The following is a 57,671-nucleotide window of genomic DNA, read 5'->3' as shown; positions in this document are numbered from 1 at the left end:
ACGTATCCAGCACGAAATCATATGCAAAAGTTTGATACCAGGACCTTCCAGGGCCTGATCCTGACCTTACAGGATTACTGGGCTCGTCAGGGCTGCACCATTGTTCAACCACTGGACATGGAAGTCGGCGCCGGCACCTCTCACCCGATGACCTGCCTGCGCGCGTTAGGACCGGAGCCGATGGCGACCGCCTACGTGCAGCCTTCCCGTCGTCCAACCGATGGCCGCTATGGCGAAAACCCGAACCGTTTACAGCACTACTATCAGTTCCAGGTGGTGATTAAACCCTCTCCGGACAACATCCAGGAGCTGTACCTCGGGTCGCTGAAAGAGCTGGGTATGGACCCGACTATCCACGACATTCGCTTTGTCGAAGACAACTGGGAAAACCCGACGCTGGGCGCCTGGGGTCTGGGCTGGGAAGTGTGGCTCAACGGCATGGAAGTGACGCAGTTCACCTACTTCCAGCAGGTCGGCGGCCTCGAGTGTAAGCCGGTGACCGGCGAGATCACCTACGGTCTGGAGCGTCTGGCGATGTACATCCAGGGTGTGGACAGCGTCTATGACCTGGTCTGGAGCGATGGCCCGTTGGGGAAAACCACCTACGGCGACGTGTTCCACCAGAACGAAGTGGAGCAGTCCACCTATAACTTCGAATATGCCGACGTCGACTTCCTGTTCACCTGCTTCGAACAGTATGAGAAAGAGGCCCAGCAGCTGCTGGCGCTGGAGACCCCGCTGCCGCTGCCGGCCTACGAGCGTATTCTGAAAGCGGCTCACAGCTTCAACCTGCTGGATGCGCGTAAAGCCATCTCCGTCACCGAGCGTCAGCGCTATATCCTGCGCATTCGCACCCTGACTAAAGCAGTGGCGGAAGCGTACTACGCTTCCCGTGAAGCGCTCGGCTTCCCGATGTGCAACAAGAATAAATAAGAGGCGGCCATGTCTGAGAATACTTTTCTGGTGGAAATCGGCACTGAAGAGCTGCCACCAAAAGCGCTGCGCAGCCTGGCGGAATCTTTTGCTGCGAATGTGACCGCGGAGCTGGATAACGCTGGCCTTGCGCACGGTAAAGTGGAATGGTTTGCCGCCCCGCGTCGTCTGGCGCTGAAGGTGGCCAACCTGGCGGCGGCGCAAGCCGATCGCGAAGTGGAAAAACGCGGCCCGGCTATTGCCCAGGCGTTCGATGCCGAAGGCAAGCCAAGCAAAGCGGCCGAAGGCTGGGCGCGCGGCTGCGGTATCACCGTCGATCAGGCCGAACGTCTGACCACGGACAAAGGCGAGTGGTTGCTGTATCGCGCCCATGTGAAGGGCGAAAGCACCGAAGCGCTGCTGCCGAACATGATTGCCAGCTCGCTGGCGAAGCTACCGATCCCGAAACTGATGCGCTGGGGCGCGTCTGACGTCCACTTCGTGCGTCCGGTACACACGGTGACTTTGCTGCTGGGTGACAAAGTGATCCCGGCCACTATCCTCGGTATTCCGTCCGATCGCGTGATTCGCGGCCATCGCTTTATGGGCGAGCCGGAGTTCACCATCGACCATGCCGACCAGTACCCGCAGATCCTGCTGGAGCGCGGTAAAGTCATCGCCGATTACGAACAGCGTAAAGCCAAAATCAAAGCTGATGCGCAAGAGGCGGCGCGTAAGATCGGCGGTCAAGCCGATCTGAGCGAAAGCCTGCTGGAAGAGGTCACCTCGCTGGTGGAATGGCCGGTGGTGCTGACGGCGAAGTTCGAAGAAAAATTCCTCGCGGTGCCGTCTGAAGCGCTGGTTTACACCATGAAGGGCGACCAGAAGTACTTCCCGGTCTACGACAACGCCGGCAAACTGCTGCCGAACTTTATCTTCGTGGCCAACATCGAGTCCAAAGATCCGCAGCAGATCATCTCCGGTAACGAGAAGGTGGTCCGTCCGCGTCTGGCCGATGCCGAGTTCTTCTTCAATACCGACCGTAAAAAACGTCTGGAAGATAACCTGCCGCGTCTGGAAACCGTGCTGTTCCAGCAGCAGCTGGGCACCCTGCGCGACAAGACCGATCGCATCCAGGCGCTGGCGGGCTGGATTGCCGAACAGATTGGCGCTGACGTGAACCACGCAACCCGCGCGGGCCTGCTGTCCAAGTGCGACCTGATGACCAACATGGTCTTCGAGTTCACCGACACCCAGGGCGTGATGGGGATGCACTACGCGCGCCATGACGGCGAAGCGGAAGACGTGGCCGTGGCGCTGAACGAGCAGTATCAGCCGCGATTTGCTGGCGACGCGCTGCCGTCTAATCCGGTGGCCTGCGCGGTAGCGATTGCCGATAAGATGGACACCCTGGCGGGTATCTTTGGTATCGGTCAGCATCCGAAAGGCGATAAAGACCCGTTTGCGCTGCGTCGCGCCGCGCTGGGCGTGCTGCGTATCATCGTTGAGAAGAACCTGGATCTCGATCTGCAGACGCTGACCGAAGAAGCGGTTCGTCTGTACGGTGAGAAGCTGACCAACGCCAACGTGGTTGATGATGTGATCGACTTTATGCTGGGCCGCTTCCGTGCCTGGTATCAGGACGAAGGCTACGGCGTCGACACGATCCAGGCGGTACTGGCGCGTCGTCCAACCCGCCCGGCGGATTTCGATGCGCGTATGAAGGCGGTATCGCACTTCCGTACTCTGGAAGAGTCCTCCGCGCTGGCGGCGGCAAACAAACGTGTCTCTAACATCCTCGCGAAATCCGATGAGACGCTGAACGACATCGTTCACGCTTCGGTGCTGAAAGAAGCGGCGGAAATTAAGCTGGCGGGTAATCTGGTGGTGCTGCGCGACAAGCTGCAGCCGTATTTCGCCGCAGGCCGTTATCAGGATGCGCTGATCGAGCTGGCCGCGCTGCGCGAGCCGGTGGATGAGTTCTTCGAGAACGTGATGGTTAACGCTGAAGACAAAGATGTTCGCATCAACCGTCTGACGCTGCTGTCCAAACTGCGTGAACTGTTCCTGCAGGTGGCGGATATTTCTCTGCTGCAGTAAGCGTATCGGTAATAATAAAGACCTGCCTCAGGGCAGGTTTTTTTATACGTGAAATATAAATAGGTGAACCGTTAATAATTCTGCCATTGATATCTTCATTATTTGCATTCATCGAGAAGAAAAGTTTTAGGAATATATAAACATAATTCCGAGAGGTATTTACGCTAGAATGGCGGCGGGTGCTTGAGACTATGTGTCTCAGGTATTCAGCGGGAGACAGACAGAGAAAAGCCCCACCTGATAGTAATCAAAGTGAGGCTCCCCTATGCATGAACACCATAAGAGTAGCCTCTTACTTGTTGAAAATCAACACTGGAGGCGTGGAATGCCGCAAAAGTATCTGTTGTTTGGCTTAGTAGTGATTTGCTTCACTATTTTATTATTGACCTGGATGGTTCGTGATTCGCTATGTGAATTACAGCGCAGGCAGGGAAATATTGAGCTGGTGGCATTCTTAGCCTGTGATATTAAACAGTAAGAGCATCTGGTGGGGATCTATCCCCACCATGCTTGCGGTGTCAGGCATTCTCAATGCACCCTTTCATTGTTCACCAAATAAATCATTTGCCTCCTGATATCAGGAGGCCTTTTTATTTTTACAAGATCGTTGAATAAAACAGGCTTGCAACGCATACCGGAGTGTGGCTATCCTATGTCCCGACGAATCCCTCGTCTCACCGGAGCGCGCCCCACAAATGAACAAACACGACTGATGAATTTCACGCCTTACCTCGCAGACGTTGCGGGTAGGGGAGTATTGATTTCATTCAGGAGTGCTTATGGCTCATTGCGCCCACATCCCCGCTTTTGTTTTACATCAGGTCACCTGTCAGTTTGCGACGGGACAGACCCTGTTTGGTCCGCTCAGCGTCTCGCTGGAACCGTCCCTTTGCGGCCTGGTCGGCCGGAACGGCGTCGGCAAGACTCGTCTGCTGCGTCTGCTGGCGGGCCTTGATTCTCCTGCCGGCGGCCATATTGAGCGCGCCGCCGCCGTTGCCTGGGTAGCGCAGCAGCCGACGCTCACGCCGGAGACCACCCTCGCTACGCTGCTGGGCTATGCGTCGGTTTTTGCCGCCTTGTCTCGCCTTGAACAGGGCCAAGGGCTGGCCGACGATTTCGATCTGTTAGATGGTCACTGGGATCTCACCGATCGCCTGAGTTTAGCGTTCCGTGAAGCCGATCTCCCGCCGTTCTCTGCCGATCGCCCCGCGTTTTCACTCAGCGGCGGCGAGCGGATGAAGGCTCTGCTGTGCGGCGCCTTCGTCTCGGGCGCCGATTATCTGCTGCTGGATGAGCCTACCAACCATCTGGACCGCCAGGGGCGGGAGTGGCTCTATCACCAACTGGAAAGCTGGCAGGGCGGGGCTCTGATCGCCAGCCACGACCGCGAGCTGCTGACGCGGATGCCGAGGATTATTGAGCTGACGCCGACGGCGCTGCGCAGCTACGGCGGCAACTATGATGAATATCAGCGCCAGCGTATGGCGGAGCAGCAGGCTGCGCGCGCGGCGCTGGAGCATGCCGTGACCGACCGACGGCGCACCCGCGCGCGAATGCAAAAGGAGCATGACGCCGCCCAGCGGCGCTCGGCTCAGACGCTGCGTACCGTTGATACGCTAAATATCGCCTCCTTCGAGCGCGTGAAGTACAAAGGCGCGGCAAAAGAGCGCCCGGGAGCGCTGCGCCGTCAGCATCGTGAACAGAACAGCAGTCTGAATGCCGCCGTGCAGCAGGCGCGGGAGCGGGTTGAGGAAGAGACCCCAGTGATGTTTACCCTGCCGGGTAGCGAAGTGGCCGCCGGCAAGCAGGTTCTGGTGGTGGAGTCATTGCAGCTCGACCATGCGCCGGCTGCGCCGCTGAACTGGCGTATCGATGGTCCGATGCGCATCGCGCTAAAGGGGCCAAACGGCTGTGGCAAAACCACTTTGCTGAAAACGCTGTTGGGGCTGGAGCAGGCCGCGTCAGGCGATGTTCGGCTTTCGGTGAGCGCCGCTTACCTCGATCAACATCTGACGCAGCTGGATTTATCCCTGTCGGTAATGGCGCACCTGAGCCTGGAAGATACCCCACTGGATGAGGGCCTCCTGCGCACCCGCCTGGCGCAGCTCCAGCTGGGCGCGGATAAGGTCACTCTGCCGCTGTCGGCGCTCAGCGGCGGCGAGCGCCTGAAAGCGGCGCTGGCGTGCGTGCTCTGGCGACGCGAGCCTGCCCAGCTGCTTTTGTTGGATGAGCCAACCAACCATCTCGATTTAGCATCGACGCAGGCTATTGAAAGCGCGCTGGCGGCGTTTCCCGGCGCGATGCTGGTGGTGTCGCATGATGAGGCGTTTTTACAAGGTCTGAAGCTGACCCATAGTCTGGCGTGGCGGGAGACGAGCTGGCACTTTTCCCTGCTTTGAATGCCCGGTAGCCGCCATCTTATGCTGGCGGCTACTGGCGACAGATAAAAAAAATCCCCGCCATCAGGCAGGGATTCTCGATTCTTAGCGGCTTGAACTTACAGAGAAGTTACGTTGCCAGCTGCCGGGCCTTTAGCGCCGCTTTCGATGGTGAAGGATACTTTCTGACCTTCGTCCAGGGATTTGTAGCCATCGTTCTGGATAGCAGAGAAGTGTACGAACACGTCTTTAGAGCCATCGTCAGGAGTGATGAAGCCGAAGCCTTTGTCAGCGTTGAACCATTTTACGATACCAGTCATTTTACCGGACATAGTGAATTACCTTTAAAAAAATAAGTGAGCCTTGCGGCGTAGGGGTCTGGACTACAGATTTAAAGCGATAAAGGGAAAGTTCACTACGGGGGTATCTTTGGATAACCTTTGAAGGACTGCTCTATTCGACTGCTCTGTGGTCTGTACATCAAACCTGCGAGCATTAACGCACGTTCAGCACCTGATAGCAAACTTTTTTTTACGGTGCAGCGGCAAAAGCTCCCTTACTGGCCTTTGCCGCTGCGCGCGAGATTAATCGAGTAATTGTCGTGAAAGCTGTGGATTGGCCTGAATCAGGCGCATCAATTTCAGCTCGGTGGGAGACGGTCTGACCCGTCTCGACTCCCACTCTCTTACCATGGCGACGCTCACGCCCATGACGTTGGCAAAGTCGTCAATCTTAAGTCCAGTGCCTTTACGCAGCTGTTCAAATTCACTAAATACAGTGGACTTACGGTTTGAGGTAAGTTTCTGATTATCATCCTTAAAAACGATGTGTTCCAGGCTGCTCAGCAGTTCAAACACGGGATCTTTATATTCCATTGAGAACTCCTTTTATCACACAGCGGAAAAGATTTTTCTATAGCTCATTAAGAATAGTCAGAAAATGGCGCAAGGGATGGTAACGTCGGTGATTATTTGCCAACAGGCTATCGAATCTGCCCCGACAGCCAAACGGCAGCGTAGCCTAAAAGAATGATTATTAACGCGATGAGGTGGCTTCGAAAATTTTTGTAAACGGATAAGAAAAAAGCGGCAAAGCCGGCGCGGGGCGCCGGCTTATAGGGTTAGGCTTTCTGCAGGCTTCTCGCCTCATCTGTCGTCGCCGGCACGGATTTACTGACCCGGTACTTGATCAGCAGCGCAAAGGCTGACAGGAACGCCGGGATGGCCAGCAGGGTGAAAATGGTCTCAAAGGAGAGCTGAGCCTGCATCAGGAAGGCGCCGCTGAACGCGCCGAGGATGCCGCCGAAGCGGCCGATACCCAGCATCCAGGCGACGCCGGTGGCGCGCCCCTGCGTCGGATAGAAGCCAGCCGCCAGCGCCGGCATCGACGACTGCGCGCCGTTCATAATGCTGCCGGCGATAAAGACCATCACTCCCATTAGCGCCAGGCTGCTGGTGGAGAAACCCACCAGGCAGACAAAAACGCCGGTCAGCAGCCAGCCGACGGCCACCACTTTATTGGGGTTGATCTTGTCCATCAGGGCGCCGAGGATCAGCACGCCAATCCCGCCGCCGAGCGGGAACAGGGCGGTGATAATTGAGGCCTGACTCATCGAGGCGCCGGTTTCACGGATGAGCAGCGGCAGCCAGCTGGTCAGCAGATAGAAAATCAGCAGGCCCATAAAGTAGGTCAGGCACAGCATCACGGTACCCACCGCGTAGCGAGGAGAGAAAATGACGCCGATCGCGGATTTCTCTTTCACCTGGCCTGCTTCGCGTAGTACAAATTCCACTGTCTTCGGCAGCGGCGCGATATGGCGCAGGATAGCAGCAATGCGCTGCGCCGGGTGCTGCTTCACTACCAGATAGCGGACGGACTCTGGCAGCAGGAATATTAATGCCACCGCCAGCAGGAGGGGCATCACGCCGCCCAGCACCAGCACGCTCTGCCAGCCATAGTGCGGGATCATCCAGGCGGATAAAAAGCCGCCCAGCGAAGATCCCATCGGAAAGCCGACAAACATCAGGTTCACCAGCAGCGCCCGACGGCGCTCCGGCGCATATTCACTCATTAGCGTTGCGGCATTCGGCATCGCCGCGCCAAGGCCCAGACCGGTCAGGAAGCGCAGCAGCGTCAGCTGATTAAGGCTGGTGGCGAAGGCGGTGAGCAGGCTGAATCCGCCGAACACCACGATCGACATGATCAGCACTTTTTTGCGGCCGATGCGGTCAGCCAGCGGCCCTGCGGTTAAGGCGCCGACCGCCAGGCCCACCAGCGCGGCGCTCATCACCGGGCCGAGGGCCGATTTTTCCACGCCCCACTCTTGCACCAGGTCGGAGGCGATGAACCCGATAATTGCGGTATCGAACCCGTCCATCGCGACGGTGATAAAGCAGAGCGCAAGGATCATCCACTGGTAGCGGGTGAAGGGGTGCTCGTTGATAAAGGCCTGAATGTCGATGGTTGTCTTAGTCATACGGCTTTCCTGGCAGACTGAGCGAGGGACAGAGGTTTATTATTATCGTCGCCTTCGCGTCGTTGAGTTTGATTTGTGCGATAATCGAACATGTCGCCGTTAATCGCTCATTCATCAAATCATTGAAGTGCGAGGCAGGCAATCCAGACGCGTGCCAAAGCGTGCGATTATCGTCCGCTTTAAGGCGCAGTGCCGGGTTGTGGCTTTTTATTTATATTAATATCAATGGTTTATGAGGTTCTGGCCCACCTGATCTTAAGACCATATTTGTGATGCGCATAACAGACGTTCTACAGCGCGACGATGGCGTGCAAAATGGTGTTTTTCCCGCGTAAGATTAGCAGGAAAGGGTATCCTGCGAGGCCGAGCTGGACTATCCTTGTCAGCGTCTGGCACGTGTGTGCCGTTGTGCGCTTTTTTTGGCTGAAAGGAGTAAAAAAATGGCGACAGGAAAGTCCTGCTCTCGCTGGTTTGCGGCTATGGCGGCCTTATTGATGGTGGTTAGCCTGAGTGGGTGTTTTGATAAAGAGGGCGATCAGCGCAAAGCGTTTATCGACTTCCTGCAGAATACGGCGATGCGTAGCGGTGAACGTCTGCCGACGCTGACCGCCGATCAGAAAAAACAGTTTGGGCCTTTTGTCTCTGACTACGCGGTGATCTACGGTTACTCGCAGCAGGTGAGCCAGGCGATGGACGCTGGTCTGCGCCCGGTGGTGGACAGCGTCAATGCGATCCGCGTCCCGCAGGATTATATGACCCAGCGTGAGCCGCTGCGTCAGGCGAACGGCGCGCTGGGCGTGCTCAGCCAGCAGCTGCAGAATGCGAAAATGCAGGCCGATGCCGCGCATGGCGCGCTGAAGCAGGCTGACGATCTCAAGCCGGTCTTCGATCAGGTTTACGCCAAGGTGGTGACGGCGCCAGCCGACGCGCTGCAGCCGCTGATCCCGGCCGCGCAGATCTTTACCCAGCAGCTGGTTCAGGTTGGGGATTTTGTCGCTCAGCAGGGGACGCAGGTGAGCTTTGTCGCCAACGGCATTCAGTTCCCAACCTCCCAGCAGGCCAGCCAGTACAATGCGCTGATTGGGCCGCTGGCGGCGCAGCATCAGGCGTTTAATCAGGCATGGACGGCGGCGGTGAACGCCACCCGTTAATGCTTCATCTGGCTGACGTTGGCTGCGGCGAACGGGCAGGATGATGGACAGGATGCAAAAAGAACCCGGGGAGGGCGGTTGCCGCCGTTACCCGGGTTTTTTTATGGCTTATTTTACCTGCGGATTGACGCAGTTTTTCTCTACGTTGCCGTTCAGGGCGTCGATCAGGTTGTCCACCGCGCAGGCCGCCATATTGTAGCGCGTCTCATGGGTGGCGGAGCCGATATGCGGCAGCGCGACGACGTTCGGCAGGCTCAGCAGCGGTGAGTCCTTGGCCAGCGGTTCGTGTTCGAACACATCGAGACCGGCAGCGTGGATCTCACCGTTCTGCAGGGCGGCGATCAGCGCCTGCTCGTCCACTACCGGGCCACGCCCGGCGTTAATGAAGATGGCGGAAGATTTCATTTTTGCAAACTGCGCCTGACCGAACAGATGGTGAGTCTCTTCGCTCAGGGGCAGGATCAGGCAGACAAAGTCAGCCTCCTGCAGCAGGGTATCGAGATCGCAATAGCGGGCATTGAAGCGTTCTTCCGCCTGCGGATGCTGGCGACGCGCGTTATACAGGATTGGCATGCCGAACCCGAAGTGGGCGCGCTGCGCCAGCGCCATACCGATGCGGCCCATGCCGACGATGCCTAAGGTTTTATGGTGAACATCCGTGCCGAACCAGTCCGGACCAATGCTCTTCGTCCATTCACCCGCTTTGACGCGCTCCGCCACTTCCACCACCCGGCGCGCGGTACTCAGCACCAGCGCCATGACCGTATCGGCGACGGTCTCGGTCAGCACGGTCGGGGTATGCATCAGCAGCACCCGGCGGGCGTTCAGCGCCTCGACGTCGAAGTTGTCATAGCCAACGGAAACGGTGGAGGTCGCACGCAGCTTCGGCATCTTCTCCAGCAGCGCGGCGTCAACCTTTTCGCTGGAGCCCAGCAGGCCTTCAGCCTGGGCGAAGGCCTCAGCGTGCTGCGAAACGGTCTCCGGCCGCAGGTTTTTCACCTGAGTGACGGAAAAGTGCTCCTCCAGATGCTGTAGCAGGTCGTCGGGAAGCGTTTTATAGAGAATGACAGACGGCTTCATGCGAATCTCCGTAGTATGAGTCGTTCAGGCGTGATGAGCGCCAAGTGGAAGGTTTTGATTATTAGCAGGCTTAACAATCAAAGTCAGCCATACTGAGGCGAAAAGCGCTACCCCCATAAAAATATAGGACGCTGCGGGGCTGCCGGTGGCGCCGTTCAGGTAGCCGACAAACCACGAGCCGCAGAAGGAGCCCAGGGCGCCCATGCTGTTGATCAGCGCCATGGCGCCCCCGGCGACGTTGCGCGGCAGCATTTCCGGAATAATGGCGAAGAAGGGGCCGTAAGGCGCATACATTGCCGCCCCGGCCACCACCAGCAGGGTGTAGGAGACCCAGAAGTGGTTGGCGCCGACCGCCCAGGAACCGATGAAGGCCAGTCCGCCAATCAGCAGCAGCGGCCAGACGAACAGCTTACGGTTTTGCAGTTTATCCGAGGCCCAGGAGACGACGATCATGGCGATGGTGGCCGCCAGGTACGGGACAGAAGAGAGCCAGCCCACTTCCACCATCCCCATATTTTCACCGCCGCTGCGGATAATCGACGGCAGCCACAGTACAAAGCCGTATACGCCGATACTCCAGGCAAAATACTGCGCGCAGAGCAGGATCACGTTGCGGGAGCGGAAGGCTTCGCCATAGTTACGCACCGCTTTGATGCCTTGCTGTTCACGATCCAGTTGTTCCTGCAGCGCCGCTTTTTCACTCTCCGCCAGCCAGGACACCTGCGACGGCTTATCTTTCACCAGCACCCACCAGCAGAAGGCCCAGATCACCGCCGGCACCCCTTCGATGATGAACATTTCCCGCCAGCCGAAGGCCTGAATCAGGTAGCCGGAGACTACCGACATCCACAGGACCGTCACCGGGTTACCGAGGATCAGGAAGGTGTTGGCGCGAGAGCGCTCTGATTTGGTGAACCAGTTGCTGATATAGATAAGCATCGCCGGCATCACCGCGGCTTCGACGACGCCGAGGATAAAGCGGATCGCCGCCAGCGCCGGGATATTATGCACAATACCGGTCAGGGAGGCGCAACCGCCCCACAGGATCAGGCAGATAAAGATCAGTTTGCGAACGCTGCGGCGCTCCGCATAGATAGCGCCGGGGATCTGGAAGAAGAAGTAGCCGAGGAAGAACAGCGCCCCCAGAAGGGAGGAGATCCCCTTGGTGATGCCCAGGTCTTCGGTAATGCCTGCCGCGGAGGCGAAGCTGAAGTTGGCGCGGTCGAGGTACGCCAGGCTATACGTGATAAACACGATAGGCATGATGTACCACCAGCGTTTCGTTGCATTTGTTGAGCTATTCATAGGCTTGCCTCTGTCAATGAGGAGACATACGTCCGTCGAAACGGACGCTGCTGTGCCGCGCTGCAGGTAGGGTACAGGACGGCTGTTATCGTTGCGTAGAAAAGTTACTCGCCCAGCGCGTCGCGAGTGGGCAGCCCCTCGCTGTCGCCCTGGACCTGAATCGCCAGCGAACCGATTTTATTGCCGCGGTTCACCGCCTGAAGCAGGGTTTTGCCTTCCAGCAGGGCGCTAATCACCCCGACGGCAAAGCCGTCGCCGGCGCCGACGGTATCGACGACGTTATCGACTTTAATGGCATCGACCGTTCCCTGTTCGCCGCTGGCGCTCTTGAACCAGGCGCCGTCGCAGCCGGTTTTAATGACTACCGCCTTGACGCCGCGGGAGAGATAGAAATCGGCAATCCCTTCCGGGGTCTGCTGGCCGGTAAGAATCACGCCCTCTTTTAAGCCTGGCAAAACCCAGTCAGCCTGGAAGGCGAGACGGTTGAGTTTCTCCACCATCTCGGCTTCGCTTTTCCACAGCACCGGGCGCAGATTGGGGTCGAAAGAGAGGGTTTTTCCTTCGGCTTTCATTACCTTCGCCGCATGCTCCAGCAACGCGTAAGAGCTCTCAGAAAGGGCCGCCGCGACGCCGCTCAGGTGCAGATGGCGGGCGCTGGTGAAGTAGTCGGCGCGAAAATCGTCCGGCGAAAGATGGCTGGCTGCGGATCCTTTGCGGAAATACTCCACAATGGGATCGGTTCCATTTTCGACTTTCGATTTCATCTGGAAACCGGTAGCGAAGCGGTTGTCGATGGCCACAGCGTGGCTATCGATCCCCTCTTTCGCCAGCGATTGCAGTACGAAGCGGCCAAAGCTGTCGTTGCCGACGCGGCTCACCCAGCCGACTTTCAGACCCAGGCGCGCCAGGCCGGTGGCGACGTTCAGCTCGGCGCCGGCGACACGTTTCATGAAATGCTCCACCTCGGCCAGATCCCCGGTTTCGGTGGCGACAAACATGGCCATAGCTTCGCCGATGGTGATGACATCTAAATTTTCCACGACTTAATCCTCGCGTAACAGGTTGACGTAGCGGCGGGTCACGGCCGTCAGGTCATGGCCAGTCAGCGGAAACTCGATTCCACGCGGCGCGTCGGCGGGAAGATTATCGAGCAGGGCCAGCCAGCGTTCGGCGGCCTGATCCGGCGGTACAGCGCGGAATTTCTCATGATGAGGCTCCGCCGCTTTAACATGAATATAGCTGACCGCCGGCGCAAGATGACGTGCCGCCTCTTCCGGCGAATCGCCAACCCACAGCCAGTTGCCCATATCAAACGTTAAGGTGATCGGCAGCTGATGGACCCGGCAGGCGGCTTTGAAGCGCTGCATCGGCGCCAGCTGGCCGCAGTCGGTCTGGTCATTCTCTACCACCAACGCCATGCCGCTGTCGCTGAGGATATCGCGCAGTTCATCCAACTGCTGATTGTGGAGGAAATGGCCAAGGGAGAGCTTCAGCCACAGAGCGTTCAGGGTTTGCGCTTCCGCGAGCAGCGTCGGGAGATCCGGGTTAAGCTCGCCGTTGTCGGTGAACAGCGCCTGCGGCGCGGAGTAGCAGGCCAGCAGGCCGTGGCGCTCAATGGTGGCCGCCAGCGAGGGCAGAGCGTTGAGCTCTTCCGCGCTGCACAGCTCGCGGCGGATTTCGACGCCGTCCGCGCCGGCGTTGGCGATAAACGGCAGGACGGCGGCCTGCCCGCCTAAGGATTTAACATGGTCATTACCATACGCAGCGGTAACGACAATAATTTTTCTGGCCATCGCGCTCTTACTCCCGGCGTTTGTTGCTTAATCTCCTTAATACGCTAGATGGTATCGGTTCCATAAGAAAGGGCGAGATGTTTAATTTATGATCGGCATCACGAAGGATCGTTAACGGGAGGTTGATCCGCGGACGATAAGCTCGCCGGAAAATACCCGTTCGCGGATGGGGTCGTTAGTGCCGGCAATGCGCCGAATAACCTGTTCGACCGCCGCGTAGCCGATCTGCCACGTCGGCTGTTTGAGGGTGGTAATACCGACGCCGGCCAGCTCCGCCCACTCCAGTTCGTCGAAGCCCAGCAGGCCGATATCGCTCCCCCAGATCAGGCCGACGCGCTTCAGGGCGCGGGCTACCTGCAGCGTCAGCGCGCCGTTGGCGGAGATGACCGCTTTGCGCATCCCGCGGTGGCGGGCATGGAACTGACGCAGGACGTTGTCCAGCATCGCGCCGTCGTTAAGCTGCACCTCGGCGTTTTCGGCCACCACGCCGTGGTGGCGGGCAAGCGTGGCGCGAAAGGCGCTCAGGCGCTCGCGACGGGTATTCACCGAGCCCAGCGGTTCGCTGAGAAACAGGATGGCCTCGAATCCTTTTTCCACCAGATGTTCGGTGGCGGTGGTGGCGGCCTGGGCGTTATCAAGCCCGACCACATCGCAGGCGAAGTCGGGGATTTTACGGTCAATCAGCACCATCGGCAGGGCCGACTGCTGCAGGCGGTTCAGGCCATCCTCCCGCATACCGACTGCGTTGACGACAATACCCTCCACCTGGTAGCTGCGCAGCAGGTCCAGGTAGTGCAGCTCCTGATCGAGCTCGTTATTGGTATTACACACCAGCAGGGTGAAGCCCTTTTCCCGGCAGGCTGCTTCAATGCCGCTCATGACGTTGACCGAGTAGGGGTTGGTGATATCGGCGATGATCAGGCCGATGAGGCGGGTCCGGCCGTGCTTGAGGCCGCGGGCCATCAGGCTGGGGCGGTAGTCGAGTTCGGCAATGGCTTTTTCAATACGTGATAACAGGTCGTCGGAAAGCAGATGCTTCTCGCCGTTAAGATAACGTGAAATGCTGGTTTTGCCGGTCTTTGCGGCTTTCGCCACATCGCTGATAGTTGCACGCGCCGCTTTCGCCATGGTGGCTTCCTTTGCTGAAAATCTGCCAACACCTTAGCGCGAAAAATAGCGATATCAAGCATTTTGCCCGGCAGAACGGCTGCCGGGCGATATGAAGATGCGCTTACTGCAGCGGGCTGAGGGTGATTTCCACGCGACGGTTCTGCGCTTTGCCTTCCGCCGTGCTGTTGCTGGCGATCGGGTTTGCCGGGCCCATGCCGGTGGTGCGAATGCGATTGGCCGCCACGCCCTGGGTGATGAGCGCGCTGGCGACGCTGTCCGCACGCTGTTGCGACAGACGCATATTCAGATCCTTGCTGCCGGTGCTGTCGGTGTAGCCGACCACGTTAACAGCGGTTTTCTCATACTCTTTCAGCACCATGGCCACGCCGGTCAGGGTGTTGGCGCCGGCCGGCTTCAGGTTGGCGCTATTGCTGTCGAAGGTGACGTTATTCGGCATGTTCAGCACGATATTGTCGCCATTTCGCGTCACGCTGACCCCGGTTCCCTGCATTTTGTCGCGCAGCTTCGCTTCCTGCACGTCCATGTAGTAACCAATGCCGCCGCCGAGCGCCGCGCCGGCCGCTGCGCCAATCAGCGCGCCTTTGCCGCGGTCATGTTTGGAAGAGGAGAGCGCGCCGACGCCAGCGCCCACTAAGGAGCCAATACCTGCGCCAATACCGGATTTGCCTGCTTCACGTTCACCGGTATAGGGGTTGGTGGTGCAGCCAGAAATGGCCAGAGTGCCGCTGACCAGCGCCGCAATCATAAGTACGCGTTTTTTCATTTAATATCCTTAATCCTTTTTATTCTTTGTCACAGCGAACGTGACGGTTGATTATGACGCGCGATTACGGAGAAAATTCCCCGGATACCATCTCTTTTTGTAAATAACATTGAACGGTTGCCCATCACGCCGTCATGACACCTGCATTCGCTGACCAGGAGCCGCCCTTGCCAACCTCATCTGCAACCAAAACCATCTTAACCGCCGCCCACTGGGGACCGATGCTGGTGGAAACGGACGGGGAAAACGTCCTCTCTTCCCGCGGCGCGCTGGCGACACCGTTTGCCAACTCGCTGCAAACGGCAGTGCGCGATCAGGTGCACAGCAAAACCCGCGTGCGCTATCCAATGGTGCGTAAAGGCTTCCTTGCTTCACCGGACAAGCCCCAGGGGGTCCGCGGTCAGGATGAATTCGTGCGGGTGAGCTGGGAGCAGGCGCTGGATCTGATCGATGCCCAGCATCGGCGGATCCGCGACAGCTACGGTCCGGCCTCCATTTTTGCCGGCTCCTACGGCTGGCGCTCTAACGGCGTATTGCATAAGGCGGCGACGCTGCTGCAGCGCTATATGAGCCTGGCGGGCGGCTATACCGGCCATCTTGGCGATTACTCCACCGGCGCGGCGCAGGCGATCATGCCTTATGTCGTTGGCGGCAATGAGGTGTATCAGCAGCAGACCAGTTGGCCGCTGGTGCTCGAGCACAGCGAAGTGGTGGTGCTGTGGAGCGCCAACCCGCTGAACACGCTGAAAATTGCCTGGAATGCCTCCGACGAGCAAGGGATCCCGTGGTTTGATCGGCTGCGCCAGAGCGGTAAGCGGCTGATCTGCATCGATCCGATGCGATCGGAAACCGTCGATTTCTTTGGCGATTCGATGGAGTGGATCGCGCCGCATATGGGCACCGACGTCGCGCTGATGCTGGGGATCGCCCATACGCTGGTGGAAAATGACTGGCAGGATGATGCGTTTCTTACCCGCTGCACCAGCGGCTACGATATTTTTGCCCGCTATCTGACCGGCGAAAGCGACGGCGTAGCGAAAACCGCTGAGTGGGCAGCAGCGATCTGCGGCGTTAAAGCAGATAAAATCCGCGAACTGGCGCAACTTTTCCACGAAAATACCACTATGCTGATGGCCGGCTGGGGCATGCAGCGTCAGCAGTATGGCGAGCAGAAACACTGGATGCTGGTCACTCTGGCCGCCATGCTGGGACAGATCGGCACCCCCGGTGGCGGGTTTGGTCTTTCCTATCATTTTGCCAACGGCGGCAACCCGACCCGCCGCGCGGCGGTGCTGGGCTCGATGCAGGGGAGCGTGGCCGGAGGCGTGGACGCGGTGGAGAAGATCCCGGTCGCACGAATTGTCGAGGCGCTGGAGAATCCGGGGGCGGAGTATCAGCACAACGGCATGGCGCGGCGCTTTCCCGATATTCGCTTTATCTGGTGGGCCGGCGGCGCCAACTTTACTCATCATCAGGACACCAACCGACTGATTCAGGCGTGGCAGAAACCGGAGCTTATCGTCATTTCCGAATGCTTCTGGACCGCCGCCGCGCGCCATGCCGATATCGTCCTGCCGGCGACCACCTCGTTTGAGCGCAACGATCTGACCATGACCGGGGACTACAGTAACCAGCATCTGGTGCCGATGAAGCAGGTGGTTGCTCCGCGAGATGAAGCGCGCGACGATTTCGCGGTCTTTGCCGACCTCAGCGAACGCTGGGAGGCGGGTGGCCGCGAACGCTTCACCGAAGGGAAGAGTGATTTGCAGTGGCTGGAGACTTTCTATCAGATGGCCGCCCGGCGCGGCGCCCAGCAGCAGGTGACGCTGCCGCCATTTGCCGAATTCTGGCAGGCTAACCAGCTGATTGAGATGCCGGAGGAGCCGGAGAATGCCCGTTTTGCGCGTTTCGCCGCCTTCCGCGCCGATCCCCAGGCCAACCCGCTGAAAACGGCGAGCGGTAAAATAGAGATCCACTCGCCGACCATCGCCGCTTTTGGTTACGCCGACTGTCCGCCGCATCCGATGTGGCTGGAGCCCGACGAGTGGCATGGCAACGCAGAGGCGGGGCAGCTGCAGCTGCTGTCGGCCCATCCGGCCCACCGTCTGCACAGTCAACTGAACCACACCGCGCTGCGCGAGCGCTATGCCGTCGCCGGGCGCGAACCGGTGACTATTCATCCGCAGGATGCGCAGGCGCGCGGGATTGTCGATGGCGATTTGGTGCGGGTATGGAACGCCCGCGGTCAGGTGCTGGCCGGCGCCGTGGTGACGGAGGGGATCCGCCCGGGGGTGATTTGCCTGCATGAAGGAGCGTGGCCCGACCTGGATCCGCAGGTCGGCATCTGCAAAAACGGGGCGGTGAACGTCTTAACCAAAGATATTCCGACATCCCGGCTGGGCAACGGCTGTGCCGGGAACACCGCCCTGGCGTGGCTGGAGAAATATACCGGCCCGGCGCTGCCGCTTACGGCATTTGATCCGCCGGCCAACGCATAATCCACGTCGGGTGCTGAGTATCGTCCTGCCATGCGCAGTCTTCAATCCGGAAGCCCTGCGCATGGTAGAAACTGACCGCCGATTCGTTCTTCTGATAAACCTCAAGGCTCAGCCAGGCGTAGTGCTGTTTGATTTCATCCAGCAGCGCCCGGCCAATGCCCTGGCGGGTGGCGCCCGGCGCGACAAACAGCGCGCCGACGAAACGGGAGTCCAGCACGCTGACAAAGCCTTTTAACTCGCCATCCTGCTCCCAGACCCAGGTGCTGGCGGCGGGAAGATAGACATCCCGTACTACCGCGACGCTGTCGCGCCAGTAGCTTTCGCTGATAAAAGGATGGGCATGAATCGTGCTGTCCAGCCACAGCGCCAGCAGCGGCGCGGTATCTTCAGTGTCCCACTTGCGGATCATCCTGACCTCCAGGGTGACAGAAGCAGCCGGTGACATGGTCGTTGACCAGCCCACAGGCCTGCATAAAGGAATAACAGATTGTCGAGCCGACAAACTTAAAGCCGCGTTTTTTCAATGCCTTCGACAGCGCATCGGAGGCCGGCGTCGTGGTGGGAATTTCCGCCAGCGTCGCAGCGCGGGTCACCTGTGGCGCATTGTCGACGAAGGACCAGACAAAATCAGTGAACGACTCGCCATTTTCTTCCATCGCCAGATAGGCGCGGGCGTTGCCGATAATGGCCTGGATTTTTCCCCGATGGCGAATGATGCCGGTATCCTGCAGGAGTCGCTCGATATCGTCATCACCCATCGCCGCCACGCGCACCGGATCGAACTGGTGAAAAGCCTGGCGGTAGTTCTGCCGTTTTTTTAACACCGTGATCCACGATAAACCGGCCTGCTGGCCCTCAAGGCAGATCATTTCAAACAGCTGGCGACCCTCTTTTTGCGCCACACCCCATTCGGTATCGTGATACTCGATGTATAACGGATCCTGACTCACCCATCCGCAACGCTGCATAGCTGTTTCTCCCTCTGCGCTAAAAAAGTGGACGCCCGCCTTGACGGCTGAAAGATAAAGATAATAGTTAATACAGGGAAATCGTATCCCCACTAAAAACACAGCAATATTGCCGATTCGGCTCTTTTCTGGAGTCGCATTAATGATAATAAAGAAATGCAATGGCCTCCGGGGGTTCTTGATCCCGGCGAGCGTATCCGTCTGGGTGTCATGTGTCTCTGGAGCGAATGCCTGGCAACAGGAATATATCGCTATCGATACAAAAAGTAATACGTCGGAACGCTATACATGGGATAGCGATCACCAACCACGTTATGAAGATATTCTCGCCGAGCGGATGAAGTCCTCTGAGACGCCCGGGGGGCTGGCGTTAAACCAGGGGCTGGCGCCGCCGGACAGCGGCCGCGGCCTGAGCATTGGCTGGAATTATCCGCTGGCAAACGGCGTAACCTCCGGGCCGGTGGCCAGCCTGCGCAGCGACGTCACCGCGCCGACGGTGAGAAGCGCAGGCGAGGCGGGCTACGTTAACACGCTCGGCTGGCGCATGGATTATCAGGCGCTGTGGGGCGTGCATCCCTGGGCGCAGGTGAGCTATAACCAGTCGCTCGCCAGCGATGTCTGGGCGCCGATGTCCCGTGCCAGGGAGGGAGGCTGGAGCGATGTCACCCTGGGCGCTGATATGCGGTTGGGATCCCACGTGGCGGCATGGGCAACGCTGTCGCAGGCGGATAACCTGCCGTCAGGGGAAAATACGCTCTATTTGATGGGGGTCAGCGCCAATTTTTAATCGGGAATTGTTACGCATTTGAAACGATGTGGTTATTGTTAAATCTCAGCAATGGCGCATTTCTGTGAGATAGCGCACACTAACTTTTTGCCTGTAATTTACGGAATGAATGTTATGCAATGCCATTCATTCCAACATTAATGCATTTCATTCCCCGCTGATGGCAGTTCATGCCTTTTTCCCCCACTGGATGAGGGGCCTTCGCTATTGTGGCGGCAGTTAATTTATCAGGACAACTGCTATGAACGCTGCAAACCGTCAATCGACCCGCTGGCTGACACTGATCGGCACCATCATCACCCAATTCGCTCTCGGTTCGGTTTATACCTGGAGCCTGTTTAACAGTTCGCTGTCTGACAAACTGGGCGAGCCGGTCAGTCAGGTGGCTTTTTCCTTTGGTCTGCTGAGCCTCGGGCTGGCACTCTCTTCGTCGGTCGCCGGCAAGCTGCAGGAGCGCTTTGGCGTGAAGCGCGTCACCATGGCCTCCGGGATCCTGCTCGGCCTGGGCTTCTTCCTGACCGCGCACTCCAGCAGCCTGATGATGCTGTGGCTGAGCGCGGGCGTGCTGGTGGGGCTGGCGGACGGCGCCGGTTACCTGCTGACCCTGTCGAACTGCGTGAAATGGTTCCCGGAGCGTAAAGGGTTGATCTCCGCCTTCTCCATTGGCTCCTATGGTCTCGGCAGCCTGGGGTTCAAATTCATTGATTCCCACCTGCTGGCCACCGTTGGCCTGGAAAAAACCTTCGTTATCTGGGGCGCTATCGTGCTGGTGATGATCGTCTTTGGCGCGACCCTGATGAAAGATGCGCCAAATCACCCGGCAGCCACCGCGGCCAACGGCGTCGTGGAAAACGACTTCACCCTCGCCGAATCGATGCGTAAACCGCAGTACTGGATGCTGGCGGTGATGTTCCTGACGGCCTGCATGAGCGGTCTGTACGTAATTGGCGTAGCGAAAGATATTGCCCAGGGAATGGTCCACCTGGATGTCGCCACGGCGGCCAACGCGGTAACGGTTATCTCGATTGCGAACCTCAGCGGTCGCCTGGTGTTAGGTATCCTGTCTGATAAAATCTCCCGCATTCGCGTGATTACCATCGGTCAGGTCGTGTCGCTGGTGGGGATGGCCGCGCTGCTGTTCGCCCCGCTGAATGCCTTGACCTTCTTCGCCGCCATCGCCTGCGTCGCCTTTAACTTCGGCGGCACCATTACCGTCTTCCCGTCGCTGGTGAGTGAGTTCTTTGGTCTGAACAATCTGGCGAAAAACTATGGCGTGATTTATCTGGGCTTCGGTATCGGCAGCATCTGCGGCTCTCTCATCGCTTCGCTGTTCGGCGGTTTCTACGTGACCTTCTGCGTGATCTTCGCCCTGCTGATCCTCTCGCTGGCGTTATCCACCACCATTCGTCAGCCGAAAAGCACGGTATATAACGAGGCGCACGCCTGAAACCTGCAGCGTGAAACGTGCCCCTGGTTATTTCCCTAAGCAAATAGTGCCAATCCAGCCAAATGTTTTGTAAATGTTTGGCTGGATCACATTCCCTCCTGATACTTTTCTCGTTCCCTGTGGTCTACTTATCGCGGTTTGTAGAGGTTTCTGATAACCAACCCTAACGCACCCTATTAGCCTACTGACTCGTGCCACAGCGTCAGGCGGTGTTTTATTCTTCTTTTTCCAGGTTTGCTTGCATGAAATATATTAGAACGATGACGCAGCAGAAGCTTAGTTTTTGGCTGGCGCTGTACATCGGCTGGTTTATGAACGTCGCCGTTTTTTTCCGGCGTTTCGATGGTTATGCTCAAGAGTTCACTTTCTGGAAAGGGCTTTCCGGTGTTGTTGAACTGGTTGCCACGGTATTTGTCACCTTCTTCCTGTTACGTCTTCTGTCGCTGTTCGGCCGCCGTATCTGGCGCATTCTGGCGACGCTGATTGTCCTGTTTTCCGCCGCGGCGAGTTACTACATGACGTTCCTCAATGTGGTGATTGGCTACGGGATCATCGCTTCGGTGATGACCACCGATATCGACCTGTCGAAAGAGGTCATCGGCTGGCACCTGATCCTCTGGCTGGTGGCGGTGAGCGCGCCGCCGTTGCTGTTCATCTGGAGCAACCGCTGCCGCCATACGCTGCTGCGCCAGCTGCGCACCCCGGGCCAGCGGGTTAAAAACGTGCTGATCGTGGTGCTGGCCGGACTGATTGTCTGGGGACCCATCCGCCTGCTAGAGCTGCGCCAGCATGATGTGGAGCGCCATTCGGAAGTGGATATGCCGAGCTATGGCGGGGTGATCGCCAACTCTTACCTGCCGTCGAACTGGTTGTCGGCGCTGGGTCTGTACGCCTGGGCGCAGGTGGATGAATCCTCAGACAACAAATCGCTGATTAACCCGGCGAAGAAGTTCACCTACGTCGCGCCGGAAGGTCTGGATGATACCTACGTGGTGTTTATCATTGGCGAAACGACCCGCTGGGACCATATGGGCATCCTCGGCTATAGCCGCAATACCACGCCAGAGCTGGAGAAAGAGAAGAATCTCGTCGCCTTCCGCGGTTACTCGTGCGATACCGCTACCAAACTGTCGTTACGCTGCATGTTTGTGCGCGAGGGCGGGGCGGAAGATAACCCACAGCGGACGCTCAAAGAGCAGAATGTCTTTGCCGTGCTGCATCAGCTGGGCTTCAGCGGCAATCTGTACGCCATGCAGAGCGAGATGTGGTTCTACAGCAACACGATGGCCAACAATATCGCCTACCGCGAGCAGATTGGCGCCGAGCCGCGCAACCGCGGTAAGAGCGTTGACGATATGCTGCTGGTGGATGAGATGAAGCGCGGTATGGCGCAGGGCAACGCCTCCGGTAAGCATCTGATCATTCTCCACACCAAAGGCTCCCACTTTAACTACACCCAACGCTACCCGCGCAGCTTCGCCCAGTGGAAACCGGAGTGCGTCGGCGTCGACAACAAGTGCTCGAAAGCGGAACTGATCAATTCCTACGACAATAGCGTGACCTATGTCGATCACTTTATCGTCAGCGTCCTCGACCAGCTGCGGGATAAGAAAGCGATTGTGTTCTATGCCGCCGACCACGGGGAGTCGATTAACGAGCGTGAACACCTGCACGGTACGCCGCGCAAGATGGCGCCGCCGGAGCAGTTCCGCGTGCCGATGATGGTGTGGATGTCGGATAAGTACCTGGAAAATCCCGATCACGCCGCCGCGTTTGCCCATCTGCAGCAGCAGGCTGCGATGAAGGTGCCGCGCCGTCACGTCGAGCTGTACGACACCATTATGGGCTGCCTCGGCTATACCTCGCCGGATGGCGGGATCAATGAGAACAACAACTGGTGCCGGTGGAAAAAGTAAGGCCCGATAGTTTTCAGATTCTCGGGTCTGTTTTCCTTTCCTGAGCCCAGGATAAGCTAATCCCTCGCCGGCTGACGCCGCGCGAGGGATTTTTTTCGCACAGTGGACGTGTCTGGCAGGTGACCTCTTCTTCTTTGATTACCCCTGTTTCCTCGCTTCCCCTGTGCATGAACTTTTCATGGAGAGAAAGGATGAAGGTGATAAAGGGGTTGGTCCTACTGTGCCTGATGATGCTCGCGGGCTGCCAGTCTGAGGAAGAGACCAGCCAGTTCCTGCTGGCCTGTAAATACGATGCGCCAGCGACGATCGCAGCCATGCTGGATAACGGCATTGATGTGGATGGTCAGGATAAAACCGGCTTAAGCGGCCTGATGGTCGCTGCTGCGGAAAATCGACGCGATGTGGTGGAATTGCTGCTTAAGCGTCGGGCGAAGCCGAACCTCCAGACGCGCCAGGGCGTCACGGCGCTGATGCTGGCGGCGGCGCGTGGCAGCGATACCGCGATTATCGGCGATCTTCTCCAGGCGGGAGCGTCGGTGAATCAGACCTCCATCGACAAGAGTACGGCATTGATGTCCGCCATCTCCGACGGCGGGGACATCAGAAACGACTATCAGCATATTCTGGCGATGAAAAAGCCCGATGCGCCTGTCGAAGAGGAGAGTACGCTGGACAAGATAGTTGGCGCAACGGCGGCGAAATCGCTGGCGACGGGCAATCGCGCGCTGATGACCGAAGACATGGCGTTACAACTGGCGCCCGGCGCGTTTAAGAAGAACGTCGACGAGATAGTGGCGCTGCTCCTCAAGCACGGCGCGGACGTGAAGGCTGTCAACGCGTCCGGGGAATCGGCCTTTTTCCTCGCTGTCGATCACGCGCGATCGGCGGAAACCATCACGACGTTGGCCAACGCCGGGGCGGACACCAGCCTGGCGGATAAATCCGGCACCACACCGCTGATGCTGGCGGCGGCGGGGGATGATCCCGATCTGGTGCTGGCGCTGTCGGCCTCCGGGGTGGAAGTGGATCAGCCGAACCGTGAAGGACTCACGGCGCTGCAGGTGGCGGCGGGTCAGGGGGCGCCTGCGGTGATCGCGGCGCTGGCGCAGCGCGGCGCAAAGGTGGACCAGCTTTCCGCCAACGATCTCAGCCCGCTGATGCTGGCGGTCAAAATGAATAATAAAGCCAATGTCGAGGCGCTGCTTGCGGCTGGCGCCAGCGTCAACCTCAGCAATAAGGCCGGCTATACGGCGATTGGCTACAGCCGGGCCGGCGAGGTTCGCCAGCTGCTGCTGGCACAGCATGCCGAGCTGAAGGGGCAGGCCGCGCATATGGCGCAAAGCGAACTGCAGTTTTGTGCTAATGCCTTTGCTGACAAGCTGGCATACAGCGACATCGCCCGGGCGGTGAATAACGATACCCGCCCGGATATTATGCGTCATCAGCAATCCTGCCCGGAGCTGGGGGAGCTGACGATGCTACTGGGAGAGTTTACATTCACCCCGGCGGGCGCAACCTATCTCGGCGAGCCGGTGACATGTAAGGTATCCGAGTATCGCAAAACGTTTGAGGTCAACTGCCGCTAAAAACGTTGAGCAACCGGCGATTCGCTGCTCAGGCTGCTGAGTTTCTCGCCGGTTGAGCGATTTTTTGAAAATAAGGCATTGACGGGTAGGCATCCCAGCAGTAAGATGCGCCCCGCATTCGGTGATTGGCGCAGCCTGGTAGCGCACTTCGTTCGGGACGAAGGGGTCGGAGGTTCGAATCCTCTATCACCGACCAAATTCGAAAAGCCTGCTCAATGAGCAGGCTTTTTTGCATCTGAGGCCAGTGAGGATGAGAACCTCCGGGGGCAGGAGGTTCGACTCGCGTTTCGTAGGCCCGCGCAAGCGCATGGACTGCACCCCAAAAGTTGGACACCCAACTGAGTAAGGTGCAATTTTATGGCTAAACCAAAGTATTCCCCTGAAACAAAACTGGCTGTGGTTAATCATTATTTGTCCGGTAAAGACGGAGAACAGAGTACAGCCGACCTTTTTGGTATTGAAAGAACATCTGTCCGTCGCTGGGTCAGGGCATGGCAGTTCCACGGTGCAGAAGGCCTGACTGCAAAAAATAATCATTATTCCGATGAATTTAAACTCGTGGTCGTCCGGGCGGTTATCAGTGACCGCCTGACGATGCGTGAAGCGGCTGCCCGGTTTAATCTCTCCGCAGAAATACTTGTCCGGCGCTGGCTCGACGTGTACAACGATGCCGGAGCGGAAGGTCTTTTAAACATACAATGCGGACGGCCCGGAAAAATGACAAAGCCAAAAAATATCCCACCACTAACAGATAAAGAGCTGGAAAAACTCTCCCCCGAAGAACTCAGGGCCGAACTGCGTTATCTGCGGGCAGAGAATGCCTATCTAAAAAAGTTGAAAGCCTTGGTTCAGAGCGAAAAAAATGGCAAAAAGCCCTGATAATCAGTGAACTAAGGCATGAACACGCTCTGCGGGACCTTCTGCGGGCGGCCGGTATGTCCCGTAGCACGTGGTATTACAATATGAATGCACTGAAGCAAGGGGACAGGTATGCGGGTCTTAAAGAGAACATCAGGAAGATATACCACTATCACAAAGGTCGTTATGGCTACCGCAGGATCACGCTCGCACTGAGAAAACAGGGGCTGCGGATAAACCATAAAACAGTGCAGCGGCTGATGGCAGAACTGTCACTCCGGTCTGTGATAAGGGCGAAAAAATATCGTGCCTGGAAAGGGAGAACGGGCGAGGCCGCGCCCAATATCCTGAGCCGGAACTTCGGTGCGTCAAAAGCCAACGAAAAATGGGTAACAGATGTGACAGAGTTCCCGGTACAGGGAAAAAAGCTTTACCTGTCGTCAGTTCTCGATCTGTTTAACCGGGAGGTTATCGCCTACAGCCTGTCGGAAAGGCCGGTGATGGAGATGGTGAATACGATGCTGGACGGTGCGTTCCCGAAGCTCAGACCGGGAGATGCTCCGCTGCTGCACTCGGATCAGGGCTGGCATTACAGGATGAGGAGCTATCAGGAACGTTTAAAGGCGCATGGGATGACGCAGAGTATGTCGCGTAAAGGAAACTGCCTGGATAATGCAGTGATGGAAAACTTCTTCGGGACCCTGAAATCGGAGTGTTTTTATCTGAGGGAGTTCAGGAGTGTCAGTGCGCTAAGAAAAGCCGTAGAGGACTATATCCATTACTACAACAACGAGCGGATAAGCCTGAAATTAAAAGGCCTGAGTCCGGTAGAGTACCGAACCCAGGCTCTGAGAGCCGCTTAATATGAACCATCCAACTTTATGGGGTCAGTCCAGCAGCGCCGCCGGGCATCATCAGTGCACAACTGGCCAAAAATACCACCAAAATCACAATAAACGTCTTTACTCACGTTTTCAGCCGGCTATTCGCTATTTTGTGATATCTTCCATTGCATTTTTTTATCGATGAACAGATCTTTTTTCGCGAAGCTTATGGCTGAATGCAGCATTTTCCGCTGTGCGTTTTAACGTTCACGCTATTAATCGCTCACATATTGGTCACACAGCAAGAAATTTTTCTCATTTGCTGGCATTGTTTCCCACTGGGTGTTGCAAATTAATAAGGTCTTTATTCTGCTGAATTGCCAGTAGCATAAATTTCTCTGCTGAAAATAGCGTCCTGAAGTTTTTTTAATCTTTGCCTGCCGTTTCTCACGCTGGATGTAAAACCCGGCTGGCTGTATTGACGTTTCCCCATTCTGTTGACAGATTGTAGGGCATGAGGGGCATTTCATGGAGAATCCGTACTGCAACTCAGTCGTTTTTGCGAAAGGAATCCCCATCTCTCTCTACGCCTTCGGGCACCACCGACCGGACCGGGTAAAAAATAAATAAAGGTCCGGCGGATATATGCAAACAACATCACAATTTTGGAGCAGAATAATGAGTATTTCCTTGAAGAAATCAGGGATGCTGAAGCTTGGTCTGAGCCTGGTCGCCATGACCGTCGCCGCCAGCGTGCAAGCGAAAACCCTGGTTTATTGTTCTGAAGGCTCGCCGGAAGGATTTAACCCACAGCTCTTCACCTCTGGCACCACCTATGATGCCAGCTCCGTACCGATCTATAACCGCCTGGTCGAATTTAAAACCGGTACGACGGAAGTTATTCCAGGACTTGCTGAGAAATGGGAAGTCAGTGCGGATGGCAAAACCTATACTTTCCACCTCCGTCAGGGTGTGAAGTGGCAGGATAATAAAGACTTTAAACCAACCCGTGACCTGAACGCCGATGACGTGGTGTTCTCCTTCGATCGCCAGAAGAATACTAATAACCCGTACCATAAAGTTTCTGGCGGCAGCTATGAATACTTTGAAGGGATGGGCTTACCGGACCTGATTAGCGAAGTGAAGAAAGTGGACGATAATACCGTCCAGTTCGTCCTGACCCGTCCGGAAGCGCCGTTCCTCGCTGATCTGGCCATGGACTTCGCCTCCATTCTTTCGAAAGAGTATGCTGACAACATGCTGAAAGCCGGCACGCCGGAAAAAGTGGATCTCAATCCTATCGGTACCGGCCCATTCCAGCTGCTGCAATACCAGAAAGATTCCCGCATTCTGTATAAAGCCTTCCCGGGCTACTGGGGTACCAAGCCGAAGATCGATCGTCTGGTCTTCTCCATCACCCCGGACGCTTCCGTGCGCTATGCCAAGCTGCAGAAAAACGAGTGCCAGGTGATGCCGTACCCGAACCCGGCCGACATCGCGCGCATGAAGGAAGATAAGAACATTACCCTGCTAGAACAGCCGGGTCTGAACGTTGGTTATCTCTCCTTTAACACCGAGAAGAAACCGCTGGACGACGTCAAAGTACGTCAGGCGCTGACCTACGCGGTCAACAAAGAAGCGATCATCAAAGCGGTTTACCAGGGCGCAGGCCAGGCGGCGAAGAACCTGATCCCGCCGACCATGTGGGGCTATAACGACGACGTTAAGGACTACACCTACGATCCGGAGAAGGCGAAGCAGCTGCTGAAAGAAGCGGGCCTGGAAAAAGGCTTCACCATCGATCTGTGGGCGATGCCGGTACAGCGTCCGTACAACCCGAACGCCCGCCGCATGGCGGAGATGATTCAGGCTGACTGGGCCAAGATTGGCGTCCAGGCCAAGATCGTCACCTACGAGTGGGGCGAGTATCTGAAGCGGGCGAAAGCGGGCGAGCACCAGAGCGTGATGATGGGCTGGACCGGCGACAACGGGGATCCGGATAACTTCTTCGCGACCCTGTTCAGCTGCGCCGCGGCGAAAGACGGCTCCAACTACTCGCGCTGGTGCTATAAGCCGTTTGAAGATCTTATTCAGCCGGCCCGCGCTACCGACGACCACAACAAGCGTATTGAACTGTACAAACAGGCTCAGGTAGTGATGCATGACCAGGCTCCGGCGCTGATCATTGCTCACTCCACCGTCTATGAGCCGGTGCGTAAAGAAGTCAAAGGCTATGTGGTGGACCCGCTGGGCAAACACCACTTCGATAACGTCTCTGTCGAATAATAAGCACGATGCCTGACCCCCTCTCCCCGCGTGGGAGAGGCGGGGGGCGTATTCCCGCTATTCCGGGGAATGCTTTTGTGAGCAATACAGACGCCCTGTCGCCAGGCGGGGCGTCACTAGAGAGAATCCGGGTTATGTTGCAGTTTATTCTCCGACGTCTGGGACTAGTCATCCCGACATTTATCGGTATCACCCTTCTCACCTTTGCTTTCGTCCATATGATCCCCGGCGATCCGGTGATGATTATGGCGGGCGAACGTGGTATTTCCCCCGAACGTCACGCGCAGCTGCTGGCCGAAATGGGCCTTGATAAGCCGCTGTGGCAGCAATATGCCCACTATATCTGGGGCGTGCTGCACGGCGATTTAGGCATCTCGCTGAAAAGCCGCATTCCCGTGTGGCAGGAGTTTGTCCCGCGCTTTAAAGCCACTCTTGAGCTGGGCGTCTGCGCGATGATCTTCGCCGTCGCCGTCGGCATTCCGGTGGGCGTGCTGGCTGCGGTAAAACGCGGCTCCATCTTTGACCACACCGCGGTGGGCCTGGCGCTGACCGGCTACTCAATGCCTATCTTCTGGTGGGGCATGATGCTGATTATGCTGGTTTCGGTACAGCTGAACCTGACGCCGGTCTCCGGGCGCATCAGCGATACGGTATTCCTTGACGATACCCTGCCGCTGACCGGCTTTATGCTGATCGACACCGCCATCTGGGGCGAGCAGGGCGACTTTATTGACGCCTTAATGCATATGATCCTGCCCGCTATCGTGCTGGGCACCATCCCGCTGGCGGTGATCGTGCGTATGACCCGTTCGTCGATGCTGGAAGTGCTTGGCGAAGACTATATCCGTACCGCGCGCGCCAAAGGCCTGACCCGGATGCGGGTGATCGTGATCCACGCGCTGCGTAACGCGATGCTGCCGGTGGTCACGGTGATTGGTCTGCAGGTGGGCACCCTGCTGGCGGGCGCCATCCTGACCGAAACCATTTTCTCATGGCCTGGTTTAGGTCGCTGGCTGATCGACGCGCTGCAGCGTCGCGATTATCCGGTGGTGCAGGGCGGGGTGCTGCTGGTGGCGACGATGATTATCCTCGTCAACCTGCTGGTCGACCTGCTGTACGGCGTGGTGAACCCGCGTATCCGGCATAAGAAGTAAGGGGCCATCATGTCACAAGTTACTGAAAATAAAGTTATCGCTGCGCCGGTACCCATGACTCCGCTGCAGGAGTTCTGGCACTATTTCAAACGCAACAAAGGGGCAGTCGTCGGGCTGGTATACGTGGTGGTGATGATCGTCATCGCGGTATTCGCCAACTTCCTCGCCCCCTATAACCCGGCGGATCAGTTCCGTGATTCGCTGCTGGCGCCGCCGTTCTGGCAGGACGGCGGCAGCATGGCGCATCTGCTCGGCACCGACGACGTGGGCCGCGATATTCTGTCGCGCCTGATGTACGGCGCCCGCCTGTCGCTGCTGGTGGGCTGCCTGGTGGTGGTTCTGTCGCTGATCCTCGGCGTGGTGCTCGGCCTGGTGGCGGGCTATTTCGGCGGAGTGGTGGACTCAATCATCATGCGCGTCGTCGATATTATGCTGGCGCTGCCGAGTCTGCTGCTGGCGCTGGTGCTGGTGGCAATCTTCGGGCCCTCCATCGTCAACGCCTCGCTGGCGCTAACCTTCGTGGCGCTCCCGCACTATGTGCGTCTCACGCGCGCTGCGGTGCTGGTGGAGGTCAACCGTGACTACGTGACCGCCTCCCGCGTAGCGGGCGCCGGCGCGATGCGCCAGATGTTCGTTAATATTCTGCCTAACTGTCTCGCGCCGCTGATCGTTCAGGCGTCGCTGGGCTTTTCCAACGCCATTCTCGACATGGCAGCGCTGGGGTTCCTCGGCATGGGCGCGCAGCCGCCGACGCCGGAGTGGGGCACCATGCTTTCCGACGTGTTGCAGTTCGCGCAGAGCGCCTGGTGGGTAGTCACCTTCCCGGGCGTGGCGATCCTGCTGACGGTGCTGGCATTTAACCTGATGGGTGACGGTCTGCGTGACGCGCTCGATCCCAAACTGAAGCAGTAAGAGGTTCGAGATGGCGTTATTGAATGTAGATAAATTATCGGTGCATTTCGGCGATGAAAACGCGCCGTTCCGCGCCGTAGACCGCATCAGCTATAGCGTGAAGCAGGGTGAAGTGGTCGGTATCGTCGGGGAGTCCGGCTCCGGTAAATCCGTCAGCTCGCTGGCGATTATGGGGCTGATTGACTATCCCGGCCGGGTGATGGCGGATAAACTGGAATTTAACGGCCGCGATCTGCAGCGCATCTCTGAAAAAGAGCGGCGCCAGCTGGTGGGGGCGGAAGTGGCGATGATCTTCCAGGATCCAATGACCAGCCTCAACCCGTGCTTTACCGTCGGCTACCAGATTATGGAAGCGATTAAGGTCCATCAGGGTGGTAATAAGCAAACCCGCCGCCAGCGGGCCATCGACCTGCTGAACCTGGTGGGCATTCCCGATCCGGCCTCGCGGCTGGACGTCTATCCGCATCAGCTTTCCGGCGGCATGAGCCAGCGCGTGATGATCGCGATGGCGATTGCCTGTCGGCCAAAACTACTGATTGCCGATGAACCGACCACCGCGCTGGACGTGACCATTCAGGCGCAAATCATTGAGCTACTGCTGGATCTGCAGCAGCAGGAGAATATGGCGCTGGTGCTGATCACCCACGACCTGGCGTTGGTGGCGGAAGCCGCGCATAAAATTATCGTTATGTACGCGGGTCAGGTGGTGGAGACCGGTGACGCGAAAGATATCTTCCGCGCGCCGCGCCATCCTTATACCCAGGCGCTGCTGCGCGCGCTGCCGGAATTCGCCCAGGATAAAGCGCGTCTGGCCTCGCTGCCGGGCGTGGTGCCGGGGAAATATGACCGTCCCAACGGCTGCCTGCTTAATCCGCGCTGCCCCTACGCCACGGATAAATGCCGTAGCGAAGAGCCGGCGCTCGCGGATCTGACCGGCGGCCGCCAGTCTAAATGTCACTACCCACTCGATGATGCCGGGAGGCCTGGATTATGAGTACGCAAAAGGCCGCCACGCCACAACCGCTGTTGCAGGCCATTGATCTGAAAAAACACTATCCGGTGAAGAAGGGGTTATTCGCCCCGGAACGGCTGGTGAAGGCGCTGGACGGCGTCTCCTTTACCCTTGAGCGCGGTAAAACGCTGGCGGTAGTGGGGGAGTCGGGCTGCGGCAAATCGACCCTCGGTCGTCTGCTGACGATGATTGAGATCCCCACCGGCGGCGAGCTCTATTATCAGGGGCAGGATCTGCTTAAGCACGACCCGCAGGCGCAGAAGCTGCGGCGGCAAAAAATCCAGATTGTGTTCCAGAACCCGTATGGTTCGCTGAACCCGCGTAAAAAAGTGGGGCAGATTCTGGAGGAGCCGCTGCTGATTAACAGCAGCCTGAGCAAAGAGCAGCGGCGTGAAAAAGCGCTGGCGATGATGGCGAAAGTGGGCCTGAAAACCGAGCATTACGATCGCTACCCGCATATGTTCTCCGGCGGTCAGCGTCAGCGTATCGCTATTGCTCGCGGGCTAATGCTGGATCCAGATGTGGTGATTGCCGATGAGCCGGTCTCCGCGCTGGACGTTTCGGTACGAGCTCAGGTGCTGAACCTGATGATGGATCTGCAGCAGGATTTAGGGCTGTCCTACGTGTTTATCTCCCACGATCTGTCGGTCGTTGAGCACATCGCCGATGAAGTGATGGTGATGTATCTCGGCCGCTGCGTGGAGAAGGGCACCAAAGACCAGATCTTCAACAATCCGCGTCATCCGTACACCCAGGCGCTGCTGTCGGCGACGCCGCGTCTGAACCCAGACGACCGGCGCGAGCGAATCAAGCTGACCGGCGAACTGCCGAGCCCGCTAAATCCGCCACCGGGCTGCGCCTTTAACGCGCGCTGTCGCCGTCGCTTTGGCCCCTGCACTCAGCTCCAGCCGCAGCTGAAGGATTACGGCGGCCAGCTGGTGGCCTGCTTTGCCGTCGACCAGGATGAGAATCCGCAAAAGTCCCACGCCTGATGGCGCGCTCCCGGTCCCATGGCCGGGAGCTTCTCTCCCGCCGTGGATAAAACCTGGCGCTTACGCATATTGCCGCAGTTTATGTCACGCTCTCAGAGCATTCTTCGTAGATTATCCGAAAAAATAAGCCTTTCAGTCCATTTTTATAGAATTAAAGAGAAATTAAAATGGTTCAGGTTTATTCTTTCGCTGATCTGACGCTATGATTTCATCATGACCTAATACTTTTATATAAAAACGACTGGGAAGCGTGGTGATTGCGGGAAGTTAAGGATGTACGCATACCTAAAAAATGGGGCTACCCTTCTGCAAGGGAAATGTTAGTGTAGCGATACTTCTGCCGTGGAATCATCCCGAAAATCAAATTCTAAACTATTATAACCCTGTCAATCGTGTGTATTGGTACGTCACCATCGGCGCGTTATCTGCCATCCCAGAAGCGTCACGATATTTTTAATATACCCAGAAAATAACAACAAACTTAATATGAAATTTTTAAAATCATGAGGTTATCAATGAACCATTATGATGATCTGCAGCGCTTTCAAGAAAAATCGCGGACGCAAAACCTCAACTTTCAGGATCTTTCTTCGCAAGCCGCCACGCGGGAACACGGCGACTGGGCGATCCTCAATCAGCTAAATCCCGGCGCCGAGAAATCCTCTTCTCTGGCGCTGGGAGGCTCGGTCTCCGCGCCGTTGCCGCAGTCGGTGCCTGCGGATCTGTTCCGCCAGGTAGAGGCGGCCGTAGCAGCGGCGCCAACCTCTGATCCTGTTGTGTCTGCCGCTTCGGCCGCGCCTGCTACTTCCCAGCCGGTCGTGGAGACCGCCGCAGCCGCACCGGAGCCGGTCAGGCAGGAGCCTGCGCCGACCCCTGCGCCTTCAATTCCGGCGTCGGAACCGGCCATGGCGCCGCCGCCGAGAATGGCCCCCCGACCCGCGCCCGCCGCCGAGAACTATGCCCACCTGTTCGCCGCGAAAAGCGCGGAGCCGGTGGCGAAAAATAAAGACCAGCCTTTGAAATCACTTCTGGAAAGGATCGCGACATGCCGTTGATTTGCGTCTGTTCACCGAAAGGCGGCGTAGGGAAAACGACCCTGGCGGCCATTTAGCCTATTCGCTGGCGCGGACGGGCAGCAAAGTTCTGGCGCTGGATTTTGATGTCCAGAACGCGCTGCGTTTGCATTTTGGCGTACCGCTGAACGATGAGCGGGGCTATGTGGCGAAGGCGCTGGAGCTGCACGACTGGAGCCAGTGCGTGTTGAGCGCCGGCAGTAATATTTTCGTCCTGCCATATGGCGAAGTGAGCGAGGCGCAGCGTCAGGCGTTTGATGAGCAACTGACCCATAATGACCATTTCCTCCAGCGCGGTCTGTCCGCGCTGCTTAATTATCCCGGGCTTATCACCATCGCCGATATGCCCCCTGGACCTTCGCCCGCGCTAAAGGCGCTGACGGGGCTGGCGGACCTGCATCTTATCCCGCTGCTGGCGGATACCGCCTCGATGTCGACCCTGGCGCACGTAGAAAAGCAGCGCCTGACCGGCGCGGCGCTGAATCATAAGCACGGGCACTATTTCGTCATTAACCAAAGCGATAGCCGTCGCCAGGTCAGCCGGGACGTCACCAGCCTGATGGAAGAGAAACTGGGCGAGCGACTGCTTGGCGTGATCCATCGTGATGAAAGCGTGGTGGAGGCCAATGCCTCGCAGAAGTCGATCCTGGACTTTAACGCTTCCTCGGCAGCGGCCTTCGATATTGAAATCATGGCTAAAAAAATATCTTCGCTGTTGGGTATTCATATTGGCGATGGCACGGTGCACAGCCAGCCACGCATGTCAGGGCGTTAACTTTTTGCAGGGCTGCTGAATGAAAAAATCTCTTTTTTGGTTGCTGGCGCTGGTGCTGTCACCCGTCGCCGTGCTGGTGGTGATCACGCCGATGGACAGCCAAAAGCAGTATATTTTTGGTCTGTTAAGTATCGGTATTCTCTTTCTGATGGGCTTCAGCAAGCGCCGCAGCGTATCGGTCATTATGGTCGTCACGTCGCTGCTGATGTCCACCCGTTACATGTATTTTCGCCTCACGCAGACCCTGCACTTCAACTCGTCCATTGAAGCTATTCTCGGCATGGGACTCTTTCTGGCGGAAGTCTATATCTGGGTGATGCTACTGCTTAACTATCTGCAGACGGTCTGGCCGCTGAAGCGCGGCATTGTTCCGCTGCCGGATGATATGAGTAAGTGGCCGACGGTCGATATCTATATTCCGAGCTATAACGAACCGCTGGAGGTGGTGCGCGATACCGTCCTGGCGGCACAATGCATTGATTATCCAAAAGATAAAATGAAAATCTATCTTCTGGATGACGGTAAGCGCAGCGAGTTTGCCGTCTTCGCCGCCGACGTCGGCGTGGGCTATATCACCCGCAATGACAACAAGCACGCCAAAGCGGGGAACCTTAACCATGCGCTGACCCTGACTCAGGGGGAGCTTATCTGCGTTTTCGACTGCGACCACGTCGCCACGCGCGTCTTCCTGCAGGCCACCGTCGGCGGTTTCCTGAAAGACCCGATGCTGGCTCTGGTGCAGACGCCGCACTACTTCTATTCCCCGGACCCGTTTGAACGTAACCTCTCCGTCGGACGCAACATTCCCAACGAAGGGATGTTGTTCTATGGCCCGATTCAGCAGGGGAACGACAACTGGAACGCCACCTTTTTCTGCGGCTCCTGCGCGGTGATCCGTCGCGAGGCGCTGGCGCAGATCGGCGGTTTCGCCGTCGAAACGGTGACCGAAGATGCTCATACGGCGCTGAAGTTTCAGCGTCTGGGGTGGAAGTCGGCCTTTCTCGATATCCCGCTGGCCGCAGGCCTCGCTACTGAACGCCTGGTGGTGCACGTCATCCAGCGTACCCGCTGGGCGCGCGGGATGACGCAGATTTTCCGCGTCGATAATCCGCTGTTTGGCCGCGGGCTTACTTTTCAGCAGCGCTTGTGCTATCTCAGCGCCATGCTCTACTACCAGTTCGCGCTGCCCAGGGTGGTGTTTGTCACTGCCCCGCTGGCTTACCTGCTGTTTAACCTCAATATTATTTACTCGTCGGCGAGCCTGATTGTCTCCTATGCCCTGCCGCACCTGTTCCTCGCTATTTACGTTGGTTCGCGAATGAACGGCCGCTATCGCTACAGCTTCTGGGGGGAGATCTACGATATTGTGCTGGCCTTCCACCTGGTGCTGCCGACCCTGGTGACGATGATTTTCCCCAAACGCGGCAAGTTTAACGTTACCGATAAGGGGGGGCTGCTGGACGTCGGCTACTTCGATTTCACCGTGGTGCGCCCGCACCTGGTGGTGGCCTGCCTGCTGGCCCTGGGGGTGATCGTCGGCATCGTCCGGGCGATTGGCCATGACTATTTTGGCTCGGATCCCAACGTTATCGCCCTCAACGTCGGGTGGGGGATCTACAGTCTGATCTTCCTGCTGGCGGCGATTGCCGTGGCGCGCGAAACGCGGCAGGTGCGAAAAACCATTCGTATCGATGTCGATATTCCGGTGGTGATCCATTACGCCAGCGGCATCGTCTCGCGCAGCCATACCGCGGACCTGTCGATGGGCGGCTGCCGCGTGGTCGCGCCTGATAATCGCCATCTGGAGGATGACATCGAAGAGATTGAGCTGATCCTGCAGTCCGGGGCTATCTCGATCCCGGCCCAGCTGGTCACCTCTGACGAGCGCTTCCTGCGCCTCAAGTTTGATGAAGATATTCCGCTTTCGCGCCGCCGTGAACTGGTGCGCGTGGTGCTGGCCCGCGCGGATGCGCGGATTAATCCGCCGCGCCCGCAGGATAACCCGTTCCGCTCCTTCTTCACCATTTTACGCTGCGTGTTCGAACTGTTCTGGCTGACGTGGAAAACCCGTCGCAGCCAGCGCAATCGGGCAACAGTGGCGAAAACGGCGCAGGAGGATGGGACGTTATGAAGCGATTAACCACGCTGGCGCTGCTGGCAGGGATGCTCTCTGCGCCTGCGCTACACAGTGAAGAACCGGGCTCCGGCGCCGCTGCCCCGCTGAGCTTCCCGCAGCTCAACGACGCGGCGGACAGCGAGCCCGGCGACGAACCTCCGGCTGCCTCGCCGGAGGAGGGCGCCTCTCCGGCAGCCCCCGCCACCGCCGGCGATGCGGCGGCGACGGCCCCTGCGCCGGTTATGCCGGACTTACCCCCGCCGGTGAGCGGCACGGCCGCGCCGGAGGTCATTCCTGTCGCTCCGGTCTGGGGAGGCGATCTGAATCTGGCGCAGATGGGGATGCCGGACGGGATTATCCTCAGCGGCGGCCAGCGACAGGGTGGGGTCAGCTTTACCCTGCCTGCCGATCAGGTGGTGATCCATTCGCAGCTCAGCCTTGCCGTTCGCGTATCGCCGGAGATGGCGAGCCGCAACGCCACCCTGCAGCTGATGCTCAACGGTCAACCGCTCGGCACGCTGCCGCTGGGCGCCGATGGCGAGGATGTCTCCCATTATCAGCTGGATATTCCGCCCGCGCTGATGGTCTCCAGCAATAACCTGAGCGTGAAGATCAACGATGGCGATACCCTGCAGTGCCAGCGTGACATTCATGATACGTCGCGGGTGACGGTGCTGCCCACGTCGCATTTCAGCTGGGAAAGCCAGCAGCTGAACATCAGCGACGACCTGAGCCACTTCCCGCGGCCCTTCTTTGACAGCATGCAGATGACCCCGGCGGACATTGCGGTCGCCTATGGGGCCAAGCCGTCGGCGGACGTCTTCAGCGCCGCGGCGCTGATCTCCTCCTGGCTGGGTATCCAGGCGGACTATCGCGGCATTGCCTTCAGCGCTCTGCGCGACCGTCTGCCGGAACGCCACGGCATCGTGATTGGCCATCCGGGGGAGCAGGTGGGCGGCATGATGCTGCCGGAAACCGATAAGCCGCTGCTGCGCATCATCGCCAACCCCGCCAATCCGGCCTATAAACTGCTGCTGATTGTCGGTAAAAACGATACGGCGCTGCGCATGGCCGCCTGGCGGTTAACCCGCGGCAACTTTGCGCCGCAAACCGCGACGCTGGATGTCGAACCGCAGACCATCCCGGTTGGCAAAGCATATGATGCCCCGCGCTGGATCCCCACCGATCGTCCGGTCAAGCTCAGCGAGCTGCTGCGTAAGGACCAAAGCCCGACCGTCAGCGGCGTCTGGCACGAACCTTTACGTATCGCCTTCCGCGCCGCGCCCGATCTCTATCTGTGGGATGGGGAGACCATTCCGCTACAGGTTGGCTACCGCTTCCCGTCGGAAAGCTGGATTAATGAGGACAAGTCCTTGCTGAGCGTCACGCTCAATGGCACCTTCCTCAACAACCTGCCGATGAACAAGCAGGGGCCGCTGGAGAAAGTCTGGCGCTACCTCGGGGGCGATGCGCGCCAGGAGCGCTTTACCATCCCGCTGGCGCCTTACCTGATTTACGGCGATAACCAGCTGTCGATGTACTTCAATGTGGTGCCAAAGGACGATGTTCCGTGTTCGGTGCTGCTGAATAACAATATCAAGAGCCGGATCACTGACGACTCCTGGATCGATTTGAGCAAGACGCGTCACTTCTCGCTGTTGCCCAATCTCTCCTACTTTGTCGGCGCCTCGTTCCCCTTCTCGCGGCTGGCGGACTATTCGCAGACGACCCTCCTGCTGCCGGCGGACCCGTCTGAAACCCAGGTGGCGACCCTGCTGAATCTGGCGGCACGCTCCGGGAACGCGACCGGCACCGCGCTGGCGAATAACCGCGTCGTGCTCGGGATGCCCACCGGCGGGGGGGATTTGCAGTCGCTGCGTGAACGTGACGTGCTGGCGGTCACCGCTCTCGATCAGCAGGCCTTTAACCAGAGCCTGCTGGCCGACTCACCCTATCGCCCGGTAGATAATGTGCTGAGCGTCCGCGAGCCAGACCTGTGGCAAAAAGTCCAGCGCCGGCTCACCGGCGACTGGACTTCCGCCAGCCTCGACGCCGATCGCTACTTTTCGTCGAGCAGCGCCTGGCGCGGGTTCATCAGCTATCGCTCGCCGTGGAATTCCACCCGCCTGGTGGTGGTGGCGCTGGCCAGCAATGATGACCAGCTGGCGCGACTGAAGACCGATCTGGAATCGCCGCGCATTAACGCCGGGATCCGCGGCGATACCGCGGTGATCACCAGCGATAACGGGGTGCGCAGCTTCCAGGTGAGTACGCCGTTCCCCAGCGGTCAGATGCCGTGGTACATGATGGCGGTCTGGTATGCCAGCCAGCACTCAGGTTTCCTGGCGGTGCTGGGGCTGATTGCCACCTCGATAATGGGACTGGCGCTGACCGCGATGTTTAAACGTCACGCCCGTAAGCGTCTGGGTTCGGGGGATAACCAATGAAAAGAAAGATAATAATAACGATGAAGACCTCCCGTCGGCTTACCACGTTCTGCCTCACCGGCGCGTTGACTCTCGCTGCCTCGGGCGGCGCGCTGGCGGCGGGGAACGACGCGGCGCTACAGGCGCTGTTCGCTCAGGCCAACTACTGGCATGAGAAATCTCATGACGAGCTGGCGATGGAGTCCCTGCAGAAGGTGCTCTCGGTGGATGCCAACAACACCCAGGCGCTGTATCTGATGGCGCTCTGGTCGCAGCAGGGCGGCGATATGCAGGCGGCGGCGCAGTGGCGCGCGCGTCTGGCGAAAGCGGCCCCTGACAGCCCGGGACTACAGGATCTGGACAACGCCAAAAAGATGTCGCAGGTGCCGCAGGGCCAGCTCAGCCTGGCCCGCCAGCAGGCGCGCGGAGGCAATATCCCCGGGGCGCTGGCGACCTGGCGCAGCATGTTCAATGGCAATACGCCGCCTGCCGAGCTGGCGGCGGAATATTACCTGACCATGGCCAGCGACAAATCGCTCTATCCGCAGGCTATCAGCGAGCTGCGCCAGTACGTGGCGCAGCATCCGCAGGAGAACGCCCCGCGGGTGGCGTTGGGCAAAGCGTTAACCTGGCGGGAAGAGACTCGCCGGGAAGGGATCGCCCTGCTCGAGCCGATGGCCAGCGGCAATAAAGAGGCGGACAGCGGCTTGCGCCAGGCGCTGCTCTGGCTGGGCCCGCAGGCCGGGGATGAGCAGTATTACGACACCTGGATGCAGCGGCATCCCCAGGACAGCGAAGTTCAGAATTACTTTCGCGAACGGCGCAGCGGTCAGGCGCGCGGCCAGGGCTACGCCAACCTCAACAGCGGCAATACCGCCGCCGCGAAGCAGCAGTTTGAAGAGGTATTGCAGACTAACCCCCAGGATGCCGATGCGCTGGCGGGCATGGGCTATATCGCCCAGCGCAGCGGCGACTACCAGGCCGCGTCGCAGTATCTGAGCCGGGCCGCGGACCTCGGCGGCGACGCCTCGGCGACCCGTCGTCAGCAGGCGGCCGATGCGCTGTTCTACGGCCAGCTGGCGCAGGCCCAGCAGGCCTATAAGCAGGGCAATATCAGCCAGGCGCTGGCGCTCTCCGCGCCGTTGGCGCAGCAGAGCGGGGCGCAGGGCGCCTCGGCGAAGCTGTTCCGCGCCGATGTGCTGCGGCACAACAAAGATTTGCCCCAGGCGGAGCAAACGCTGCGCTCACTGTTAAATGACGATCCGCAGAACGCGGCGGCGCGGGAAAACCTCTATTACGTGCTGCGCGAGCAGAATAAATCCGCCGAGGCGCAGGCGATGCTGCAGACGCTCCCGCAGAGCCTGCGGCAAAAACTGCAGCCGCGGGTGGTGGCCGGTATGCCGGGCGATGCCCTGCGCCGTCAGGCCCAGGCGCAGGTCAGCAGCGGTAACCCAGCCGGCGCCATTGCCACCCTGCGCGAAGGCGTCGCCCGCTATCCGGACGATCCCTGGCTGCGCCTCGACCTGGCCCGGCTGCTGCAAAAATCGGGTAACGGCAGCGAGGCCTCTTCGCTGATGTCGGCGGCCTATCGCCCCGGCGCCAGCAACAGTGCGCTGTATGCCGCCGCCCTGTTTGCCAGCGAAAACGGCGCCTGGCAGCAGGCGCAGACGCTGCTGGCGCGCGTTCCCGGCGGCAGCCAGACCAGCGATATGCGCGATTTGCGCCAGCGGGTGAACTACAACCTGCAGTTGGTGACGGCCGAAAACTACCTGGCGCAGGGCAATACCATCGCCGCCAGCAATACCCTGCGGGCGATGGCCTCCACGCCGCCAAAAGCCCCGGCGGACGCCGGCAAGCTGGCGCGTCTGCTGGCCGAGAGCGGCGACCTGACCACCGCGGTCTCGCTGGTGCGCAACAATATCAGCAGCGGCGTATCCGGCAATGCCGGGGATTACGCCGATCAGATCGCCGTCCTGAATCAGGCCGGGCTAACCGGCGAGGCGCAGAACCTGATCAGCAATCCGCAGCTGCAGGCCAGCAGTACGCCGACGCAGCTGGCGAGCATTCGCAATGGCTATGTGATCAACGAAGCCGACCGCCTGCGCGAGCAGGGCAATTACGCTGCGGCGTATGACAAGCTGATCCGCGCTATGCAAAGCGATCCGCAAAATACCGATCTGATGTTCGCCATGGCGCGGCTGTACCAGAGCGGCAAAATGAACAAAGAGGCCGGGGTGGTCTATGACTACCTTATGACGCGCGATACGCCGAACCAGGATGCGCGCGCCGGGGCCATCGACGTGGCGCTGTCGGCGGGGAACAACGATCGCGCTGAACAGCTGGCCGGCGGTTTGCGCCAGGATAACTCCCCGGATCGCCTGCTGCTGCTGGCGAGAGTGGCGGAGGCCCAGGGACATCATCAGCAGGCGATGACCTATCTGCGCAGCGCCCGCGGCAAACTGCTGGGCATGCAAAGCACCAACAGTAGCGAAACGCCGACCGTCGGCGGGGTGCTGGCGGCGGATAACCCCTTTATCGGCGTGTCGCAAACGTCGGCGCCGACGCGGACGGCCTCCGCCTACGGGCAGTACATGCCGTGGCAGGTTGCCCAGTCGGCCGCCGCGCCTGGTTCCACGCTGCCGGGGATCCAGCGCACCGATCTGCCGGTGGACACCGCCCAGACGCGGATGCTGCGTCAGGTGGACACCATGATGGAGTCGCTGCAGGAGAAAACCGGCAGCTGGCTGCAGGGGGGAATGGACGTGCGTGGACGCGACGGCGAATCGGGCACCAGCAAGCTGACGGAGCTCCGGACGCCGCTGACCTGGTCATCCTCGCCGTTTGGCGACTCGCGCTTTGACTTTACCGTCACCCCGGTGTCGTTGAACGCCGGGACCGCCAGCGGCGACGCCTGGCGTCGCTACGGCGCCAACCCGCTGGCTAACGCGGTCTCCAACATGGTGAGTACCGCCACCAGCGAGCAGGCGGCGATCGCCTCGATGACCGAGGCGGAGCGGACGGCCTATTTCGCCAGCAATCCAGGGGCCGAGGCGTTAAGCGGCCTCGGCACCCTGAACGCGGCAGATTTCAATCCGACCACCAACAGCGGGATGGAAAACCTGGCGAAGCTCGGGAGCTATGATGCGGGGCAGGTGGCCAGCTATCTCTCTTCGTCCAGCCGCAAGCCGAACGTTGACCAGACCAGCGGCTCGACCGATTCGCAGAAGGCCAACGGCGTCGAACTGGCGCTGGCGTTAAGCGGTGACGATTACCGGGTCGATATCGGCAGCACGCCGTTGGGCCAGGATCTTAATACCGTAGTCGGCGGGGTGAAATGGTCGCCCAAGCTGACCAACTATCTGTCGCTGATCCTCACCGGCGAACGCCGCTCGCTAACCGACAGCCTGCTTTCCTACGTGGGTCTGAAAGACGCCTATTCCGGGAAAACCTGGGGGCAGGTGACGAAAAACGGCGGCACCCTGCAGCTGAGCTATGACGACGGCGACGCGGGCTTCTATGTCGGCGGCGGTGGATACAGCTATCTGGGGCAGAACGTCGCCAGCAACACCAGTATCAACGCCAATGCCGGGGTCTATCTTCGTCCCTACCATGACGAATACCGCCAGCTGCAGGCCGGGTTGAGCATGAGCTATATGGATTACTCCAAAAACCTCAGCTACTTCACCTATGGTCAGGGGGGCTACTTTAGTCCGCAAAACTACGTCAGCGTATCGCTGCCGGTCAGTCTGACGGAGAAATATGATAACTGGACCATGAAGCTCGGCGGCTCGGTGGGCTATCAGTCTTACAGTCAGGATAAGAGCGCCTATTTCCCGACCAATTCGGAGTGGCAGCAGACCCTGGAGACGGCGGTGAGCAATGGGTTTGCCAAGGAAGCCTACTACTCCGCGACCTCGAAGAGCGGCATAGGGTATACCCTGCGCGCCGGGGCGGATTACAAGGTCAACAAACAAATGACCCTGGGGGGTCAGATTGGCTATGACACCTTCGGGGATTATAACGAAAGCACCGCCGGGCTCTATATTCGCTATATGTTAGGAGATCATTGATGATGACGGAGAACAATAACCCGGTGGTGATGACCTGGTTTCAGCAGCAGCAGACGCCTGCCGGATGGTTCGATCTGTTGATTATTATGATCGAAGGTATGCTAAATAATGCCGGCGAGCTGGAAAGCCAGCCCTTCCTGCGTCAGATGGGCGCCTCGCTGGCGGAGACCCATCCGCTGCCGGCGTCGGAGACGGTGGGGGATCTGGAGGCCAATATCAACCGGCTGCTGACTCATTTTCACTGGGGCGTGGTGACCATCGATGTCGGTGAGGACGGCCTGCGCCTGCGCCATCAGGCGTTGCCGGTCAGCCGCGACGAAGCGGGGCGCGTGCGCTGGTGCAACGCGTTCTGTGCCATACTCGAGGGGTTATATTCTCGCTGGCTGCAGAGTCAGGGAGGCAGTGCCCACGTGATACTGCAGCGTGAGCGGGTGTTCTCCGTCTCTGACGTTCAGTTTCTCTACTACCATCCATAAAGAGTGAATTTATGCCCCTGCGTGCTTTAGTGGCGGTGATAGTGACAACGGTAGTGATGCTGGTGCCCAGGGCGTGGGCGGATACGGCCTGGGAGCGCTATAAGGCCCGTTTTATGATGCCGGATGGTCGTATCATTGATACCGCCAATGGCAATGTGTCGCATACGGAAGGTCAGGGCTTCGCCATGCTCCTGGCGGTGGCGAATAACGATCGTCCGGCGTTCGACAAGCTGTGGCAGTGGACGGACAACACCCTGCGCAACAAGTCTAACGGGTTGTTTTACTGGCGCTATAACCCGGTGGCGCCGGACCCTATCGCCGATAAAAACAACGCCTCCGATGGCGATACCCTGATCGCCTGGGCGCTGCTGCGCGCGCAAAAGCAGTGGCAGGATAAGCGCTATGCGATTGCCTCTGACGCCATCACCGCCGCCCTGCTGAAGTCTACGGTGGTGACTTTCGCCGGTCGCCAGGTGATGCTCCCGGGCGTGAAAGGGTTCAACCTCAATGATCACCTGAACCTTAACCCTTCCTATTTCATCTTCCCGGCCTGGCGCGCCTTCGCGGAGCGGACGCATCTCACCGCCTGGCGGACATTGCAGAGCGACGGACAGGCGCTGCTGGGGCAGATGGGCTGGGGGAAATCACATCTACCCAGCGACTGGGTGGCGCTGCGGGCGGATGGCAAGATGCTGCCAGCCAAAGAGTGGCCGCCGCGGATGAGTTTCGATGCGATCCGTATCCCGCTGTATCTCTCGTGGGCCGATCCGCACAGCGCCTTGCTCGCGCCCTGGAAGGCCTGGATGCAGAGTTACCCGCGCCTGCAAACCCCGGCGTGGATCAACGTCAGCACCAACGAGGTGGCCCCCTGGTATATGGCCGGCGGCCTGTTGGCGGTGCGCGATCTGACGCTGGGTGAACCGCAGGAGGCGCCGCAGATTGACGACAAGGATGATTATTACTCTGCCAGCCTCAAGCTGTTGGTCTGGCTGGCGAAACAGGATCAGCGCTAAATACGGTGATTGATTTGCCGCCTTCCCCGCCCGTATGCCTGCGGGCTGAGAAGGTGGAATGGGAACGTCTCACGATGTAAGGCCGCCAACATAGGCGGCCTTGTCGCTTATTGCGGATAAGGCACCCAGCTACCGCCATTCAGCTGGACATAAGGCTTGCCCTGATACTGGATGACGATGGCGTTGGCGTTCTCGGACACCGCCGCGCTCTGCGGCAGGTTGGCGACATACTGCTGCCAGTTGACGCTGTCCTCGCTGAACATTTTGCCGTCGAGGGCGCGCACCACCAGCTCCGACACCGCCAGATAACTGCTGGGCTGATCGATGATAATCGGCGCCCCTTCATGCGGCGCCTTCATGCCGAAGAATTTCACCGCCGTCGGGACGTTAGTGATCGACGGGCTTGGAATATCGCGCAGGCCAGATACCTGCATCTTATCGCCCTTCAGCGCGCCGCCGTGTTCCGGCACCACCACCACCATCACTTTCCGCCCCGATTTCTCCAGCTCGGTGAAGAAGTTATCCAGGTCATCAAACAGCTTCTGCGCCCGCACTTTGTAGTCTGCGGTTTTGCTTTGTCCCGGGAAGTGGTTGCCGTCATGCAGCGGCAGGGTGTTATAGAAGGTGGCGTTCCGCGGATTGCTGCTGGCCTCTTCGGTCTTCAGCCAGCGGTTGAGGACCGCCAGATCCTTATACACCGGGGAGCCGTCAAACGCCTGCAGGCTGACCGGCAGGCCGGTCTGGTCCATCAGCGGACTCTGCATACCGCCCAGCGAACGCAGCTCTTTCAGGAAGTCGCCGAACAGACCGTTATGGCCGAGCATCAGCTGCTGGTTGAAGCCGAGCTTCGCCAGGTTTTCAAACAGGTAGCAGTCGGCGCCGGACGGCTGATACAGGTTAGTATGCGACAGCTGGCCGCAGCTGGCGCGCAGCAGGCGCACCGCCGCCGGGCCGCTGTAGGAGGTCGCGGAGTTAAAGTTTTTGAAGACAATATCAAAGTGCTTCCATAGCGGATGATCCATCAGACCGGCGGCTTCAATATCCGACCAGGAGAGGGAGCAGATGTTGATCACCAGCAGGTCAAACGGCTGCGCATCCGCCGGCAGCTGGTCCGGGAACGGCGTCTTGCGCTTCTGCTCGGCGGCATAGAAAGCGTTCAGCCAGTTGGTCAGGTTGGCTGAGGTCGGCGGCTCGGTCTGCGGCGGAATATCGCTGTTGGCGGGGCTGGACGCGGCGCCAGCGGCGGCGTTGGCCCCGGTATTGGCCTGTGCGGTCGTGGCGGCGGCCGTGGTGGGCTGACCGGAGGGCCATAGGGTAAAGGCCGGCAGCAGCGGGCTGACCGCCAGCCAGACGACCATTGCCGAGACAAACACGGTGACGCGCAGCCACTGGCTGATAAACAACCATAGCACCAGCAAAACAAAGAAGGCGCCAACCATGCTCCAGTTGATAAAGCGGACAATCAGATCCCAGATATAGCTGGCGCTGAAGCCGGCGATTTGCGACCCCTGGCTAAAAATCGACTCTGGCCCGGGCAGCCAGGTATCGTGCCAGAACAGCGCGAATCCCAGCGGAATAGCGATCCAGTGGCGGATACGGTGTAGCTTTTCGCGCGGGATCGGCACCAGCAGAAAGGCGAGAAATACCAGGTTCAGCATCGGATGGAAATTGAGATACCCGGCCCACAGCAGGGCAAACTTGACCAGAAAGTAGAAGTTCCAGCCGCCAAGGCCGCGCCAGTACTGCCAGAGCGGAAGCGGTGCCGCGGTCGTTTTTTTATTTGTCATTTGTTCGCTTTGCCTTGCTTAACCGTTGTTCCCCGGCGTAATACCCCTGCCGGTTTCACGTAACGGGGTTTAAAGAACATCAGTCTTAACGTCGTGCGGATCCGGCGCTGATAGTGGCGCGTCAGGTAGCCCAGCGGAAAAAACAGCAGGGCGCAGAGCACCACCAGTTGCAGAATATCGGCGAGAGACATCATCAGGCTTGCTCCTCGCGGGTGGTTAACCGGTGTGGTTCGGGGTAGCGTCGCCAGTGGCGTCCATCGTGGGTGGCGTTAATGGTCTCGTTTTTACCGACCGAGAGAGGCAGCGGCGTGTTCCAGCGCGCCGGCTCGACGCCGCGCATGATTACGATTTCCGAGAGGATTTGCTTGTCCTCAAACCACACCATACGGTTAGAAAAAATATCGCCGGTCGGCAGCGGGAAAATGTGGTTTAGCGCGGTATCGAGGTCATTGATCCGGCAAAACGACAAAAACAGCACCAGCCGGTTATTGCCGATGGTCATGATGTCGCCCATCCGGTTAGGTTTGCATAACGTCAGCGCCTGCTCAACGCGCAGCCCCGGCGCCGGGCGCAGGGCCACCATCACGCCTTTGCTGTCGGGTGGAAGCAGGGTATTGGTCATCACGTTGTGCACCGCTTCGCAGAAGGCATCCCACTTCTGGTAGCCGCGCAGCTTTAACGGCTGGCTCCAGGTCAGCAGGGTGGCAAAATCTTCCGGGATATGGCGGGAGAACTTTTGGTTCTGTACGCTTTCGATTAGCGTCAGGCAGCGGGAGAGCGATGCGCTGCTGGGGATCACCAGGCTGGCGCCGCTGCTGAGCAGTAGCCGCTCATCGGTCGCGCGCAGGCTCGGGGTTTGTTCACGGACGATGATTTTCAGCGCCGTACCGCGCTGGCGACGCAGGGTATGAATATAGCGGCCCAGCTGTTCAATTTGCGTATTTTGGGTAATGGAGAAGAGGATCGTCGCCGCTTGCGCGGTGCGCCCGGCGTTGAAGACCTCGTCGTTGGTGTCAAACAGCGTCCAGTATTCCGACAGCGGCGGGGCGCCTTCCAGCACGCGCACATGGCTGAGGATCGCTTTTTCGTCGCTGCGCGGCTGCACGCTGGTTTCAGCGTCCTGCGCTAATCGCCAGCCGGCGTCATCATGTTGCACCATCAGCTGCTGTTGGGCGCTGATACCCTTATCGCTTCCCCACCAGGCAATATCAAAGATATGCCGGTCGCCCTGGTAACGAATACTTGCCAGTCCGGAAAGGGAGCGGTACTCACGTAATAAGGGAGTCAGCTGCCGATCGATATCCTGCGCGGAATTGATCGCTAAGAACGCGCAACGGTGATATTGCGCCCAGCGGCTGGTCTTTTCTACCCAGGCGCATAACTTTTCATTATTTATATTTTGCCAGGCATTTTCAGCGCATAGCAGAATAAACAAATAATTGCCAGGTTCGAGGGAGCAGACTAAATCGCGGTGTATTTCCTCCAGCGCCTGCGGGCGATTCGGCAGGGTGAACAGCGCGATATTATCCGGACCGTGAGTATGATCTAAGGAAATGATATCCTTGGGTTTGTTTCCCATAACCAGCGCGGCAACGTGGCTGTTTTTCGCCTGCGCGGCCAGCGTCTGATTAAACAGGCTGACGGCATCGGCATAACGGTCGACGTTGAGCCACCATACTCCGCCGACCGGCATATGGCACACTTCATCCCATAATGATGAAATACCCAAAGTAAATACATTATCCACGGCATCCCTCGTGCGCCCTGATTGACACTGAATAAGTTTACTAGCGAAACCGACAGAGTAAACCTAACATTGAAATTAAAGGTCATCAGTTTTAGCATGTACACCTGCTTTTAAGGATGAGCTGTATACGTCCTCTGGTTTAATAATAAATTTCGAACGGACAGAGATATGCCAGCAAAAGATCCTGCGGTACCCACGGACGCCACGCTGGGGTACACCTTTCAAAATGATTTTCTGGCGCTTAGCCGGGCATTTTCCCTGCCGGATATTGATTATCATGATATTTCCAGGCGCGAACAGCTGAACGCGGCGCTGAAGCGCTGGCCGCTGCTGGCAGAGTTTGCAGAGAAAAAATAAGGAAGCCGGAGATGGCTATTCTGGGATTACAGGGCGTGCGCGGGGGAACTGGCGTCACGTCCATTACGGCTGCACTCGCCTGGGCCCTGCAATTGCTCGGTGAAAGCGTGCTGGCGATCGACGCCAGCCCGGATAATATGCTGCGCTTTTTCTTTAATACCGATATCCATCATCAGGACGGCTGGGCGCGGGCGCTGCTCGACGGCCGGGACTGGCGTGACGCGGGCTTGCGCTATACGCAGCATATCGATCTACTGCCGTTTGGCCAGCTCAGCGCCGGCGAAAGAGAAAATGTCGACCAGCTGCAGCCCACCCTGGGGGCGATAGCGGAGGCAGTACAGCAGCTACAGGGCCAGTACCGCTGGCTGCTGCTGGATCTGCCGGCGGGTTATTCGCCGTTGACTCGCGAGCTGCTGACGCTTTGCGATCGCTCGCTGGTGGTGGTTCATCCCGACGCCAATAGCCATATCCGTCTACACCAGCAGCCCCTCCCGGCCAACGGCGATATTCTGATTAACGATCTGCGGGTCGGCAGCCAGCTGCAGGAAGATCTCTACCAGCTGTGGCTGGAGAGCCAGCCGCGCATCCTGCCGGTGACGATTCACCGCGACGAGGCGATGGCCGAGTGCCTGGCGGCGAAACAACCTCTTGGGGAGTATCGTCAGGATTCGCTGGCGGCGGAAGAGGTGCTGACCCTGGCGAACTGGTGCCTGATCCACTATTCCGCCGGGAGAGCGGCATGATCCGCCTCAGTACGCTGCTGCTGGCCCCGCCGGTGGGGGAGCGGCTGCGTGCGCGCTATGATGACTATCGGCAGCACGGCGCTTCGTGGCTGTCGGCGTCGCTTGGCTGTCTGTGGGCGTCGCTGGTCTGGGCGCTGATGCCGCTGGAGACGCCGCGCTGGCAGGCGATTCTGGCCCGCCATGAAACCTATTTTCCCCACATAAATCCGCATCGCCCGCGTCCGCTGGATCCGCTGCGCTACCTGCTGCAATCCCTGTGGTTACTGACGACGCGCGTGCCGGAGCCGGAGAAAAAGGTCAACTGGCGTTCGCTGGCGGCGCTGGAAGGGGTGCACGGTCGCTATACGCAGTGGCTGGAAAAATTGCCTGAGCAGATGAACGCCCGGACCGGCCATCTGGATAAACAGAAAGAGCTGGCGCACCTCAATCCTAAACTGCGCCGGGCGATCCTTGGGGGGGTGACCTTCTGCTCGCTGGTGCTGGCGCTGATGTGTATTACGCAGCCCTTTAACCCGCTGTCGCAGTTTATCTTCCTGATGCTGCTGTGGGGCGTGGCGCTGCTGGTGCGACGCATCCCGGGCCGTTTCTCGGCGCTGATGCTGATCGTGCTGTCGCTGACGGTGTCGTGCCGCTATATCTGGTGGCGCTATACCTCGACGCTGAACTGGAACGACCCGGTAAGTCTGGTGTGCGGGATCATTCTGCTGTTCGCAGAGACCTACGCCTGGGTGGTGCTGGTGCTGGGCTACTTCCAGGTGGTCTGGCCGCTGAATCGCCAGCCGGTGCCGCTGCCGGAGGACATGGATTTGTGGCCAACTGTGGACATCTTCGTCCCCACCTATAACGAAGATCTCAACGTGGTGAAAAACACCATTTACGCCTCGCAGGGCATCGACTGGCCGAAGGACAAGCTGAACATCTGGATCCTCGACGACGGCGGACGGGAAGCGTTTCGCCAGTTTGCCAAAGATGTTGGGGTGCACTATATCGCCCGCACCAGCCACGAACACGCCAAGGCCGGCAACATCAATAATGCGCTGAAATATGCCAAAGGGGAGTTCGTTTCGATCTTTGACTGCGACCATGTGCCGACGCGCTCGTTTCTGCAGATGACCATGGGCTGGTTCCTGAAAGAGAAAGAGCTGGCGATGATGCAGACCCCGCACCACTTCTTCTCGCCCGATCCCTTTGAGCGCAACCTTGGTCGTTTTCGCAAAACGCCGAACGAAGGGACGCTATTCTACGGCCTGGTGCAGGACGGGAACGACATGTGGGACGCCACCTTCTTCTGCGGCTCCTGCGCCGTTATCCGCCGCGGCCCGCTGGATGAAATTGGCGGGATAGCCGTCGAAACGGTGACCGAAGATGCCCACACCTCGCTGCGTCTGCACCGGCGGGGATATACCTCCGCCTATATGCGTATTCCGCAGGCGGCGGGGCTGGCGACGGAGAGTTTATCCGCGCATATCGGCCAGCGCATCCGCTGGGCGCGCGGGATGGTGCAGATATTCCGCCTCGATAATCCGCTGTTTGGCAAAGGCCTGAAGCTGGTGCAGCGCGTCTGCTACGCCAACGCCATGCTTCACTTTCTCTCCGGTATTCCGCGCCTCATCTTCCTCACGGCGCCGCTGGCCTTTTTGCTGCTCCATGCCTATATCATTTATGCGCCAGCGCTGATGATCGCGCTATTCGTGTTGCCGCACATGATCCACGCCAGCCTGACCAACTCGAAGATTCAGGGCAAATATCGCCATTCGTTCTGGAGTGAAATTTACGAGACGGTGCTGGCCTGGTATATCGCGCCGCCCACTTTTGTGGCGCTGATCAACCCGCATAAAGGCAAGTTCAACGTCACCGCGAAGGGCGGGCTGGTGGAAGAGGAGTATGTCGACTGGGTGATCTCCCGGCCCTATATCTACCTGGTGCTGCTCAATCTGGTCGGCGTCGCGGTGGGGATCTGGCGCTTCATGTACGGCCCGGAAAATGAAATCCTCACCGTCTGGGTGAGTATTGTCTGGGTATTCTACAACCTGATTATTCTTGGCGGCGCGGTGGCGGTCTCGGTTGAAAGCAAGCAGGTTCGCCGTTCGCACCGTGTCGAAATGAGCATGCCGGCGGCTATCGCCCGCGAAGATGGCCACCTGTTCTCCTGCACCGTCCACGACTATTCCGACGGCGGACTGGGGATCAAAATTAACGGCGACGCGCAGGTGCTGGAAGGCCAGAACGCCAGGCTGCTGCTCAAACGGGGACAGCAGGAGTATGCCTTCCCGGTCAGGGTCGCGCGGGTCAACGGCAGCGAAGTGGGGCTCCAGCTGCTGCCGTTAACCAACCAGCAGCATATCGATTTTGTGCAGTGTACGTTTGCCCGCGCTGATACGTGGGCGCTTTGGCAGGATAGCTTCCCGGAAGATAAGCCGATGGAAAGCCTGCTGGATATCCTCAAGCTGGGCTTTCGTGGCTATCGTCACCTGGCGGAGTTTTCGCCGCCGTCGGTGAAGGTGGTTTTCCGCGCGCTCACTTCGCTGGTGGCCTGGATAGCGTCGTTTGTACCCCGACGCCCTGAACGCGCCGCGCCGACGCTCTCCGCAGACCCGGCAATGGCTCAACAATGATGATAATGCGATGAAAAGAAAACTTTCCTGGATGTGTGCAGTAGCGGTGGGCATGTGCAGCTGGTATCCACTGGCCTCTTACGCGGCGCCGGCCGCGGTGGCGAACGCTGCCCCTGGCGTTCAGCCGCAGGCCGCGACCCCGGCTGCGCCGATCGTGGTGGGCGAGCCGACGGCGACCCTCGCCGAACCGACCGCTCCGGCGGCGGTGGCCGAGAACGTGCCGCAGCGGGAGGTGAAGCTGAGCTTTGCCACCATCGCGCCGCCGCCCGGCAGCATCGTGCTGCGCGGCTCACGGCCTGACGCGTCGGTCGAATTCGGCATGCGCAGCGATGAGCTGGTCGCCAACGCGCTGCTCAATCTGGAATACACCCCATCGCCCTCGCTGCTGCCCGTGCAGTCGCAGTTGAAGGTCTATCTTAACGATGAGCTGATGGGCGTCCTGCCCGTCACTAAAGAGCAGCTGGGGAAAAAGATCCGCGCGCAGCTGCCGATTGACCCGCTGTACATCACCGACTTCAACCGCGTACGGCTGGAGTTTGTCGGCCACTACCGCGACGTCTGCGAAAACCCGGCCAGCAGTACGCTGTGGCTGGACGTCGGACGCGAAAGCTATCTGGATCTCACCTACCAGTCGCTGAAGGTAAATAACGATCTGTCACACTTCCCGGTGCCGTTCTACGATCCGCGCGATAACCGCCCGCTGAAGCTGCCGATGATTTTCCCGGGCTCGCCAGCGGTCACCCAGCAGCAGGCGGCGGCGATAGTCGCCTCCTGGTTCGGCAGCAAGGCCGGCTGGCGCGGCCAGCAGTTCCCGGTCTATTTCAATGAACTGCCGGATCGTAACGCCATTGTCTTCGCCACCAACGACAAGCGTCCGGACTTCCTGCGCGATCATCCGCCGGTCAAGGCGCCGACCATCGAAATGATCGACAACCCGAACGATCCCTACGTCAAGCTGCTGGTGATTTTCGGCCGCGATGATAACGACCTGCTGCTGGCGGCGAAGGGGATTGCTCAGGGCAATATTCTGTTCCGCGGCAGCAGCGTCACCGTGGACGGCATCAAAACCCTGCAGCCGCGTCAGCCTTACGACGCGCCGAACTGGGTGCGCACCGACCGCTCGGTCACCTTCGCTGAGCTGAAAACCTATGAGCAACAGCTGCAGTCCAGCGGCCTGGTGCCGGATGCCATCACCGTGGCGCTTAACCTGCCGCCGGATCTCTATCTGCTGCGGGCCAACGGCATCGATATGGATCTGAAATACCGCTACACCATGCCGCCGGTGAAGGACAGCTCGCGGATGGATATCAGCCTCAACGACCAGTTCCTGCAGTCGTTCAGCCTTAACAGCTCCCAGGACGTGAACAAACTGATCCTGCGCCTGCCGGTGCTGCAGGGGCTGCTGGACGGCAAATCGGAGGTCACCATCCCCGCGCTGCGTCTTGGGGCGGTCAACCAGCTGCGCTTTGACTTCCAGTATATGAACCCGATGCCCGGCGGCTCCATCGACAACTGTATTACCTTCCAGCCGGTGCAGAACCATGTGGTGATTGGCGACGATTCGACCATCGACTTCTCGAAGTATTATCACTTTATCGCCCTGCCGGACCTGCGCGTCTTCGCCAATGCGGGCTTCCCTTACAGCCGTATGGCGGACCTTTCCGACACGCTGGTGGTGGTGCCGAAGGCGCCGACCCAGGGCCAGGTGGCGACGCTGCTGCAGGCGCTGGGGGGCATCGGTTCGCAGACCGGTCTGGCGGCGATTAATCTGCAAATGACCGACGATGGCAACCAGATCAAGAATAAAGACGCGGATCTGCTGCTGATCGGCGCGATCCCGTCGTCGCTCAAGGACGACACCAAAATCAACCTGCTGGTCGAGGCGACCAAAAGCTGGGTGAAAATGCCGATGCGCCACTATGACCTGGCGAGCATTTATCCCGACGATGAGGCCCGCACGCCCAATACCCGCACCGACATTACCTCTTCCGGGCCGATGGCGGCGGTGATTGGCTTCCAGTCGCCGTATAACGATCAGCGCAGCGTGGTGGCCCTGCTGGCCGACAGCCCGCGCGGTAATGAACTGCTGACCAACGCCCTCAACGACAGCGGTAAGCGGGCAGCGATGTTTGGCTCGGTGGCGGTGATCCGCGAATCCGGCGTCAACAGTCTGCGGGTGGGGGATATTTACTACGTGGGTCATCTGCCCTGGTTCGAGCGCATCTGGTTCGCGCTCTCTAACCACCCGATACTGCTGGCGATCTTCGCTGCCATCAGCATTGTGCTGCTGGCATGGGTGCTGTGGCGCATGCTGCGCATCATCAGCCGCCGCCGTCTTAGCCTGGATGATGAGTAAACCATGATGAAAGTTCTTTGTGGCGCGGTGCTCTCGGCGCTGCTGCTGGCGGCGGGCCAGGTGGGCGCCGCCTGCCAGTGGCCCGCCTGGGAGCAGTTTAAACAAGCGTACGTCAGCCCCGAGGGACGGGTGATTGACCCCAGCGATGCGCGCAAAATCTCCACCTCGGAAGGACAGAGCTATGGCCTGTTTTTCGCCCTGGCGGCCAACGATCGCGCAGGGTTCGACAAACTGCTGACCTGGACGCAGAACAACCTGGCGGAAGGCGATCTGAAACAACATTTGCCGGGCTGGCTGTGGGGCAAAAAGGACGATGAGCAGTGGACCCTGCTGGACAGCAACTCGGCGTCCGACTCGGATCTGTGGATAGCCTGGGCGCTGCTGGAGGCGGGCCGCCTGTGGCAACAGCCGCAGTACACCGAGACCGGAAAAGCCCTGCTGGCGCGGATTGTCGCTGAAGAGACGGTGGCGGTGCCGGGCCTCGGCACGATGCTGCTGCCGGGAAAAGTCGGTTTTGCCGATGACAGCGGCTGGCGGTTTAACCCCAGCTATCTTCCGCCGCAGCTGGCCACCTACTTTGTGCGTTTTGGCGCGCCGTGGCCCGCTCTGCGCGACAGTAACCTGCGCCTGCTGCTGGAGACCGCGCCGAAAGGCTTTACCCCGGACTGGGTGCGCTATGAGAAAGGGAAAGGCTGGCAGCTGAAAACCGAAAAGCCGCCGATCGGCAGCTATGACGCGATTCGCGTCTACTTGTGGGTGGGCATGCTCCATGATGGCGATAAGCAGAAAGCGCGTCTGCTGCAACGCTTCGCGCCGATGGCGGCGCAGACCACGGAGCAGGGAGTACCCCCGGAGAAAGTGAATATCGCCACCGGCAAAACCAGCGGTCAGGGGCCAGTGGGCTTCTCCGCGGCAATGCTGCCGTTTTTACAGGACGACGAGGCCCGGTCGGTGCAACGCCAGCGCGTCGCCGATAACTATCCCGGCGCGGATGCCTACTACAGCGCAGTTCTGACGCTGTTCGGCCAGGGTTGGGATCAACACCGTTTTCGTTTCACGGCGAGTGGTGAATTACAACCTGACTGGAACCAGGAATGCGCAAGCTCTCACTAAGTTTACTCACGCTGTCCCTCGGCGTTGCGCTGCTGCCGTTAGCGCAGGCGGCGACGACGCCTGCCCAGGAGCATCTGCTGGAGCAGGTCCGCCTCGGCGAGGCCAGCAATCGTGAAGACCTGGTGCGCCAGTCGCTGTACCGTCTGGAGCTGATTGATCCCAACAACCCGGAGCTGATTGCCGCGCGGATGCGCTATCTGCTGCGTCAGGGGGATGCCGCCGGGGCGCAAAAAGAGCTGGAACGACTGACGAAGCTGGCGCCGGACTCCCCGGAGCTGAAGGCGTCGCGCAATGAGATGAAAAGCAACACCGGCGAGGGCCGCCAGGCGCTGCAGCAGGCGCGACTGCTGGGCGTGGCCGGGAAGGTCGATGAAGCCATCGCCGCCTATGAAAAACTGTACGGCGGGGTGCCGGATGACGTTGACGTCGCCATTGAATACTGGACGCTGGTGGCGCGCCTGCCGTCCCGCCATAGCGAAGGCGTCAGCCAGTTGAAAAAACTGAACGCCAGCGCGCCGGGCAACGTCAGCCTGCTGACTTCGCTGGCGAAGCAGATGTTCGCCGATAACAAACTGCAGGAGGGGTTCGCCTATCTGGCGGAGATGGCCCGATCGGCCTCGGGACGCGGTATCGCCGCCGATATGTGGTTCAGTGAGGTGAAAAGCATGCCGGTGAGCAAGGCCAGCGTGCAGGCGTTGCAGCAATTTCTTCTGCAGTTTCCCACCGGCTCGGTGGCGGCGAACGCCCGCGTTCTGCTCGACCAACAGCAGGCGCAGCTGCAGGATCCGACTTTCCGCGCCCGCTCGGAAGGGCTGGCGGCGGTCAAGTCCGGGAATACCACGCAGGCGGTCGCGGATCTGCAGAAAGCCGTTCAGGCCGACAGCCGCGACAGCGACGCGGTGGGCGCTCTCGGCCAGGCCTATTCCCAGCGCGGCGACCGCGCGCGGGCAGTGGCGCAGCTCAGTAAAGCGATTGCCATGGACCCTGACAGCCCGAACCGCGGCAAGTGGGACAGCCTGCTGCAAACTAACCGCTACTGGCTGCTGATAAAGCAGGGGGATAACGCCCTGAAAGCCGGCCAGCTTTCGCAGGCGCAGAACTATTATGCCCAGGCGCAGCGGGTCGATCGCACCGACAGCTATGCCGTGCTGGGGCTGGGGGATGTCGCGGCGGCGCGCAAAGAGGCGGCGGCGGAGCGCTATTACCAGCAGGCGTTGCGCCTGGATCGCGGCAATAACCTGGCGGTGCGCGGCCTGGCCAACCTCTATCGCGCCGAATCGCCGGAGAAAGCCAGCGCCTGGATCGCCGGCCTCCCTCCCGCTCAGCGGCGCAGTATCGATGATATTGAGCGCAGCCTGACTAACGACCGGCTGGAGAAACAGGCGCAGGCTCTGGAGAGCCAGGGCAACTGGGCGCAGGCGGCGGAAGTTCAGCGTCGGCGCCTGGCGCTGGATCCGGACAGCGTCTGGATAACCTACCGTCTGGCGCGGGATCTGGTCAGCGCTGGCGAACGCCAGGAGGCCGACGCGCTGATGCGGACGATGGTCAACCGCCAGCCGCAGGACGCCGAACGGGTCTACGCCTCGGGACTCTACCTGTCGGGGAACGACCAGGACGATCTGGCTCTGGCGCAAATCGCCGCTCTGCCGCGCAGCGCGTGGACGGATAACATTCGTGAACTCGAAGCGCGCCTGCAAAGCGACCGGGTGCTGCGCCAGGCCAACCAGCTGCGCGACAGCGGCGACGAAGCGCAGGCGATCGCCCTCATCAAACGGCAACCCGCCTCGGTGCGCTATGATCTGACGCTGGCCGACTGGGCGCAGCAGCGCGGCGACAGCCAGACGGCGATTGCCGACTATCAGCGGGTGCTGCGTCAGGAGGCCGACAACGGCGATGCGCGCCTCGGCCTTGCGGAAGTCTACCTGGCCGAGGGCGATAAACCGGCCGCCCGGGCGCAGGTCATGCAGCTGAAAGGCGCAGAGACCGAATCCATGAACATGCAGCGGCGGGTGGCGCTGGCGCGAGCTGGCCTTGGCGATACCGCTGACGCGCAACGGATTTTTAATCAGATTGTGCCGCAGGCGAAGGCGCAGCCGCCCTCGATGGAGAGCGCGCTGGTGCTGCGCGATGCTGCGCGCTTTGCCACCCAGAGCGGGGCGCCGCAGCAGGCGCTGACGCACTACCGGGAAGCGATGGTGGCCTCCGGCATTACCCCCGCGCAGCCGCAGGATAACGATACTTTTACGCGGCTGACGCGCAACGACAGCCATGATGACTGGCTGAAGCGTGGGATCCGCAGCGATGCCGCCGACCTTTATCGTCAGCAGGATCTGAACGTCACCCTGGAACATGACTTCTGGGGTTCCAGCGGCACCGGCGGCTATTCCGACCTGAAGGCGCATACCACCATGCTGCAGGTGGATGCTCCGCTGGCGGATGGCCGGATGTTCTTTCGCACCGATCTGGTCAATATGGATGCCGGCAGCTTTTCCACCCACAGCGACGGGAGCTACTCGCCCAGCTGGGGCACCTGCGGGGAGATCGCCTGTACCAGCGGCAGTAAAAATCAGACCGACAGCGGGGCCAGCGTGGCGGTCGGCTGGAAGAATGACACCTGGAGCGGGGATATCGGCACCACGCCGATGGGCTTCAATGTCGTCGATGTGGTGGGGGGG

At 59.2% G+C, this 57,671-nt stretch carries 46 protein-coding genes and 1 tRNA gene (1 of these 47 cut by a window edge); 33 read left to right on the top strand and 14 right to left on the bottom strand.

The window, feature by feature from the left end; translation table 11 throughout:
* The first annotated feature begins 21 nt into the window (after positions 1 to 21).
* The 4 genes from KPHS_50820 (at position 22) to KPHS_50790 (ending at position 5,411) form a co-directional block, all read left to right on the top strand.
* Positions 22 to 933: a glycyl-tRNA synthetase subunit alpha gene (locus KPHS_50820; RefSeq protein ID YP_005229382.1), complete on the top strand. Its 912-nt coding sequence runs from the start codon at positions 22 to 24 to the stop codon at positions 931 to 933.
* A 9-nt stretch (positions 934 to 942) separates the two neighbouring features.
* Entirely contained in the window at positions 943 to 3,012 is a 2,070-nt protein-coding gene (locus tag KPHS_50810) for a glycyl-tRNA synthetase subunit beta (protein YP_005229381.1), read from the top strand.
* Positions 3,013 to 3,337: 325 nt separating this feature from the next.
* Positions 3,338 to 3,490 carry a small toxic polypeptide gene (locus tag KPHS_50800; protein YP_005229380.1) on the top strand — a complete coding sequence of 51 codons (153 nt, stop codon included), beginning with the start codon at positions 3,338 to 3,340 and terminating at the stop codon, positions 3,488 to 3,490.
* 301 nt (positions 3,491 to 3,791) lie between these two features.
* Positions 3,792 to 5,411 (top strand): ABC transport system ATP-binding component, encoded by a 1,620-nt coding sequence (locus KPHS_50790; protein ID YP_005229379.1) that lies wholly within the window; start codon positions 3,792 to 3,794, stop codon positions 5,409 to 5,411.
* A gap of 98 nt (positions 5,412 to 5,509) precedes the next feature.
* Here KPHS_50790 and KPHS_50780 read toward each other — a convergent pair whose 3' ends face one another.
* The 3 genes from KPHS_50780 to KPHS_50760 all read right to left on the bottom strand — a co-directional run bounded on the left by KPHS_50780 (position 5,510) and on the right by KPHS_50760 (position 7,866).
* Positions 5,510 to 5,722: a major cold shock protein gene (locus KPHS_50780; protein YP_005229378.1), complete on the bottom strand. Its 213-nt coding sequence runs from the start codon at positions 5,720 to 5,722 to the stop codon at positions 5,510 to 5,512.
* Between the two features lie 252 nt (positions 5,723 to 5,974).
* A complete protein-coding gene (locus KPHS_50770) occupies positions 5,975 to 6,265 on the bottom strand; it encodes a putative transcriptional regulator (protein YP_005229377.1) in 291 nt (96 codons plus the stop codon).
* A 245-nt stretch (positions 6,266 to 6,510) separates the two neighbouring features.
* Positions 6,511 to 7,866 (bottom strand): major facilitator superfamily permease, encoded by a 1,356-nt coding sequence (locus tag KPHS_50760; protein YP_005229376.1) that lies wholly within the window; start codon positions 7,864 to 7,866, stop codon positions 6,511 to 6,513.
* A gap of 440 nt (positions 7,867 to 8,306) precedes the next feature.
* Between KPHS_50760 and KPHS_50750 the strand changes: the two genes are divergently transcribed.
* Positions 8,307 to 9,017, top strand: a complete 711-nt coding sequence (locus tag KPHS_50750; RefSeq protein YP_005229375.1) for a DUF3053 domain-containing protein — start codon at positions 8,307 to 8,309, stop codon at positions 9,015 to 9,017.
* Between the two features lie 108 nt (positions 9,018 to 9,125).
* Here KPHS_50750 and KPHS_50740 read toward each other — a convergent pair whose 3' ends face one another.
* From KPHS_50740 to KPHS_50700, 5 genes are all read right to left on the bottom strand, one after another.
* Positions 9,126 to 10,097 carry a 2-hydroxyacid dehydrogenase gene (locus KPHS_50740; protein YP_005229374.1) on the bottom strand — a complete coding sequence of 324 codons (972 nt, stop codon included), beginning with the start codon at positions 10,095 to 10,097 and terminating at the stop codon, positions 9,126 to 9,128.
* A gap of 24 nt (positions 10,098 to 10,121) precedes the next feature.
* The gene (locus tag KPHS_50730) at positions 10,122 to 11,402 is read right to left on the bottom strand and encodes a general substrate transporter (protein ID YP_005229373.1); all 1,281 of its coding nucleotides are present in this window, start codon (positions 11,400 to 11,402) and stop codon (positions 10,122 to 10,124) included.
* A 104-nt stretch (positions 11,403 to 11,506) separates the two neighbouring features.
* Complete coding sequence (locus KPHS_50720) at positions 11,507 to 12,442, bottom strand: putative kinase (RefSeq protein YP_005229372.1); 936 nt, start codon at positions 12,440 to 12,442, stop codon at positions 11,507 to 11,509.
* Between the two features lie 3 nt (positions 12,443 to 12,445).
* A complete protein-coding gene (locus tag KPHS_50710; RefSeq protein ID YP_005229371.1) occupies positions 12,446 to 13,195 on the bottom strand; it encodes a putative sugar phosphate isomerase/epimerase in 750 nt (249 codons plus the stop codon).
* Between the two features lie 111 nt (positions 13,196 to 13,306).
* Positions 13,307 to 14,323 carry a putative transcriptional regulator gene (locus KPHS_50700; protein YP_005229370.1) on the bottom strand — a complete coding sequence of 339 codons (1,017 nt, stop codon included), beginning with the start codon at positions 14,321 to 14,323 and terminating at the stop codon, positions 13,307 to 13,309.
* On the opposite strand from KPHS_50700, the gene KPHS_50690 reads away from it, so the two are divergent.
* Complete coding sequence (locus KPHS_50690) at positions 14,302 to 14,418, top strand: hypothetical protein (RefSeq protein ID YP_005229369.1); 117 nt, start codon at positions 14,302 to 14,304, stop codon at positions 14,416 to 14,418. The two genes, KPHS_50700 and KPHS_50690, sit on opposite strands and share 22 nt — an antisense overlap.
* A gap of 8 nt (positions 14,419 to 14,426) precedes the next feature.
* Here the strand turns inward: KPHS_50690 and KPHS_50680 are convergent, their stop codons facing one another.
* On the bottom strand, positions 14,427 to 15,089 hold the full coding sequence (locus KPHS_50680; protein ID YP_005229368.1) for a putative outer membrane lipoprotein: 663 nt from the start codon (positions 15,087 to 15,089) through the stop codon (positions 14,427 to 14,429).
* 167 nt (positions 15,090 to 15,256) lie between these two features.
* On the opposite strand from KPHS_50680, the gene KPHS_50670 reads away from it, so the two are divergent.
* Entirely contained in the window at positions 15,257 to 17,587 is a 2,331-nt protein-coding gene (locus KPHS_50670) for a biotin sulfoxide reductase (RefSeq protein ID YP_005229367.1), read from the top strand.
* On the opposite strand, the gene KPHS_50660 is transcribed toward KPHS_50670, so the two are convergent.
* Entirely contained in the window at positions 17,556 to 17,996 is a 441-nt protein-coding gene (locus KPHS_50660) for a GNAT family acetyltransferase (RefSeq protein YP_005229366.1), read from the bottom strand. The two genes, KPHS_50670 and KPHS_50660, sit on opposite strands and share 32 nt — an antisense overlap.
* The gene (locus KPHS_50650) at positions 17,974 to 18,555 is read right to left on the bottom strand and encodes a 3-methyladenine DNA glycosylase (RefSeq protein ID YP_005229365.1); all 582 of its coding nucleotides are present in this window, start codon (positions 18,553 to 18,555) and stop codon (positions 17,974 to 17,976) included. The genes KPHS_50660 and KPHS_50650 overlap by 23 nt, the downstream gene beginning before the upstream one ends.
* 205 nt (positions 18,556 to 18,760) lie before the next feature.
* Here KPHS_50650 and KPHS_50640 point away from each other — a divergent pair, with 205 nt between their 5' ends.
* The 20 genes from KPHS_50640 to KPHS_50460 all read left to right on the top strand — a co-directional run bounded on the left by KPHS_50640 (position 18,761) and on the right by KPHS_50460 (position 44,278).
* The gene (locus KPHS_50640; RefSeq protein ID YP_005229364.1) at positions 18,761 to 19,342 is read left to right on the top strand and encodes a putative lipase; all 582 of its coding nucleotides are present in this window, start codon (positions 18,761 to 18,763) and stop codon (positions 19,340 to 19,342) included.
* A gap of 241 nt (positions 19,343 to 19,583) precedes the next feature.
* A complete protein-coding gene (locus KPHS_50630; RefSeq protein YP_005229363.1) occupies positions 19,584 to 20,789 on the top strand; it encodes an MFS superfamily oxalate/formate antiporter in 1,206 nt (401 codons plus the stop codon).
* Between the two features lie 242 nt (positions 20,790 to 21,031).
* Positions 21,032 to 22,705: a putative transmembrane protein gene (locus KPHS_50620; RefSeq protein ID YP_005229362.1), complete on the top strand. Its 1,674-nt coding sequence runs from the start codon at positions 21,032 to 21,034 to the stop codon at positions 22,703 to 22,705.
* 191 nt (positions 22,706 to 22,896) lie between these two features.
* Positions 22,897 to 24,291 carry an ankyrin repeat domain-containing protein gene (locus KPHS_50610; protein YP_005229361.1) on the top strand — a complete coding sequence of 465 codons (1,395 nt, stop codon included), beginning with the start codon at positions 22,897 to 22,899 and terminating at the stop codon, positions 24,289 to 24,291.
* Between the two features lie 119 nt (positions 24,292 to 24,410).
* Positions 24,411 to 24,487: transfer RNA gene (locus KPHS_t00570), tRNA-Pro, on the top strand.
* Between the two features lie 161 nt (positions 24,488 to 24,648).
* Complete coding sequence (locus KPHS_50600) at positions 24,649 to 25,170, top strand: IS3 family transposase (RefSeq protein YP_005229360.1); 522 nt, start codon at positions 24,649 to 24,651, stop codon at positions 25,168 to 25,170.
* A gap of 56 nt (positions 25,171 to 25,226) precedes the next feature.
* Positions 25,227 to 26,012, top strand: a complete 786-nt coding sequence (locus KPHS_50590; protein ID YP_005229359.1) for an IS3 family transposase — start codon at positions 25,227 to 25,229, stop codon at positions 26,010 to 26,012.
* Between the two features lie 666 nt (positions 26,013 to 26,678).
* Positions 26,679 to 28,259, top strand: coding sequence for a dipeptide transport protein (locus KPHS_50580; protein YP_005229358.1), 1,581 nt, complete (start codon positions 26,679 to 26,681; stop codon positions 28,257 to 28,259).
* Between the two features lie 218 nt (positions 28,260 to 28,477).
* Positions 28,478 to 29,413, top strand: coding sequence for a dipeptide transporter permease DppB (locus KPHS_50570; RefSeq protein YP_005229357.1), 936 nt, complete (start codon positions 28,478 to 28,480; stop codon positions 29,411 to 29,413).
* A gap of 9 nt (positions 29,414 to 29,422) precedes the next feature.
* The gene (locus tag KPHS_50560; protein ID YP_005229356.1) at positions 29,423 to 30,325 is read left to right on the top strand and encodes a dipeptide transporter; all 903 of its coding nucleotides are present in this window, start codon (positions 29,423 to 29,425) and stop codon (positions 30,323 to 30,325) included.
* Between the two features lie 10 nt (positions 30,326 to 30,335).
* Positions 30,336 to 31,319 (top strand): dipeptide transport system ATP-binding component, encoded by a 984-nt coding sequence (locus KPHS_50550; RefSeq protein ID YP_005229355.1) that lies wholly within the window; start codon positions 30,336 to 30,338, stop codon positions 31,317 to 31,319.
* A complete protein-coding gene (locus KPHS_50540) occupies positions 31,316 to 32,329 on the top strand; it encodes a dipeptide transporter ATP-binding subunit (RefSeq protein YP_005229354.1) in 1,014 nt (337 codons plus the stop codon). Before KPHS_50550 ends, KPHS_50540 begins: the two co-directional genes overlap by 4 nt.
* Positions 32,330 to 32,347: 18 nt before the next feature.
* The gene (locus KPHS_50530; RefSeq protein YP_005229353.1) at positions 32,348 to 32,527 is read left to right on the top strand and encodes a hypothetical protein; all 180 of its coding nucleotides are present in this window, start codon (positions 32,348 to 32,350) and stop codon (positions 32,525 to 32,527) included.
* A gap of 317 nt (positions 32,528 to 32,844) precedes the next feature.
* Positions 32,845 to 33,384, top strand: a complete 540-nt coding sequence (locus KPHS_50520; protein YP_005229352.1) for a cellulose biosynthesis protein BcsO — start codon at positions 32,845 to 32,847, stop codon at positions 33,382 to 33,384.
* Between the two features lies 1 nt (position 33,385).
* The gene (locus tag KPHS_50510; RefSeq protein ID YP_005229351.1) at positions 33,386 to 34,177 is read left to right on the top strand and encodes a putative ATPase involved in chromosome partitioning; all 792 of its coding nucleotides are present in this window, start codon (positions 33,386 to 33,388) and stop codon (positions 34,175 to 34,177) included.
* Between the two features lie 19 nt (positions 34,178 to 34,196).
* A complete protein-coding gene (locus tag KPHS_50500; RefSeq protein ID YP_005229350.1) occupies positions 34,197 to 36,308 on the top strand; it encodes a putative cellulose synthase in 2,112 nt (703 codons plus the stop codon).
* A complete protein-coding gene (locus KPHS_50490) occupies positions 36,305 to 38,740 on the top strand; it encodes a cellulose synthase regulator protein (RefSeq protein YP_005229349.1) in 2,436 nt (811 codons plus the stop codon). Before KPHS_50500 ends, KPHS_50490 begins: the two co-directional genes overlap by 4 nt.
* Positions 38,737 to 42,789 (top strand): putative cellulose synthase, encoded by a 4,053-nt coding sequence (locus KPHS_50480; protein ID YP_005229348.1) that lies wholly within the window; start codon positions 38,737 to 38,739, stop codon positions 42,787 to 42,789. The genes KPHS_50490 and KPHS_50480 overlap by 4 nt, the downstream gene beginning before the upstream one ends.
* Entirely contained in the window at positions 42,789 to 43,265 is a 477-nt protein-coding gene (locus tag KPHS_50470; RefSeq protein YP_005229347.1) for a hypothetical protein, read from the top strand. The genes KPHS_50480 and KPHS_50470 overlap by 1 nt, the downstream gene beginning before the upstream one ends.
* Before the next feature lie 11 nt (positions 43,266 to 43,276).
* The gene (locus KPHS_50460; protein YP_005229346.1) at positions 43,277 to 44,278 is read left to right on the top strand and encodes an endo-1,4-D-glucanase; all 1,002 of its coding nucleotides are present in this window, start codon (positions 43,277 to 43,279) and stop codon (positions 44,276 to 44,278) included.
* 107 nt (positions 44,279 to 44,385) lie between these two features.
* On the opposite strand, the gene KPHS_50450 is transcribed toward KPHS_50460, so the two are convergent.
* Genes KPHS_50450 through KPHS_50430 form a run of 3 tightly spaced genes read right to left on the bottom strand, consistent with a single transcriptional unit; the run spans position 44,386 to position 47,812 of the window.
* On the bottom strand, positions 44,386 to 46,065 hold the full coding sequence (locus KPHS_50450) for a cellulose biosynthesis protein BcsG (protein YP_005229345.1): 1,680 nt from the start codon (positions 46,063 to 46,065) through the stop codon (positions 44,386 to 44,388).
* Positions 46,062 to 46,259 carry a cellulose biosynthesis protein BcsF gene (locus tag KPHS_50440; protein YP_005229344.1) on the bottom strand — a complete coding sequence of 66 codons (198 nt, stop codon included), beginning with the start codon at positions 46,257 to 46,259 and terminating at the stop codon, positions 46,062 to 46,064. Before KPHS_50440 ends, KPHS_50450 begins: the two co-directional genes overlap by 4 nt.
* Positions 46,259 to 47,812 (bottom strand): cellulose biosynthesis protein BcsE, encoded by a 1,554-nt coding sequence (locus KPHS_50430; RefSeq protein YP_005229343.1) that lies wholly within the window; start codon positions 47,810 to 47,812, stop codon positions 46,259 to 46,261. Before KPHS_50430 ends, KPHS_50440 begins: the two co-directional genes overlap by 1 nt.
* A 168-nt stretch (positions 47,813 to 47,980) precedes the next feature.
* On the opposite strand from KPHS_50430, the gene KPHS_50420 reads away from it, so the two are divergent.
* The 6 genes in view from KPHS_50420 to KPHS_50370 are tightly spaced (at most 11 nt apart) and all read left to right on the top strand, a layout consistent with a single transcriptional unit that may run on beyond the window.
* Complete coding sequence (locus KPHS_50420; RefSeq protein ID YP_005229342.1) at positions 47,981 to 48,169, top strand: hypothetical protein; 189 nt, start codon at positions 47,981 to 47,983, stop codon at positions 48,167 to 48,169.
* 11 nt (positions 48,170 to 48,180) lie between these two features.
* Positions 48,181 to 48,912: a cell division protein gene (locus KPHS_50410; RefSeq protein ID YP_005229341.1), complete on the top strand. Its 732-nt coding sequence runs from the start codon at positions 48,181 to 48,183 to the stop codon at positions 48,910 to 48,912.
* Positions 48,909 to 51,527, top strand: coding sequence for a cellulose synthase catalytic subunit (locus tag KPHS_50400; protein YP_005229340.1), 2,619 nt, complete (start codon positions 48,909 to 48,911; stop codon positions 51,525 to 51,527). The genes KPHS_50410 and KPHS_50400 overlap by 4 nt, the downstream gene beginning before the upstream one ends.
* Before the next feature lie 10 nt (positions 51,528 to 51,537).
* On the top strand, positions 51,538 to 53,883 hold the full coding sequence (locus KPHS_50390) for a putative cellulose synthase (RefSeq protein YP_005229339.1): 2,346 nt from the start codon (positions 51,538 to 51,540) through the stop codon (positions 53,881 to 53,883).
* Between the two features lie 3 nt (positions 53,884 to 53,886).
* On the top strand, positions 53,887 to 54,996 hold the full coding sequence (locus KPHS_50380) for an endo-1,4-D-glucanase (protein ID YP_005229338.1): 1,110 nt from the start codon (positions 53,887 to 53,889) through the stop codon (positions 54,994 to 54,996).
* Positions 54,978 to 57,671, top strand: partial view of a cellulose synthase subunit BcsC gene (locus KPHS_50370; RefSeq protein YP_005229337.1) — the 5' portion only. The gene runs 783 nt beyond the window's last position; 2,694 of the gene's 3,477 nt are visible here — the first part of the coding sequence; the start codon lies at positions 54,978 to 54,980; its stop codon lies off the right edge, out of view. The genes KPHS_50380 and KPHS_50370 overlap by 19 nt, the downstream gene beginning before the upstream one ends.

The organism is Klebsiella pneumoniae subsp. pneumoniae HS11286 (assembly GCF_000240185.1).
Taxonomy (GTDB): Bacteria; Pseudomonadota; Gammaproteobacteria; order Enterobacterales; family Enterobacteriaceae; genus Klebsiella; species Klebsiella pneumoniae.
The sequence above is the reverse complement of the archived record's forward strand: the minus strand, read 5'-3'. Positions and strand labels throughout refer to the sequence as shown.

Excerpts from the sequence above, each read along its gene's own strand:
- KPHS_50820 (YP_005229382.1), top strand. The coding sequence starts at position 22 with ATGCAAAAGTTTGATACCAGGACCTTCCAGGGCCTGATCCTGACCTTA.
- KPHS_50810 (YP_005229381.1), top strand. The coding sequence starts at position 943 with ATGTCTGAGAATACTTTTCTGGTGGAAATCGGCACTGAAGAGCTGCCA.
- KPHS_50800 (YP_005229380.1), top strand. The coding sequence starts at position 3,338 with ATGCCGCAAAAGTATCTGTTGTTTGGCTTAGTAGTGATTTGCTTCACT.
- KPHS_50790 (YP_005229379.1), top strand. The coding sequence starts at position 3,792 with ATGGCTCATTGCGCCCACATCCCCGCTTTTGTTTTACATCAGGTCACC.
- KPHS_50780 (YP_005229378.1), bottom strand. The coding sequence starts at position 5,722 with ATGTCCGGTAAAATGACTGGTATCGTAAAATGGTTCAACGCTGACAAA.
- KPHS_50770 (YP_005229377.1), bottom strand. The coding sequence starts at position 6,265 with ATGGAATATAAAGATCCCGTGTTTGAACTGCTGAGCAGCCTGGAACAC.
- KPHS_50760 (YP_005229376.1), bottom strand. The coding sequence starts at position 7,866 with ATGACTAAGACAACCATCGACATTCAGGCCTTTATCAACGAGCACCCC.
- KPHS_50750 (YP_005229375.1), top strand. The coding sequence starts at position 8,307 with ATGGCGACAGGAAAGTCCTGCTCTCGCTGGTTTGCGGCTATGGCGGCC.
- KPHS_50740 (YP_005229374.1), bottom strand. The coding sequence starts at position 10,097 with ATGAAGCCGTCTGTCATTCTCTATAAAACGCTTCCCGACGACCTGCTA.
- KPHS_50730 (YP_005229373.1), bottom strand. The coding sequence starts at position 11,402 with ATGAATAGCTCAACAAATGCAACGAAACGCTGGTGGTACATCATGCCT.
- KPHS_50710 (YP_005229371.1), bottom strand. The coding sequence starts at position 13,195 with ATGGCCAGAAAAATTATTGTCGTTACCGCTGCGTATGGTAATGACCAT.
- KPHS_50700 (YP_005229370.1), bottom strand. The coding sequence starts at position 14,323 with ATGGCGAAAGCGGCGCGTGCAACTATCAGCGATGTGGCGAAAGCCGCA.
- KPHS_50680 (YP_005229368.1), bottom strand. The coding sequence starts at position 15,089 with ATGAAAAAACGCGTACTTATGATTGCGGCGCTGGTCAGCGGCACTCTG.
- KPHS_50660 (YP_005229366.1), bottom strand. The coding sequence starts at position 17,996 with ATGATCCGCAAGTGGGACACTGAAGATACCGCGCCGCTGCTGGCGCTG.
- KPHS_50650 (YP_005229365.1), bottom strand. The coding sequence starts at position 18,555 with ATGCAGCGTTGCGGATGGGTGAGTCAGGATCCGTTATACATCGAGTAT.
- KPHS_50630 (YP_005229363.1), top strand. The coding sequence starts at position 19,584 with ATGAACGCTGCAAACCGTCAATCGACCCGCTGGCTGACACTGATCGGC.
- KPHS_50620 (YP_005229362.1), top strand. The coding sequence starts at position 21,032 with ATGAAATATATTAGAACGATGACGCAGCAGAAGCTTAGTTTTTGGCTG.
- KPHS_50610 (YP_005229361.1), top strand. The coding sequence starts at position 22,897 with ATGAAGGTGATAAAGGGGTTGGTCCTACTGTGCCTGATGATGCTCGCG.
- KPHS_50600 (YP_005229360.1), top strand. The coding sequence starts at position 24,649 with ATGGCTAAACCAAAGTATTCCCCTGAAACAAAACTGGCTGTGGTTAAT.
- KPHS_50590 (YP_005229359.1), top strand. The coding sequence starts at position 25,227 with ATGTCCCGTAGCACGTGGTATTACAATATGAATGCACTGAAGCAAGGG.
- KPHS_50580 (YP_005229358.1), top strand. The coding sequence starts at position 26,679 with ATGCTGAAGCTTGGTCTGAGCCTGGTCGCCATGACCGTCGCCGCCAGC.
- KPHS_50570 (YP_005229357.1), top strand. The coding sequence starts at position 28,478 with ATGATCCCCGGCGATCCGGTGATGATTATGGCGGGCGAACGTGGTATT.
- KPHS_50560 (YP_005229356.1), top strand. The coding sequence starts at position 29,423 with ATGTCACAAGTTACTGAAAATAAAGTTATCGCTGCGCCGGTACCCATG.
- KPHS_50550 (YP_005229355.1), top strand. The coding sequence starts at position 30,336 with ATGGCGTTATTGAATGTAGATAAATTATCGGTGCATTTCGGCGATGAA.
- KPHS_50540 (YP_005229354.1), top strand. The coding sequence starts at position 31,316 with ATGAGTACGCAAAAGGCCGCCACGCCACAACCGCTGTTGCAGGCCATT.
- KPHS_50530 (YP_005229353.1), top strand. The coding sequence starts at position 32,348 with ATGGCCGGGAGCTTCTCTCCCGCCGTGGATAAAACCTGGCGCTTACGC.
- KPHS_50520 (YP_005229352.1), top strand. The coding sequence starts at position 32,845 with ATGAACCATTATGATGATCTGCAGCGCTTTCAAGAAAAATCGCGGACG.
- KPHS_50500 (YP_005229350.1), top strand. The coding sequence starts at position 34,197 with ATGAAAAAATCTCTTTTTTGGTTGCTGGCGCTGGTGCTGTCACCCGTC.
- KPHS_50490 (YP_005229349.1), top strand. The coding sequence starts at position 36,305 with ATGAAGCGATTAACCACGCTGGCGCTGCTGGCAGGGATGCTCTCTGCG.
- KPHS_50480 (YP_005229348.1), top strand. The coding sequence starts at position 38,737 with ATGAAAAGAAAGATAATAATAACGATGAAGACCTCCCGTCGGCTTACC.
- KPHS_50470 (YP_005229347.1), top strand. The coding sequence starts at position 42,789 with ATGATGACGGAGAACAATAACCCGGTGGTGATGACCTGGTTTCAGCAG.
- KPHS_50460 (YP_005229346.1), top strand. The coding sequence starts at position 43,277 with ATGCCCCTGCGTGCTTTAGTGGCGGTGATAGTGACAACGGTAGTGATG.
- KPHS_50450 (YP_005229345.1), bottom strand. The coding sequence starts at position 46,065 with ATGACAAATAAAAAAACGACCGCGGCACCGCTTCCGCTCTGGCAGTAC.
- KPHS_50440 (YP_005229344.1), bottom strand. The coding sequence starts at position 46,259 with ATGATGTCTCTCGCCGATATTCTGCAACTGGTGGTGCTCTGCGCCCTG.
- KPHS_50420 (YP_005229342.1), top strand. The coding sequence starts at position 47,981 with ATGCCAGCAAAAGATCCTGCGGTACCCACGGACGCCACGCTGGGGTAC.
- KPHS_50410 (YP_005229341.1), top strand. The coding sequence starts at position 48,181 with ATGGCTATTCTGGGATTACAGGGCGTGCGCGGGGGAACTGGCGTCACG.
- KPHS_50400 (YP_005229340.1), top strand. The coding sequence starts at position 48,909 with ATGATCCGCCTCAGTACGCTGCTGCTGGCCCCGCCGGTGGGGGAGCGG.
- KPHS_50390 (YP_005229339.1), top strand. The coding sequence starts at position 51,538 with ATGAAAAGAAAACTTTCCTGGATGTGTGCAGTAGCGGTGGGCATGTGC.
- KPHS_50380 (YP_005229338.1), top strand. The coding sequence starts at position 53,887 with ATGATGAAAGTTCTTTGTGGCGCGGTGCTCTCGGCGCTGCTGCTGGCG.